Raw genomic sequence first — 55,440 nt, 5'->3', positions numbered from 1 at the left:
CGACCTGGTCTATCGGGACGTTGAAGCTCACATTCTGATTTACCGGTACGTCAACGGTGTCGCTTATGTTCGTGGTGAACGTCCTGTTAACGTCGACTTCCACCGTTTTGTTGATGTGAACGTCAAAGGTCTTGGATATGTGCACCTTGACCGTGGTGTTAATCGGCACCTTAACCGTCCTGTGGATGGGCACCTTGACCTGGAACGTCTCAGTTTTCGTCTTCTGGAGGGACTGGATGGCGTCATCAACTGCCGAAGCGGCCATTCCGCGGAACTTCATGGCGGCAAAGACCGCCCCGATATCAACGAGCAGGAGGAGTATAACCAGGACCGTTAGGATCGCGAGCCAGACTTTGGTCTTGCCAGCCAAGGGATCACCTCCGATAGTTCAACCAAACTACAGGCAGACCAAGGTGGGTACTGCCATAGTACTACATAAACCCTCCATGTAAATTAAGTTTTTGGATGGGGCAAAGGCTCACAAACGTTTTAACGGAATCCACCGCATACCCTCCGGTGGAACCATGACGAGGAAAGGGCGGAAAAGGGTCAGGACAGAAGAAAAGAAAGGGAGCAGAGAAAGCACCGATGAGCAGAACGGAAATACACGAGCTCTTTTAATGATCTTTAAGAAGAACGCCGCCTGGGTAATAGCACTAATAGCGTTTATCATAAGGTTGATACCCTACCGCCTGAAATATCCCATAGGCTATGACCCCTACTTTCATCTGGCCTATCTGGAGTACGTAAGCTCCCACGGCTGGGTGAACTACTTTACCTACGCCCTCGGGCCAAGGGGAATCCTCATGGATCACTTTCATCCAAAGGGAATGTGGGCCACCCCGTACATTGTTTATCGCATTCTAAAACCGTTTGGAACCTCGGTTTACGGGGCCTTCAAGCTCACCCCACCAATTTTTGGGGCCCTTACCGTGGTCGCGGTTTACTATGGAGTTAAGAGACTCTACGGCTGGAAAGCCGCAGCCTGGACCTCCCTCTTTCTTACCCTATCATTCGGACATATCTTCCGCTCCATGTCCAACTACTACCGCGGCGATAACTACGCCCTCTTCTGGTACTCGGTAGTGTTCCTCCTCTTTGCATACGCGCTGAAATCTGAAAGGGAAAAGAAAAAGAAGCTGGAGTTTTATCTCCTTGCCGGAACGGCCGCGGGGTTGTCCTCCATGTTCTGGAGCGCGTACTACATCGTGCTCGCCCTTCCTCTCCTAACGGCACTCTTCGTCGCCGCCTATTCATTAATAGGGGAGAACAGAACCTACGACGCAGCGATGATGGCACTCTCTACAGGACTGGGAGCCATTCTGGCGTCTCTTCTCGGAAGGATAGCGGGGTTCGGAATGCTCTGGAGTGAGAACTGGCAGGGAGAACAGGTCATAAAGCTGACGGGAATACCCCCCGGCCCACTGAATGATGCGTACCTGGCGCTTCATCTCCTACTTCTCCTCCCAGGAACCTTGCTGATAATCCTGGCGGTTCGCTGGGCGGTTAGACTTCCACAGGAGAAGAGGAGGGTAATAGCCTGGGGCCTTGGAGTGCTCACAGCCCTGGCCTTAATAGTGACTATATGGAGGTACGGTTCAATTTTAAATACCCTCTCCGTTGGCCTCTCTCCCTCTGGAACGTCGACGGCAACCGCAGAGATGAACAGGCCCGGCTGGGAGGATCTTAAGACTGCATACTACACACTGCTATTCCTGGCTCCGCTTTACACCCTGGCATTCAGGAAAAGAAGGGTTGAGAACGCTGTCAGTTTGAGTGTTGTCCTGCCGCTTACGGCAATGATATTCTACTGGAACAGGTTCCTTTTCATCGGATCCCTCGGGATTGCCATGGCCGCTGGAATAGGAGCGTCCGAAACCCTCGAATTTCTTAAGAACGAAAGAAAAACTGCCGCACTGGTCGTTATAGGACTTCTCACAATAGGACTAGCATATCAGAGCATCAATACAACCTCCCACTTAAGCCCCATAGCGAACGACCACTGGGAGAAGGCGCTGACCTACTTAAGGGATCATTCGTACGACAATGACGTCGTGATGACGTGGTGGGACCATGGAGACTGGGTCACCTATTTCGCCCACAGAGCTCCTGTCGCACAGGGAACGCCAAGTGAGCTAACCGCAAAGTTCTACCTTGGGGAGGTGCCCAAGGAAACCCTCCTCGACTACGGGGTGGACTATGTAACTGTCTCGTACGATACCATGCTTAAATGGGACTCCCTGCTGTCAACGGCGGGGTATCATGGAAGTGGCTACGTCCTCATAATAATGGCACCGGTTCAGGCATCTGGACGGACAATCGTGTTCTCCTGGGGTGGGTACAGTGCGGTAGTTGAGGTAAACAATAAGAATGCGACCTGGAACGTCCTCGTACGCGCCGGCGGGGTTAGCTTTGTGCCGGAAGAGACATGGGTGGAAAAGGGAAACGAGACGTTCATGGTGAACACGTACGGGAAGAAAGCCGGGAATGCCTACCTCTACGTCAACCTGAACTACGGCTACGCCGTGCTGATGGACGAGAAGACATTCTCCACGACATTCGCAAGGCTCATGTTCACGAACGAATATCCCAAGGATTACAGGTTGGTATACTCCGACGGAGGAATGGTAAAAATCTTCCGTCTGATTCACCCCAACGTGGAGGTTACATGGGGGGATAGCGGGCCGATCCTGCATATCATAAATGCAACTGGGGACAAGCTGGTGATTTACGGATATTCCGACTCAGGAAAGATTGTTTTCCAGAAAACCTACAACGTAACTGGAATAACCGAGTTTAAGCTACCACAGGAAGTCAAGGGGGAAGTCATAAGGTACACGTACATGAAAGGGGATCTCGTTCTCGACAGGGGCGTCTTCAGGAGGGCAGGCGGTTGGGACTGAGGGACCTCATACGCCCCACTGCCAATTTAACCGGGGCAACGTTCGTATCGGCCGCCGCAGGGTTTCTATTCTGGTGGGCGGCGGCCAGGATGTATCCTCCCGAGGAGGTGGGAGTTGCCTCGTCGGTGCTCTCGGCTCTCAGCCTCATCTTCGCACTATCAACGATGGGCCTGAATGTTGGAACAGTGAGGTTCTATTCCAAGTTTGGAAAGAAGGCAACGGGGACGACGGTTCTGGTAATAACCATTGCCTCATTCTCCATGACCGCAGTTTATACCATAATGGACCCTGGAAGGGTTTTAACTGGTAAGACAAGCCTAAAAGCCCTCCTGCTCAGTATGGCGGTTTTGGGAGCAGTGTACACCACGAACGGCATAGCCGCAGTGCCCCTACGAAAGACGGACGTTTTCTTCAAGCAGAGCGTGGTGTACAGCGCCAGGGTCATTCCGCTGCCCTTTTTGACGAGGGAGGGCTTTGGCGGCATAGTTGGATCCTTTGGAGTTGGTTTGCTGACTGGGGCAGTCTATGGAGTGATTAAATTAAAGGATGCCTTAAAGCCAGCATTCAGCATGGAGTTCCTAAGGGAGGCCCTGCCGATATCGGTCGGGAACTACCTCCTGAGCATCTCCTCTTACCTGCCCCTTTACTTCATGCCGAGCCTCGTTCTCAGAGACCTCGGAAGGGATATGGCGGCTTATTACTACGCTGGATTCATGCTCATAAGCTTAACTACCGTCCCGATAAACCAGCTCTCCATTATCCTCCTCCGCGAGGGCAGCAAAGGCAAAATCCGGAGAAGGGACATGGTAAAAGCCGCTGGAGTGCTCGCGGTCTACTGGGCTATCACCTCAGCGATTCTGATACTGGCTGGCAACACGCTTCTATCCATCTTTGGAGGTAAATACACCTCAGCTGGTGGCATGGTCAAGCTTGCATCCCTCGGAATAGGGCCTGCAGGATTCGTGGCACTTCTAACGGCGGAGTTAAACATAGCGATGGACTCAAGGGGTGTTGCCATTGCAAGCGCCTTGAACTGTCTTGTTTTTCTCTTCTCAGCCCATCCCTTCCTCTTGCACTTTGGCCTCCAGGGAGCGGCGCTCTCGTGGATTCTCTCCAACTCGGCGGCACTTCCCGTTCTGCTGCTCAGGCATCCGAAAACTTTTTAAACCCTCCTCACCCCCTAATTTCGGACACGCCCCGGTGGTGTAGCCCGGTCAATCATGCGGGACTCTCGATCCCGCGACCCGGGTTCAAATCCCGGCCGGGGCACCAAAACCTTTCTCGCGGGCCCGTGGCTCAGCCTGGTCAGAGCGCCCGCCTGATAAGCGGGAGGTCCGGGGTTCGAAGCCCCGCGGGCCCACCACAACAGCCCTTTCTGACGAAAGCGCTGGCGGAAGAGAAGTATGAGATTCTAACAAGCAAGTTTTTAAGCGGGTTTACTCCCCAACCTGCTGATTTAGCGGGATTTCCTCACAGCATAGTGCCCAATGGCACTAAAAAGAACGTTGGAAATCACAATTTGCGAATGAGTTTAGAGAGTAAACCCGCGTGGAGTTTGCCTCCTGAGTGAGCATACGCATCTCCAACAAGCTAGTTAAAAAAGAAGGGCGCACTTTTGATCAAGCTTTTTCTAAAAGCTTACCAAGCAAAAGTTTGATCAAAGTCTGTGGTTCCTTCCAAATGGCCTTTCTACGCGGATTTTCATTCTAAAAAGCTCTCCTGATACAGAATTCCACGAACACTAACTTTTTTAAAGGAGTTTCTCTCTCCCTGACGCCCTTCGGGCGTCGATTAAAAAGCAAACTCACAGATAACAAGCCCGCTAAAAAGTGGGATTCCAATCCAGCAGCAAATTTCTAGGAGAAATCCTTCTAAGAAATAGCACCTTTAATAAGAACCATAACCCTTGATGAAACTTTGCTTGCAAAGTTTCAGCGCCGCTTTCACTAGCGTTCAAGCGTCCTCAACGGATGGTGGAAAAATAGACTGCCTTTTTGAAAATTCAAATTTTTAAGAGGACTTACTCATCATTTACCGTTCTAAAAGTGTTTGCCCCTCACAAGGCGTCCTACGACGTCAGAACAAAACACAAACTCTTTAAAGACTGCTCTTAGAATTAAACCCTCGCTAGAGGACATAAAAAGAGTGCACGCTTGGTGTTCAGTATTTTCATAAGAGGACATCCTTTGATCAAACTTTGTCCTGCGAAGTTTCTTCCACGATTGCCGATAGGTTTATAATGATTGAGCGATAGCCCCGAATATGCTAGACAAGGAAAAAGAGGTACTGGCAAGAAGGATTGCAGGGGAGATAACGCTCTCCTCCGACCCGGGGAAGACGATGAGAAAATGGCGCGAGATATTCGGGATAAGTCAGACGGAACTCGCAGACCACTTAGGCGTATCGTCCTCGGTTATCAGCGACTACGAGGGCGGAAGAAGGAAAAGCCCCGGTGCGACGACCATAAAGAAGTTCGTGGAGGCCCTTCTTGCAATCGACGAGAGCCGTGGAGGCAGCGTGATAAAAGCATTCAGCAGGACAACGGGGCTGGAGCTACCGACCACTGCGATACTGGACATAAGGGAGTTCTCGATACCCGTGAAGATAGCGGACCTCGTGGAGGCAGTTAAAGGGGAAGTAGCGGCCAACAAGGATATGCTGGACAAGGAGATATACGGATACACCGTCGTTGACAGCATTCAGGCCATCCTGGAGATGAGCAGCGAGGAGTTCCTCAAACTCTACGGATGGACAACGGAGAGGGCTCTGGTCTTCACCAAGGTCAGTACCGGGAGGAGCCCTATGATAGCAGTGCGCGTCCAGGGGCTCAAACCGGCCGTTGTCGTCCTTCATGGGGTCAAGAAGCTCGATGAACTGGCGGTTAAGCTGGCGGAGAAAGAGAAGATACCCCTTGTAATCTCAAAGGCAGAGAACGAAGGTGAGCTCATAACGAACCTAAGGAAGCTCGCGGAGAAAAAGGAAGGGGATTAAAGACTGAGCTCCTTTCTCCTCCATATTCCCTCCTCAGCCAGCCTCGTGAGCCTGTCCCTCATGTAAATCAAAACGTCGCTCAGTGTTCTCCCGTTGTCGTATTCTTTAACTATCTTCAACAGCTCATCCCTGCTGTAGTCCTTCATCTCCCTCGCGAGCTCGGTCATCCTGGGGTATGCCCTCACTATGTTGTCCACTATTGTTATGTCGGCCATTCTGGCGCTCCTTGAGAGTGGGTTGAGGTCGATGGTTATCACGAACTTGCCCATCGCAACCAAAGCTTCCGTTCTGTCGCCGTCCTCAAGGGGCACGACAACCACGTCGGCCTTCCATATACCCTCCTCATCGACCTTTCCGCGTTCGTGCTCCAGTCCAGGAATCCTCTTCGTCGGGTTTATCCCAAGGAGTTCAATATCCGGGTCGTACTTCCTGAGCTCTTCGGCGATAGCTTTAACGCGCTCCTCCGTGCGGTAGAACAGGTTAATCTCAAGCTTCGCACAGAGGGCCTTAGCGAGTTCTATGGTCTCCTTTGGAACCAGAGCCGCAACGTTGCCGTTGACTGAGATGACCGGGTGGTCCGCGAGGATCAGCTTCGCAACTGCCGCTCTCATCGCCCTCTCGACCGGTTCTATCGTCCTCTCCCCAATAATGTAGTCGAAGGCCTCGCCCCTCCCATGGGCTATGAGGCCGGCCTTTGCTGTCATTCCTTTCTCCATTCCCTCAATTACTTTCTCTCGGTAATACAGGCTCCAGTAGCGGGGGTGACTCTTCGGGATTTTCACCATCTTAACCACCCCTACTTGGTTAGGAAGCATCTCCTAAAAATCTTCCTAAAGACCAATCGGAGAACGTATCAGCCTCGAAAGGAGCATGTTCCTGCCCGATTTTCTCTGGAAACGGGTTCTAAACCTTTGGTTTAAAAAATGCCTATAAACCTTGAGTTCAAACTTAAAGTGAACAAGATTGTTCACATGCACATGGTGATGCGCCATGGGATATAAGATTACGGCAAAGACCGATTTGAGTCCGATTGATTATTTTGTCGAGGTCGAGGTGCCCCACGTGGCGGAAGCCTGGAAACCCGGCCAGTTTGTGGTTTTTATTCTCCATGAGAAGGGTGAGAGGATTCCAATGTCAGTCTACAAGGCCGAGAACGGGAGAATCGGCATGTTCATAAGAAAGCTCGGGAAGACAAGCCTTCAGCTCTACTACGAATACGGCGTCGGCGACGAGCTCTGGAGCTTCTTAGGGCCGCTGGGCAAACCAATCAAGGTAAAGAACTACGGAAACGTTGTCTTTGCGTCTGACGCAGTTTGCGGACAGGCGGAAAACTACGCAACGCTCAAGGCAATGAAAGAGGCCGGAAACTACACGATTTCAATACAGAGCTTCGAAAACAAGGCCAACGTCTACCCGGAAGGGTTCCTTGCCAAGCCCGTTGCGGATGAGCACTACATAACCACCGACGATGGGAGTGTCGGGATAAAGGGCAACTACCTCAACGTAGTCAAGGAACTCATTGAGAAGGACAAGGTGGACATAATCTTCGCGGGCGGGAAGCTTGGAACCCTCGCGAAGCTCGCAGAACTAACGAGACCCTACGGAATTCCGACCATAACCACCGTCAGGCAGATAATGGTCGACGGAACCGGGATGTGCGGTTCCTGCAGAATCCTCTACGGGGACGAGATAAAGTTCGCCTGCAGGGACGGGCCGATGTTCGACGCCCACAAGGTCGACTGGGAAGACGTGTTAAAGAGAGCAGAGCGCTTCAAAGAGCAGGAGCAACTGGCAAAGGAACGCTACCTTGAAGAACTCCACGCTAGGGGGGTGATTTGAATGCCAAAGCTCATCAAAGAACGGGTTCCCACCCCAGAGAGGCCGCCGGAGGAAAGGGTCAAGGACTTCGGCGAGGTAAACCTCGGCTACACCTTTGAGCTGGCAAAGCAGGAGGCAGAGCGCTGTCTCCAGTGTCCAGTGGAGTACGCCCCATGTATCAAAGGCTGTCCAGTCCACATCAACATACCCTCCTTCATAGCCAAGATAAAGGAAGGAGACATCAAAGAGGCCCTTAGGATAATCTGGAACGACAACACCCTGCCAGCCATCACTGGAAGGGTCTGCCCTCAGGAGGACCAGTGTGAGGGGGCCTGCGTCGTCGGAAAGGTCGGAACGGCCGTTAACATCGGGAAGCTTGAGCGCTTCGTTGCGGATTACGCCAGGAAGCATGGCATAGAGGAGGAGCTCCTCAAGGAGTTCGCGAGGGAGTGCAGCGGAAAGAAGGGGAAGGTGGCGGTAGTCGGTGCCGGACCGGCAGGACTGACCTGCGCAGGAGAACTCGCCAAAATGGGATACCACGTGACGATTTTCGAGGCGCTGCACAAACCGGGAGGTGTTCTCGCCTACGGCATCCCGGAGTTCCGCCTTCCAAAGGAGATACTGGAACACGAGCTGGACAAACTCAGGCGTCTCGGCGTTGAGATAAAAACAGACCATCTTGTGGGAAGAACCGTAACCATCAAGGGCCTCCTTCAGGAATACGATGCGGTCTTCATCGGCACCGGGGCAGGAACGCCCAAACTCCTCAATATACCTGGAATCTTACTGGGCAGGATTTACTCCGCGAACGAGTTCCTCACAAGGGTCAACCTCATGAAAGCCTACGAGTTCCCCGAGTACGACACACCAATTCACGTGGGAGAAAAGGTCGTGGTCATCGGGGCAGGAAACACGGCCATGGACGCTGCCCGTTCGGCCCTGAGGCTTGGCGCCGATGTCACGATAGCCTACCGCAGGGGAAGGGAGGATATGACGGCGAGAATCGAGGAGATTCACCACGCCGAGGAAGAGGGGGTTAAGTTCGAGTTCTTCCTTCAGCCGGTGGAGTTCATAGGTGACGAGAACGGCAGGGTCAAAGCCGTCAAGTTCGAGAGGATGAGGCCATTAGAGGAGAGGGACAGAAAAGGAAAGCGCAAGATAGTCGGGACGGGTGAATACGTCACGCTTGAGGCCACGACGGTCATCATAGCCATCGGTCTTGAACCCAACAGGATAATCACTGAAACACCCAGCCTCAAGACGAACCCCAACGGCACATTGGTAGTTGACGAGAACCTCATGACGAGCATTCCGGGCGTCTTTGCCGGTGGAGACGCGATAAGAGGCGAGGCTACGGTTATCCTCGCAATGGGGGACGGAAAGAAGGCTGCTAGAGCTATATGCGACTACATCGACTCAAAGAGAAAGGCCGAAGCCTGAAAGCCTTCGCCTCTTAGTTTAACTTTTTTCACTTTTTACAAGTTTTACAGGTTTTGACAGATGGATTCTACCTCTACCAAGATCTCTTGTGGCTGCCAACGAGCAACCCGTGGGTTAGGAAGTCCTTGAACTCCTCGTTCAGGAAACTCTTCATGAAAGCCATGGTCTCCCCATCACTGAGATGTTCTATACCCTCGGGGACGCCCTCAGCGAACACATAAACGAGCTCGTCTCCTTCCCGCGCTATCTCCAGGGTGTATACCTCAACACCGTTTTCTTCGGCGATTTTGAGCTCTCTGGAAACCAGCGAGGTGAACTTTCCAAGAACCGCCACGGCCACGAAGTACTCTGCCTCCGGAATCCTATGGCTTGTGCTCCTCAACCCATAATCAGATGGGACGAGGATGTTTTCGGAACCCAATTTTTCATGTATTATCTCAACGATTGCCTTTTCAGTCCTAGTGTGATACAGGAAAGTGGGCTCGCTCAGGTAAACGAAAGACCCGTGCTTCTCCTTCTTTCTTCGGAGGAATCCCAGCATGCGACCACCTCAGGTGGGGATAAAACGTCGTCATCGCGCGCTCGGCAGGGATGACACTCATCATCGGTTGGCAGGTCAAATCTCCCGTCTGCGGCCTTATTTCGGCCAAAGGGGAGTTTTCCAAGGAGTGGGTGTCATCGGTTAAAGGCCCCTTATCATCCCACCCCTCATAAAGCTACTTCAAGTAGGGGATATTAATAAGCTTTTGTTTCTATCTTCGCCGTAATACTCCTTGGTGCCGGAGTGCTCTTGAAGGCAGGGGAGGTCTTAGGGCCTCTCAAGGAAGTCTTAAAGCTCAAACACATGAAAAGCATGAGTTTGGAGTGATATGCTTAATTCTAAGTTATATTTTTTTGGCTCTTTGCTTTTTCTCTTTTCATTAATCTACAGAAAGGTTTATTAGATAGATACCCCCCGAAGTACTTCGGGGGGTATCAATGCCAAAGAAGAAAGTATTGTTCTTTGACCAAAGACCAAGAACACTTCCAAAGCAACTGTTTGGTAGAAAAGAAGAAATTGAGAAGCTTCTACGTGCATTAGAAGCGGGAAGCTGGGTGGCAATTTTAGGCCCTAGAATGGTTGGAAAAACAAGCTTGGCATTGGCTGGAGCGAATGCATTTGCTGATGAGACTGGATACAACGTTATCCATATTGATCTGAGGGATACCGAGACTTTTAGAGAAGCTACCGAAAAGATCCTGGGAAGATTACCAAAATCCATTTTGGACACACTCTCAAAATATGTTTCTGAAATCTCAGCCTCTGCCGGAGGAATGGGTTTCTCCGTTAAACTCAAAAAGACTGCATCCGCTAGGAGAGCCCTAGCAGATGGACTTTTTAAGTTGAAAGACACAGTTCTTATTCTCGATGAGATTCAAAGCATCAATCAGGGTATCTCCCATTTTTTAAGGGCATTAGGATCTGTGTTTAATGAAAATCATTCTCTTCTGGTGATTTTCACTGGATCCTATTCCGGAATAGTGAGGAAACTGTTTGAATCAACGTACAAAGATGCCCTTTTTGGTAGACCCCCAATAAGTATTAAGCTCGCACCGTGGAAAGAAACTGTCGCAGAAGAATTCCTCAAAACCGGTTTTGAAAAACTCAAAGTGCATTATGAAGAGTGGGAGATCAGGGATGCCGTTAATCAACTTGGCACGCTTCCGGGATGGCTGAACCTGTATGGCGTGAAGAGATATATAGAACGAGACCATGAAACTGCAATGAAAACTACCATAGAAGAGGCCGTTAAAGAGGCAGAAAAAGAACTAGAGCATCTTTTAGAGGGCAGGAGCCCGAAAGCGAAAGAAGTAATCAGACTTCTAGCGTTTGGTGCATCTTGGAGTGATATGGCCCAGACTGGGATTTCAGAAGATGCTCTCAGCAGGTTATTGACAATATTAGTCGATGGGCTCTTTATTGTGGAAAAAGATGAAAACACGGGAGTATACTACTTTACAGACCCGGTTTACAGGAAAGCCGCAATGAAACTTCCACTTGTAACAAAGACTAAAACTGCAATATAACCAACAGCTGATGGAGAAATGAGGTCTATCCAAAAATTTTATATTCAAAAATTCTCAAGATACCCTAAATATGTTTAGGGTTTGGCGAGAAAAATGAATACCCTCGTACTCATGAAGAAGCTCTTGGAGCTTGGGGATGTCTTTACTATCGAGGAAGCTCAGCAACAGCTCCGTATAGATCCAAAGCTCCTTGAGTATTATCTCAGAGCATTAAGCAAGATGGGGATTCTCAAGAGAATTGCCAAGGGCATCTATGTCCTCTCTTTAGAGCCTGGAAGATTTCCCTCTCCCCATGAGTTCGTTCTAGCCCAGATTTTGGTACCCACCGGGGCAGTTGCATACTGGTCGGCCCTGAACTACTACGGAATGACCGAGCAGATTCCCCAAACTGTCTTCATTCAAACTCCCATAAAAAGAGGCTATCGAAGGCAATTGTCACTGGACGGTAAGAGATTTAGAGTAGTAGTAATCAGTCCGGAAAAGTTTTTTGGAGTTAACACTATCCGCATCGGGCGCAGAGATGTGCGCATTACCGATCCTGAAAAGACCGTTGTTGACTGTCTTGACAAGCCAAAGTATTGTGGAGGGATAATCGAGGTAGTTAAGTCCCTCAGCAATGCTATACTGAATTATGAAAAGCTGTTGGACTATGCTGAGAGAATGAATAACAAGGCCCTTCTGAAGCGTTTAGGATTCCTGAGCGAAAAGCTTGGATTGGGGATCGAGGACAGAGTTAAACTCTCTGAAAAAGACAGAAAGAGCTTTGCTCTCCTTGACCCATCCATGCCCCCAGCAGGCCGCTTCAGCTATAAGTGGGGGCTTAGGATCAACGTTCCGGAGGATTATTGGGAGGAGATAGAATGATTGGAGAGGAGCTAAAAGCCTTGAGCTCGAATCTTGGGATTCCTCTATCAACTGTTGAAAAGGATTATGCAATAAGCTGGATGCTCTACGATGTCCGGAAACTGGGAGATTTTATTGATCTCACGGAGGTCCTTGAAGTACTGCCCGAGAAGTTCAAAGTTAAAGGAGTTGAGCCGGATTTAAATTCACTACGGAACCGCAGGGAGCACTATCAGAGGGCATGAAGAGCAGTTTGGGACACCAGCTCAGAGAGTTACCTGATTTTGAGGGGGTCTGGGGGATACTCTACTGTTCTTAGAGGGCCTAATGGAGAGATAACAATTTAACATAAAATCAAAAGGATGACCCTCATCAGAGTAAATGCTAAGAAAGGTGGGATCAGAACTTAAAAATCTCCATGGTGTGTCCTCTATGGGGATATCACTTCAAAAGTTAATGTGAAGAGTTGCACAAAAATGCTATTATCAACTCACTAATGAGCAGAGCTTATTAAGGTTTAGGGCGATATTTTGCCGGTGACAAAAATGCGCATCATCCCCCTCGCCTCTGAGAGCCTCGGTGTGAGAAGTTTAGCAACCTTCGTGGATGCCTCGGGAGTGAAGATACTCATTGACCCTGGCGTCGCCCTCGGTCCCAGGAGATACGGCCTCTCACCTGCGGAAATCGAGCTTAGGACTCTCCAGCAGATGCGGAAGAAGCTCCAGGGCTACGCAAGAAAGGCCGATATCGTTACCATCTCCCACTACCACTACGACCACCATACCCCTTTCTTTGAGGGGCTCTACGAGAGCTCCAGCGAGGAGTACGCAAGGGAAATCTACGCCGAAAAGCTCCTTCTCATCAAACACCCGAGGAAAAACATAAACTTCAGCCAGAGAAAGAGGGCGTGGGCATTTCTCAAAAACGCCGAACCGATAGCCAAGAAGATAGAATTCGCGGACGGAAGGAGCTTTGACCTCGGAGGAGTTACACTTGAGTTCTCACCGGCGGTTCCCCACGGGAGCGAAGGAAGCAAGCTCGGCTTCGTAGTCATGGTTCTCATCGACGACGGGAGCATGAGGGTAATCCACGCAAGCGACATCCAGCTACTCAACAGGCAGTCCGTCGAATGGATAGTCGAGAAGAACCCCGACCTTCTTATAACCGGTGGGCCGCCGACCTACCTCGGCTCGAGGGCCGCTGGTTCGTGGGAGACCGGTCTCAAAAACCTCAACGAGATAATCCGCGAGACCAACGCTAAGGTAATCCTTGACCATCACATAGTCAGGGACAAGCGCTATCCAAGGTTCTTCGACGAGCTTGAGAAGAGACCGAAGACCTTCGCCGGTTACCTAAAGGTTGAAGATAGACCCCTCGAGGCTTACAGGAGAGAGTTACACGAAATCGAGAATGGAAGGGAAGCGGAGGTGCCCTTCAGAGTGGGATAACAGAACTCATCCAAAGGGGAGATGATATCACTCCACACCAATCAGAAGGAGGGATATTTCCTTTCTCTCGCCAGTGTTCGCATTGGAGAAACCAACGTGTATGGTGTATACCCTATCATGGCTCCCGCAGGATTGAGCTTTCCCACCATCGATAAGGAGGAGGTAGTCTTTCGCTGTGAGGGGGCTCATTATGAGAGTAGAGAGCTCGTTAAAGTAGACCCTACAAGTCCTGTTCCCAAGTGTTACGACATACGTTCTGTATGGAATACCAGTATAAGTCGCAGTGGATGTCGTCCAGTTCGGGGGTAAGAGACGAGCAACTACACCGGAAACATCCACAGTATCCGGTAGGAATCTCACCTCCTCCTTACAGTGGGGGTCATGGTAGTCACAGACGGAGAGGACTACGTAGGTGTAGGTCGCGTTGCCAATACGAATAGCCGTGTCATTTATGATCGTGGAATCGCTGAGGAGTTCCCGGGAAAGGTTAGACAGTGAAGTCAAAACGTTTTTATTCCCTTTTGTTAGCACTGCGACCTGATAAAGGGCCTTGGCCTCTTCAAGTTCGCCTTTCATAAGGTTCACGGCGAGCCTGTAGGAGGGGTCTTCGAGAGTTACATTGCGAGCATCGTTAATGAGAGTCAGATTTTTCCCAGTGGGGCATGCAACGGGCTTCAGCGGGATGCTTGGAGTACTCTTATGACCGTGACCACTTATGCAACCGGCCGCAAATATCATTGCAAATACCATTATCGTGAAGATAAGGGAGTAGAGTTTTCGGAAGGACATCTCTACATCCTCCATCTATTCCTAATTTTGCTTTAGCACTTTTTACTTATAATCCTTACCTAAAGATAGTAGTGCCATTCACCCAGAAATCCTTAAATCCTCCACCGATAACCCAATTCAGGTGAATTGAAATGCACGACTTCTACATCGCCCATGAAGATGATATAAGGGCTGGAAGAACCACGGACGTCTACTTCATCAGGACGAAGAAGATACTGGAAGAAAAGGGCATCCACAAAAAGGTCTTCGCAGATGTTACGACAACCTCACTACCGCACGGCTGGAAGTGGGGGGTTCTTGCCGGAATTGAGGAGGTTGCGAAGCTCCTCGAAGGCCTTCCGGTGAACGTCTACGCGATGCCGGAAGGGACAATATTCCACCCCTACGAGCCGGTTCTCCGGATAGAGGGTTACTATAAGGAGTTCGGAATCTATGAAACTGCTCTGCTCGGTATGCTCAGCCAGGCGAGCGGTATAGCCACTGCCGCACTCAGAACCAAAATAGCGGCCAAGTTCAAGCCCGTCTACTCATTTGGGATAAGACACATGCATCCGGCTATTGCTCCGATGATAGATAGGGCTGCCTTCATCGGCGGTTGCGACGGTGTCTCAGGTGTGCTTGGAGCTGAGATGATTGGAGAAAAACCAGTTGGAACCATGCCCCACGCGCTTATCCTGACGATTAGCGACCAGGTGAAGGCCTGGAAGTACTACGATGAGGTGATGCCCCCAGAAGTTCCGAGGACCGCTTTAGTGGACACATTCTGCGATGAGAAGTTTGAGGCGTTGATGGCAGCAGAAACCCTCGGTGAGCGGCTAAATGCGGTCAGGCTCGACACACCCAGCTCAAGGAGGGGGAACTTCAGGAAAATAGTTGAAGAAGTTCGCTGGGAGCTCGATTTAAGGGGCTACGACTGGGTGAAGATACTCGTCTCAGGGGGACTGGACGAGGATAGCCTGAAGGAGTTGGCTGACGTTGCGGACTCCTTTGGCGTAGGCAGCGCAATAGCAAGCGCAAAGCCCGTGGATTTCTCTCTAGATATAGTCGAGGTCGAAGGAAAGCCGATAACGAAGCGCGGCAAGCTGAGCGGAAGGAAGCAGATATACCGCTGCGAGAACGGCCACTACCACCGCGTTCCAGCCGAGAAGAAGCTGGAGAAATGCCCAGTTTGCGGCTCCAAAGTCGAGCCGCTTCTCAAACCCCTCATCGAGAACGGTGAGATAGTGGCAGAACTTCCAAAGGCGCGGCAGATACGGGAATACGTGCTGGAGCAGGCGAAGAAATTCAATCTGACTCTCGACTGATCTCTTCTCCAAATTTTAGATCCAAGGGGAGTCAGGTATATCAAAGGAAGAAAAAAGGGAGTTCAAACCTCTTCAAGGCTGATAGCGCCGACCGGGCAGGCCTCAGCGGCCTCCTGGGCGCACTCGAGGTCGGTGGTGTCGACTATCGGGTGGGCCTTGCCATCGTCGCCCATCTCGAAGACGTCCGGGCAGAGGCTTGCACAGATAGCGTCTCCAATGCAGGTGTCCTGGTCTACAGTTACCTTCCAAGCCATGGAACATCACCGCGTTTAGATGAGTTTTGGCGAATATAAAGTTTTCGTCGGGGAGAAACCTGTTGAAGGGGGTAAAAGAGAACAAACGGCCTTTTAAAAGTTCTCTGATGAACAAAAAGGAACTAGATGGGTCAGTAGAGACCCAGCTTCTTCTTGTACTCCGGGCTTATCCTGTCCGGCGTCCACGGTGGATCGAAGGTGAGCTCGATCTCAGCGTCCTTGACGCTTGGTATCTCAAGTATCTTGTCCTCAACGGCCCGGAGGATCCACATCGTTAACGGGCAGCCTGGGGTTGTTAATGTCATCTTAACGTAGACCGTGTTATCTGGGTTGACTTTGACGTCGTATATTAAGCCGAGGTTAACGACATCGACTCCTATCTCAGGGTCCATGACCTCCTTAAGCTTCTCCATGACGAGCTCCTCTGTTACCTCCACGTTCTCCTCGCTCTCCTTCACTTCTCTCTCACGGTTGACGGTAATCAGACCAACTCCCTTCAGCTTTCCTATCTCAGAGTGGAGCTTTATCAGAACGTTGTCGATATCCGGCGTGTCCTTTGCGAGCGTAACCGTTACGTTGCCCTTATCATCGACCTCGATTGAGCGGATGAACTTCTCATCAACTACGGACTTAACGACGTTCTCGACTTCTTCCTTCGTGACCATTAACACCACCGGGAGAGCCTTTGAGACTACACATTTAAACCTTTTGGGACAGGAATGGGTACTCACCTGGAGAGGATGTCCTGGATTAACTCCTCGGCCATTTGAGGCGTCAAGGCCCTCGCCCTCGTCTCTCTCAGAACCCGCTGGATGGAAAGCCTCTTGGTCGAAGGAGCTTTTCTAAAAAGCTCCCAGAGGAGGGGACAGCCAAATTCAAAGTCGTATTCTCCCCCGATGATCTCGATAATCTCTCCTTTGTCAAGGGCGAGGAAGGCCGGGAGGTTCAGGACTATGAGACCGTTCTTTTGATAGACGGATATCAGGCCGGAGCTCAGCAGGTCACCGCTCGCGAGGATTTTTATCCCCTTTCTTCTCGCGTATTCTTCAACAGCGTTCATCACGAGGGAGTGACATCTCCCGCAGATTGGAGCGCCTTTCTCAATCTGGGGCCTTATAACATCCAGGTACTCCGGGATTTCGATGAAAACAGCACCATAATCCTCGGCTTTCTTGAGGGTGTCCTCCCTCATCTGGGGCAGCCTGACCGCCACCGGAACCACTTCAAAGCCGGCCCAGCGAAGGATTTTAAGGGCGGCGGTGCTGTCAGAGCCGGCGGAGAAGGCGAGGGCTATTTTAACCTCCAAGGGAGAGCGGTCGAGGTCTTTTCCGCTTAAACGGTATTCTATCAGGGCCCTTAGTCGTGAATATGCTTTTTCACCAATGTAACCCCTAACCCCCTCCAGCGCCTCCTGATTGTACTCAAGTCTGTATCTCTTCACAAAATCCTCCTCAACTGGCCGTAGCATGGGGTTAAATACCGATTCAATCTTTAAAATCTGCCGGCGGGAAACCCTTAAAAGGGGCCCTTACCAGCTTCATTTACGAACCGAATCCTTCTGGAGGTGCTTAAAATGAGGGAGATAGTAGAGAGGGTTAAGGAGAAGACGAGCATTCCCGTTTACGAGAGAACGGTAGAAAACGTTCTGAGTGCAATCCAGGCGAGCGGAGACGTCTGGAGGATTGTAGACCTCAGCGAGGAGCCGCTCCCGCTCGTCGTGGCCGTTGTAACGGCCCTCCATGAGCTCGGATACGTGGAGTTCAGGGACAATGAAGTTGTCCTAACACAGAGTGGAAGGAAGCTGGTGGAGAAGTACGGGATAGGAAAGCGCGAGGACTACACCTGCTCCCACTGCGGAGGAAGAACCGTTGAGCTCGACGCCTTCAGTGACCTCCTCGAAGAGTTCAAAGAGGTAGTCAAGGACAGGCCCCAGCCCAAGCACGACTTCGACCAGGCCTACGTTACCCCCGAAACGACAGTTGCCAGGATAGCCCTGATGCACACCCGCGGGGACCTTGAGAACAAGGAGGTCTTTGTCCTCGGAGACGACGACCTCACCAGCGTCGCGCTCATGCTGAGCGGCCTTCCCAAGAGGATAGCAGTTCTGGACATCGATGAAAGGCTCGTCAAGTTCATAGAGAAGGTCGCAGATGAAATCGGCTACAATGACATAGAGATGTTCACCTTCGACCTGAGGGAGCCGCTCCCGGACTACGCCCTCCACAAGTTCGACACCTTCATCACCGACCCACCCGAAACGGTCCACGCCATCCGCTCCTTCGTCGGCAGGGGCATAGCGACCCTCAAAGGGCCCGGATGCGCCGGTTACTTCGGCATAACGAGAAGGGAGAGCTCCCTCGACAAGTGGCGCGAGATGCAGAGGGTGCTCCTCAACGAGTTCGGTGTCGTCATAACCGACATAATCAGGAACTTCAACGAGTACGTAAACTGGGGCTACGAAGAGGAAACGAGGGCCTGGAGGCTACTCCCGATAAAAGTGAAGCCGAGCTACAACTGGTACAGGAGCTACATGTTCAGAATTCAGACGCTTGAGGGTTCAAAGGGCTTCGAAGAGAGGATTGCCGTTGGCGACGGGCTCTACAACGATGAAGAGGCATCGACAACGTAGGCATGGCTCTCGATGAGTGGGATAAAAAATAAAAAGTTATTAGCCGTTTTTCTTGTTTCCCTTCCATCTTTCCTTAAGGATAGCGTATGCCCCTATAACGATTAAGACCACCACAATTCCAATGTATACTGTATAAACCACACTGGTGTTCCTTGAGAGTCCTGATTTGACGGGTGAAGATCTCCATGGGGACGATGCAGTGAACCCATTCACTGGAACTGCCGTAATTACAAGGGGATTCTTCCCAGGATACACAACTATGTATCCATCGATACTGCCAACGGTGAGCTTGCTCTGTGTATCTCCCACGAGCTTCCCATCCTTGATTACGAAGAACGTTGCGTTGTTCATCACAGCGTTTGATCCGTTTTTGCTTACCTTGGGAATGTCAGCATATAGAAACCTCCTCAAGAATTCAACTCCGCGTTTATACATCGTTGTGTTCTCCAGTCTTACCTCCCGGAGAGCTTTCAACATCATAGCGGTGCTTTTTATATTGCCCGGGGTTCCTGCGGTGTATCCCCAAGCCCCGGATGGGTTCTGCCTTGAGGATATTATTCTCAGCGTGGTGTTGAATGCTTTTCTAAGGCCAAACCTATGGAAATCCACAAGGGCGTATGCATAGTAGTAGTTGGGATAGTCGTTAGTGAGGTTTGATTGGAGCCATTCCAAAGGGGAAGTGTAATTGAACCTTACATTGAGGGTGGATAGCACCCAAACTATGTAAGCTGTATCAAAGAAGTTCCCCCAGTGGCCATTTTCTTCGTGGGAGAGGAGGTACTCAACAGGCGTTCCATAGGGTTTTGAGAGCTTGTAATCAATGCGCGCTATCTCCGACACTTGCCAGGGTTTTAAAGTTCCAAACGGTATTCCCGAGAGGTTAACGGAAAATCCGCATTCAACGTAGTACTTGGCCAGCACAACCCTCTCCCACTTGAAATGCGGCTTCACTTTCTCCATGTACGGGCAGGCTATCCCCGTCAAATTGGAAAAGCCGGGAACTGTAGACGCTTCCAGTAAATCCACAGGATTATACTTCAAGGTACCCCAGAATCCAAAGTGCTCCATATCAAGCAGATCCCGTTTGTATTGCGGTTTCCCTGTAGAGTAGAGCAAAAGAGCAAGGGATGCAGCGTCCGTCAGGGTGGAACTCACGTTGACGTACCTGCCGGTTAGGTAGGATATCGCGAATGCCCTGTACAATGCGTTCACACCCGTCGCATTGATGGCTTCTATCATAGTTAGATTGTCAAGGGCCATACCTCCAAATATAACGTCCATCGTGGTCTTAGGGGAATGTGTTTCCAAGTAGTAAATCCCGTTGTGGATGGCGGCACCGACCTTGAGCCAGGAGTATTTTGATGCGGCGTATTCTTTGAGAGCCACCACCGCCAGGGCCGTGTCGGTGTAATCGCCGAACGAACCATCACCCCCCTGTTTGTACATCAACCAGTAAACCCCTGCATTTATTGACTTATTGAACATTCCCCTCGCCAGGCTCTCACCCCGGATAAGGGCCATTACTGCCAGTGCCGTGTACTTGGCCTGGGGCGCCATCCCGTACTGATATGCCCACGCCCCGTCGGGGGTTTTTAGGTTAACAAGCCATGTGCAGCCCTCGAGAACCTGTGGATAATCGTGCGACCTGTAGAAGGCCAACACCGAGAGCGCAATAGCTGGAGTGGTTGGATTGTAAACGTATGGGACCTCCCTGGCGCTCACCGAGCCAAGGGGGAGCACCAGCATTACTATTAGAGCTACCGTTATTGCAGAAAATCCTCGCATGATATCACCTCAATAAGAAAAAACAAAGGGGAATTAAAAATCAACTGGCGTAGTGTATCTTAACCTGGAGGAAGTAGTTGGCGCTCCAGTAGTACGTGTCGTAGGCATAGACGACGAAGTACCACGTTCCCGGGGATGGGTTGTTGTAGCTGACATATTCATCGGAGCCTGGGTTCGTGGAGCTTGTAACGAGGTTCTGGTTCGGGTCGTACAGGTAGAGGTCAAGGTCGTCGTAGCTGTTTCCGTAGAGGTATCCCTCTATCTGGGTGGCGCCGCTGTTGACGGTCACGGTGTCGACGACGTAATTCTGATAGTCAACTGTTCCAGTAAAGTTCTTGACGACGACGGACTGGGTCGGCTGCGGGCTGGGCTGGGTGCCACTGCCGCCGTTGCTTCCACTTCCGGAACTGCCACTGCTTCCACTGCTTCCACCGTTGCTTCCGCTACCACTGTTGGATACCTTGCTCACGGTACCCCCTTCATCGAGCACCTCAAGCTTGTAGTTGGCGCTGCCAGAGTAGCTCACCACCAGGAAGTACCATGTCCCGGGTGTGGGGTTTCTGTACGCGACCTTCTCAAATCCATAGTAGCTGGTGTCGGAGTAGTCGGTGAGCTGGCCGTTCGGGTCGTACATGTAAAGGTCAAGATCGGCCTGCGGGTTGTCCCAAGTTAGAAGCGCGGCTATCCTCGTGGTGCCGCTGCTTACACTAACCTCATCTGTAACGTTCTGCTTGTTGTCGAGATAGCCCGTGAAGTCAACCTTTGAGTCCTGGTCGTAGTTGAGGGCCTCGTACACGTTTATCCTGCCGGCACCATAAGCCACGCCCGCTATCGCACTTGAGTTAACTACATCTGCGGTTATCTCGAGGACGTACTTTATCTTATCCGGCGTCCAGTCAGGGTGGGCCTCCCTCAGGAGAGCAACGGCACCGCTGACGTGGGGTGTAGCCATTGAAGTTCCGGAGGCGGCGACGTAGTACTGACCGACGGTTTCACTAGTGAGCTGGGTTCCGGCTGCCCTGTCAGAGATTATCCAGTTACCCGGAGCAACGACCTCCGGCTTGAGTCTTCCGTCGGCGGTCGGGCCCCTGCTGGAGAAGTACGTTATGACGTCGTTCTTGTCGACGGCACCGACCGTGATGACGTCAGGGGCAGCGGCTGGGGAACCCACCGTGTATGTATCGGGCCCGCTGTTCCCAGCGGCCACGCATACGGCTATGCCGTCCTCCCACGCCTTGTCAACCTCCTGACTTAGGGCATCGGTTCCATCCGAGCTCTGTGAGCCACCGAGGGATAGGTTGATGACGCTGATGTTGTACTTGTCCTTGTTCTGGATGACCCAATCTATTCCCGCGATTATCGTGGACACCGAACCGCTTCCCTGTGAATTCAAAACCTTGACACCGACGAGCTTTGCTCCGGGGGCAACTCCCTTATATTGTCCGTTGCTGGCGGCGCCGGTGCTTGCTATTATACCCGCAACATGGGTTCCGTGCCCCTGGTCATCGTACGGGGTGGTTCTGTTGTTGACGAAGTCCTTCCAGCCGATTACCTTGCCCTGAAGATCCGGGTGAGAGGCGTCTATGCCGGTGTCAACGACGGCAACTGTCACACCGCTTCCATCGTATCCGACGTTCCACACTTGGGGCGCAGAGATTTGGGCGGTTGACTCATCGAGACCCTCAAGGTCAACATCGGCCTGGATTTTATAGTCATCCTGGATGAACTGGACACCGGAGAGCTGGCTGTTCCCGAAGAACCCGGTGTCTATCATTCCAGCTATCGCGAGAAGGTCGTGGACCTTGAGGGTGACGGCCACCGCGGGAATGGCCTTGTAGTCGTACTTAATCTTCGCGCCCATGAACTTCAGGATGGTTATGGCGTTCTTCTTGTCCTGCTGGTTGTCGAACATTATGATCGTGCTCACGTCCTGGTCCCAGTTCATGTTCTGTACCATCTGGAAGAGCTTCGGTGTCAGCAGGGCGTAGTTCTTATAGGTCGGGGCGTTTCCAACCTGCGGTGATGGAGCCGCGGCGGTCACGCCGAGCATTAGGCCCGCAACGAACAGGGCCAACACCACACCGTAAACCTTCCTCATTTTATCACCTTCGTTCAGTTATAAGGCTCATGGGCGGCATCCCATCATTGCCTTCCATAAATGGACATCAATGGAATTATAAATATTTCCGTGTCAATATAGAATCTCCACAGAATTGTGGAAAGTCCCCCCAGAATTGAAGATAGAATACGTCTTTGGAGAAACACACCGTTATGTTGAACCCTATTTAGGTGAGGTTTAGGGTATAAAATACTCGTGTAACATTGAATTTTTTTCAGCGCAAATCTAAGGAAGTAAAAGTTTGTTATTTAGGTAAAATTCCAGGTAGTAAGTTCGAATATAAAACTAAAATAGGCATTATGATTCAAATCTAAACACTGAAACATCGAAAGATACATTAAACACAGCATTTGCAGAGTACCCTCCACATGTACCAGTAGGACAATCCTGGCAGCAGCATAAGTGCCCAAAAGAACAAACAGTGAAAAGGCCAAAAGGACAAAGAGTCAACGAAGCCGTCTCTGGGCCATCTCAGCCGCGACCGTTATCGGGTCGATGGTCGGGCTTATCGGTGGAGCATAGGCTGTCTCAAGGTAGGCAACATCCTCAACCGTCGCCCCCTTCTGTGCTAACGCGGAGAGCGTCATTATCCTGCCCCAGACCCTCTCGCCACCGACTATTTGCCCGCCTATGAGCTTCCTGTCGGTTTTCCTGAATATGAGCTTAACGGTTATGGGCTTTCCTCCGGGGTAGTACTCCGGCTTTGTTGAGCCTTTGAACTTGCCGACAACGACTTCGATGCCCTCTCTCTTTGCCCTCTCCTCGGTGATTCCGAAGGCGCCGATTTCAAGGTCGAACAGCTCGGTTATAGCCGTATTGAAGACCGGCCTGAAGGAAACGTCCTTTCCAGCTATGTGCTCGGCGGCTACTTTCGCCATCCTGACGGCGGAGGTTCCGAGCTGGCTGAGGATCCTACCGTCGGTTACGGCGTCGATAACCTCCGCACAGTCGCCTATCGCGTAAATATCTGGGTCGCCTGTCTGGAGGTGCTCGTTAACGACTATCCCGCGGTTCACTTCGAGGCCCGCCTGCTTGGCAAGGTCGGTGTTCGCCCTTACACCAGTTGCAACGAGAACGAGGTCTGCAGGAACTTCCTCTTCCCCAATCTTGACCGCTTCGACAGGGCTTCCGATGATCTCACTCACGCCGACGCCGAAGCGGAAGGAAACGCCGTGGTTTTCCATCTCAGTCTGGACGAGCTTTACAGTGTCCTTGTCCAGCATGGTGGGCATTAAACGGTCCATCAGCTCGACTACGAGGACTTCCATACCGAGCTTGGCGAAGGCCTCGGCACCCTCAAGACCTATTAAACCAGCGCCGATGACGATGGCCTTCTTCGGCTTTCTCTCCGCTATGTATGCCTTTATCCTCCTGACGTCGTCGAGGCTCTTGAGGGTGAAGACGCCCTCGTTCTCACCTCCCCTAATCGGTGGGACGAAGGCCTTAGAGCCAACTGCTAAAACGAGCTTGTCGTAGGGAACCTCACCCTTATCCGTAATTACAACCTTCCTCTTGCGGTCAATGGCTTTAACCTCGGTGCCAAGCATCATTTCAATCTTCTGCCTCTCATAGAACTCGTTCGGAAAGACTATAACGTCCTCCGGCTTCTCAATCGTGCCGCTTATGACGTGGGGGAGAGCGCATGGGGAGTACTGCATCGTCGGCTCCTTTCCTATAACTATTATCTCGGCCTTCCTGTCGAGCTTGCGCATGAAGAGGGCAAAGTTGCTCCCAGCGGTTCCAGAACCGATGACTACGATTTTCATGGGCATCACCGAAGGAAGAAGGAGGAGAAGGTATAAAAGGGTTGGGTCAGCGTTATGCCCGTTCTCGGGGCTCGACTTTGAGAATGACTACAACATCTTCATCCCATCTCACAGTATACACAACTCTAAATTTCCCAAGCCGAATTCGATAGGCTCTTTCATATCCCTTGAGCTTCTTAATGTCAAACTTTTCCACTGGAACTGGGTTATGTTTCAGAACTTCAACTAGCTCAGCAAACTTTTTCATGCTCGCCTCCGGAAGTGATCGGAGTCCCTTCTCTGCGCGGGGACTTATGATGACCCTAAACGTCATAAGGCCAGCGCCTTCTTGAGCTCGTCCCAATCCTTTCCACTTTCAAGGGCCTCCTTTTCGAGACTCTCTATCTCCTCTGGACTTTCTCCTTCCTCTTCCTCAATGAGCCTTGCCTTGAGCTTTAGTAGCTCTTTCTCCATCTCGTTGAGGCGCCTCTTCATCTCGCGTATGTCATACAGGAGAACGCTAATGGGATCAGCTTCCATCTTTCCCACCATTCAAAATGTTAGAATTGAGGGTTAATTACCTTTCCGCTTACCGCATCCACTTCCTCGCTATGACTGCCACTATGAGCGCCATGAAGACTGCACCGGTCAGAGCTTCAAGAGCACTTAAAGCTTTTAGCCAGCCCGTGGGGTGCATGTCGCCGTAGCCGAGGGTTGTGAAGGTGACGAGGGGGTAGTAGAGAGCGTTGGCGAAGCGAATGGGATAATTGAAGGTTTGAGGAAAGCCTTCAATGTAGGCGCTCCAGAGGGCGTATGGAACCGTGTTGCCAATAATAACGAGCAGTGACAAGAGAAAGAGCCGAACCCAGTTCGTGCCGTATTCTGAGGGCAGATCGCCCAAAAGCCATTCAATGAAGTTGTGAACGTAAGCTTTGAGCTTTGCTTGTGGAAGATACAATATCCTTGATCGGCAGTCTCCGGGTCACAGTTCCCATAGTGCGCCATCTTGCACATGGATACTCACAAAAAGGCATTACACATTCAAGGTTTTATCCCTTTCGATTAGCTCAAGGAGCTCCGCTGGCGTCAGGATGAGAAACTCGTGTCCATTCAAAGAGAACCTTCTCTCCCCATCCCTCAGCTTCAGCACGTGCTTCTTGTCGAGGCTTATCAAAACCGCTGCCTCGGAGGAATAAACGGCATCGAAAAACTTGTTGTCGTCCGGATCAGGCGAGACTTCGAAGTGCTTGGCCGGTTCAACCAGAGTGGATGATGCCCTGAAAATTCTGTAAATCCAGAGGGCGTAAACCCTACTCTCAAGGTACTTCAGAACCTTCTCACTCGTCAGTTTGAACCGGAGCTCCTCAAGGATGACCTCTGAGGCGTATGAGGTGACTTTCTTCTCCACGACTAAGTTCATAACCTTCCCGGAGCTCCCGAAGGGGTTTATAGCGGCGGTTATTATCACGTTCGTGTCTATTACGACCTTGAGCGTTTCCATTCCTTGTCCACTTCCTCAAGGAGCTTTTGGATTTCCTCCTCGCTCGGAATTTTCCTGCTCTTGGCGAGCAGTTTGTACTCCTCCCAGAGCTCTTTAGGAGATTCATAGCGGAGGAGGAAGAACCTAACGGCCTCTTTGATGAATTCGCTCCTGCTTGAGAACTCTCCCTTCTCAACGAGCTCATCTATTTCTCTCATCAGAGCAGGGGGAAAGCGGATGGAAACCTTTTCGGTAGCTGACATTCCCCTCACCGTAGGACAATAGTCGGACAAAATATATAAGTGTTTCAAGAGCAAAGAAGAAAAGCTAAAGTATCAAGGCTCCACAACCGTTCCGCTGTGTTTGCCATTAACCACGTCAAAGAGGTGATAGGCATCATTCTTGCCGACGATGTATGTTCGTATCTCGCCGCGCTGGATGAACTTGGCGGCCAAAGCATCAACAACGCCGCTTCCTCCGGCCTTGCTTTCCTCCTGCATAGCTATTTCAACGAGCTGGTCAACTGTGATCCTGTCGAGCTTCTTCGCGTTGGGGTTCTTCTTGGGGTCGGAGTCGTAAACTCCATCGACGTTGGTGACGACCACCAGAAGGTCGGCCTGAAGATATTCCGCCAGCAGTGCGGCAACTGCATCAGTAGTGTGGCCCGGATGGGTTCCACCCATTATCGGAATCTTCTTGAGCTGGATGACCTCCCAGGCTTTCCTGAAGTCCTGGATGACGAATGGGTAAGCCTTCTCGCCGAGGGCAGCTATCAAAAGCATTGCGTTGGCCCTCGTGATGTGTATCCCTATGTAGTCCTTGAACGTCTCGTTGGGCGTGAACGTCTTGGCCGCCTGGATGTACTTCCTTGACACCCTCCCGCCGCCGACGACAACAGCTACCTCATGGTCCTCACTTATCTTAACGAGCTCATACGCTATTGCCTTAATAAAATCGATGTCCGGATCCTCCGGAACGAGAACAGATCCGCCTATGTCGAAGACTATCCTCATGATAACCCTCACGATGCTAATCGGAGGGCCTTTATAACCTTTTCTTGACTGGGGGGTGGCAAACCACAAAAGGCTCCCCTCTACCAAACCTTTATATATCCCAGGAGGATAGGTAATCCCGGCGGCGGGCTAGGCCGGGGGGTTCGGCGTCCCCTGCAACCGGAAACCGTCGATATGCCGGGGCCGAAGCCCGGGGGGCGGTTCCCAAAACCGCGCCCGGAAGCCGGGGTACAACGGTGATCCCTCGTCCCGGGGGGCCGGCGGTGGGCGAGGTCCGGCTGGAGGGCCGGGCTAACGCCCTTTGCCCGCCGAACCCCGCCAGGCCCGGAAGGGAGCAGCGGTAGGCGGGACGTGCGGCGCTCCCGGGGTAGCGGGGGTGAGCGAGCCCAGGTGGAAGGGCGCGGCGGAGGGTTCCCACCCCCAGGCGCGCCCGCCGCCACTAGAGAAACGTTTCTGGCGGGAGTGATACAACTAAAGCAAAACCTTATTAGCGGAGCTTCCTCCTTTTCCCCAGGGGTGTCTACATGGCGAGCCTTGAGGTCGAGCTTTTCGGAATCAAGTTCGAGAACCCTCTCATCCTCGCGTCTGGGATAAACGACAAGGTTCCGGAGCAGTGGATGAGGGCCCACGAGGAAGGCGCCGGCGGCGTCGTTACGAAATCAATCGGCATCGAGCCTAGAAAAGGCTACGACAATCCTACGATAGTGGAACTTCCCTACGGGCTGATAAACGCGATGGGACTCCCAAATCCGGGCTGGAAAGGCTTCCTTGAGATGGTTGAGGGTTATACTTTCGACTTCCCGGTTATAGGTTCTATCTTCGGTGGAACGCCGGAGGAGTTCGCCTTTCTCGCGGAGAAGCTGAGCGACGTTGCAGATGCTTTCGAGCTCAACCTTTCCTGCCCCCACGCCAAGGGCTACGGCATGGAGACAGGACAGAAGCCAGAGAACGTCTACGATATCGTCAGGGCCGTGAAAGACGCCACTGATAAGCCAGTTATAGCCAAGCTCACGCCAAACATTGACGACATAACAAAACTTGGTCTTGCCGCTGAGAAGGGTGGGGCCGATGCCGTCTCGGCGATAAACACACTGAAGGCAATCGCCATAGACATCTACGCCAGAAAGCCCATACTGAGCAACAAAGTCGGCGGGTATTCCGGGCCGGGCGTTAAGCCCGTCGCCCTGAGGGCAGTCTACGACCTCGCAAGAACCCTTGAGGTTCCTGTGATCGGAATCGGGGGCATAACGACCTGGCAGGACGCCGTAGAGTTCCTCCTGGCCGGAGCGTCTGCTCTCCAGATTGGAACTGCCGTTTCCCTCCGCGGCTGGAAGGTATTTAAAGAGATAAGCAAGGGGATCGAACGCTACCTTGAGGAGGAAGGGTTTTCGAGCGTGAAGGAGATAGTCGGTTTGGCTCTGGAGTGAGCGAAAGAGTTATCTAGTAGAAAAATCTACTATACTCTGGTGAACTACTATGCCTTTGACGAAAGTTACCCGCAATTACCAGATAACGATTCCAGCTGAGATAAGAAAGATCCTCGGGATAAGGGAAGGAGAGTACCTAGACGTCAAGCTTAGAGGGGACGAGATAGTGATTAAAAGGGCTAAAAGGAAGTGGAAAACCTTCAGGCTCGGCAGGAAGATAACCGAAGAGGAGCTTGAGAAGCTCGAAGAGGAGGCCATGGAGGAGGAAATGGAATGGAGGCCGTGATAGACACCAACGTTTTCCTATATGCGGCAGTTGAGGAGATGCCCCGCCACGGGGAGGCCTTTGAACTCCTGCACTCTCCATCTCTAGAGAAATGGATCGTGCCGGCCATTGTTATTTATGAGGTCGTCTGGAACTTCAGAAAGCTCGGCTTCTCAAGTAAAGAGGCCAGGGAACTCGTAGAGCAGATAGTTGAAGACGAGAGAACAAAACTCGTAGACGACAGGAGGTACCTGATAAAGGCGTTTGAGACTCTCCAAAGCCTTTCCTTAACACACTACAACGACTCGGTGTTGCTGACCATAGCTAAGGAAGTTGGGACTCTTGCAACCTACGACAAGAAGCTTAGGAAAAGAGCTAAGAAACTGAGCATTAAACTACTTCCGGAGGTGGTAGAATGAAGCGCGCGGTGGTTCTCTTCAGCGGCGGGCTTGACAGCACGGCCTGCCTCTACTGGGCGAAGAGGAACTACGACGAGGTTATAATGCTCACTATCAACTACGGTAGCAACGAGGAGAAAGTGACTAACAGGGTGGCTGAGTTCTTCTCAAAGGAGCTGGACGTCCCGCTCAAGATAGTCAGGCTCGACTTCCTTGAGAAATTTTCAAAGCTCCGCGGGACGACGCTCGTCGGCGGGGAGACGCCGAAGGTTACAGGGAAAGAGCTTGAAGACATGGAAGTGGCCCAGGAGACCGCGAAGAGCGTCTGGGTTCCTGCAAGAAACGTTGTCCTGATAGCTGTCGCCGCTTCGCTCCTCGATGCCCTCGGCGGCGGGGGCATAATAGTCGGCTTCAACGCCGAGGAAGGCGCCACTTTCCCGGACAACACGCCTGAGTTCGTGGAAAAGATGAACGAGATGCTCAGGTATGGGGCCATGGCAGAGGTTAAGGTCGTCGCTCCGCTCATAGACCTCGACAAGAAGGGCATCGCGAAGCTCCTGAAGGAGCTCGGAGCGAAGTACGAGTACTCCAACTCCTGCTACATGCCGAAGGGCTTCACAGAGGACGGGAAGCCGATCCACTGCGGCGAGTGCGAGAGTTGCGTGAGAAGACATCGGGGGCTCATCGAGGCCATCGGTGAAGACAAGACGGTCTATGCAGTTGAGCCTAAGATTTGAGCCACTACCGCAAGATTTATAAATCCGCTTCAGCCTTTTATCTTTGGACGTGGGGCGGTAGCTCAGCCTGGGAGAGCGCCGGACTGAAGATCCGGGTGTCGGGGGTTCAAATCCCCCTCGCCCCACCATTCTCTCAGCGCGGTGGTAGTCTAGCCTGGTCTAGGACACCGGCCTTCCAAGCCGGTAACCCGGGTTCGAATCCCGGCCACCGCACCATAACAAACTTCGCCTGCGCGACGTTGAAGCGAAGTTTCAACGCACGGGACGATAGTCCCATTGAGTTTGATCAAGGCTCGTGGTTCCTTCTAAAATTTGCCCTTTTATGAGGATTTTCACGTACACAAGCCAAAAGTAAATGAATTCCATCAATTCCAGATTGTTGACAAGAGTTTTCCTCACTTTGACGCCTTCGGGCGTCTATTAAAAACAAACTCACAGATAACAAGCACACACTAAAATTTAAATTCACGGCTAGAAAGCAAGTTTCTAAAGAAAATCTCCTAAAAACAGCACTTTTGACAAGAACCACAAGCTTTGATGAAACTTTGCAAGGCAAAGTTTCAGCGCCGCTTTCACTGTTGTTCAAGCGTCCTTAACGGATGGCGGGAAAATAACGTGCTTTTTTGAGAATCCTGTTCTTAAGGGGCTTCTATTCAACTTGCAGTCTTATAGTGTTTCACACTCAAAGGCACCCTCAGGGTGCCGGTAAAAGTGAAACCAATTAAACGACTTGAATTAAATGTCAACCCCTCTTTCAATGAAGCCCTGATTGCCGCACGCTTGTTTTTTCTGCCACTTCAATGGGAAAACTCCACTTTGATGAAACCTTGCTTGCAAAGTTTCAGCGCTGGCGGAATGTTTTAATCGTTTTAACCAGCCTGCTTGAAGAGTGAATGTGTTTATTATACTGCAATCACCCTACGAGATTCACGACTAAAATCTCAGGACTTAAGGGTTTACTCACGGTACAACCCTCTCCGGGCGTTAAAAGAAAAGCAAACCCGCAATATCCTGTCAATTTTATGGTGAAATTCCCGCTTATTATCGGTCAAGTTGCTGAGACATTCAAGCTTCCCAAAAGCTTCAGAGCCGCTTCCATTACCGTTCAAGTCCTCATCGGTTTTCACGCCCAATGATTATCCCCACGACTATCATAACCAGCCCCAGAACGGTCGACGGGGCTATCGTCTCTCCCACAACGACCGAGATAAAGAATAGGCTCAAAAATGGAACAAGGTAGGCAAGGTTCGAGGCGAAGGCCATGTCGCTCTCAACGGCGCGGTACCAGAGGAGGAACGTGACGCCCATCTCGAAGAGGCCGACGTAGACGGCACCGGCGAGGTCCTTAACCGGGGGAACGATAAACCCGCCCGAGATCAGGAGAACCGCCGATACGTAGACGAACCCGAAGAGGAAGTTCCAGAACATCTTTTCAACGAGCGGCCTTCTGTCCCTAAGGTTAAGGAGCCAGTAGGCGGACCATATCACGGCGCTCCCGAGGCCGAGGGCCACACCGAGGGGGTCGGAGAAGCTCATACCCGTCAGGTTTCCCCTGGTGGCCACCACAATGGCACCGAGGAATCCTGTGAGGAGGCCCAATATCGTCCTTGCCCCAGGCTTCCTCCCGAGGAGGGGGATTGAGAGGAGGACGAGCATTATGGGCCAGGTGTAGTTGAGCGCCTGCGCCTCCTGCGCGGGAAGCCTGTCGTAGGCCGAAAAGAGAACCGTGTAGTAGAGGAGGGGGTTTATCAAGCCTAGGTAAGCCGAGCGGAGGTTCTCTTTTCTGAGAGAGAACTCCCAAGAGTACAGAACCCCAAACAGGATGAGTGAGGTTAGGGAAGCGTAGAAGAGGAGCTGGGGAGGGGTGAGGTAGCGCAGCGAGAGCTTGAAGGCGGAGGCGACCGTTGACCACAGGAGTACCGCACTGACGGCGTGCTTTTTGGACATGAAAAAAATAGAAGCGGGGGAGATAAAAAGATTATCGCTCCCTGAGAACGCGTTCGATTACTGGATCGACGAGTCTATATCTCTTTTCCCCGGAGCTGAAGTCTTCCTCAATCCAGCTCATCTTCTCAAGGTTGCGGAGGAGGTTTGCGAGCCTCGAATTAGGAACCCGCATGCCCCCGGACAGGAGATAGTCTCTTATGAGGTTCCACCTATTGAAGCCTTGGGCGATGGCTTTGAGAATCACGGGGTACCGGGGGCTTCTCTTCTCAAGTTCCCCCAACTCCCCTCTGACAAAGCCCCGGGCAGTTTTCAGGACATTTTCAATGGCTTTATCAAAATCACCTGTCCTCAAGTAGCTCCTTCCAAACTCCACTAGCCAGCCTGGTATACCATCAATGTATTCAACGGCACGTGCAATGATTTCATCAGGAATCACAATTCCAGCCTCAAAAAAGCCCCGTCTGAGAAACTCAATCGAAAGCTCCCTGGAAAAAGGCTTGAGGATTATTTCCTCGCAACTCCGCCCGTACAGGGGGCTCTCGTAATCTTCCAGAGCCAGAAAATCATGCAAGAGACCGACTTCCGAGCCGGCCAGTACAAAGCGGATGTTTTCGAGATTGTCATAGGCATACGCAAGGAAGGCCAGGAACTCTCGTCCACCTCTGGCACCGTAGAAGCGGAGGTACTGTGCCTCGTCTATTCCTACGAGGGTTCCCACCTCGTTGAGACCGGCGAGGACTTCTGAGAGGGAGGCATCATCTTCAAGAGTAAACGTTAGACCAGATACGGAGATACCTTTAACCTTTTTGAGAACTCTGGAAAGGTGCTCCCTCGCAGGGCCCCTCAAGGAATTCAGCGATTTTTCAAATTCCCTCTTCAAAGATTCTACAGTTATCCACCCGCCGGAGTCGAAGTACATCTTTCTGGCATCTATGTAGATGCCGTTCTCAACTTCATTCAGGGCCACCCTCAGGAGAGAGCTTTTGCCGACTCTTCTGAGCCCTAAAAGAAAGGATTAACGGTTCTTTGGAGTCTACAAGGGCGTTTATCTCCCTCTCCCTATCGAACAGCTCCTTCCTATTTTTCTTAGGTCTCGGGTCAAACAGCATAAGTAATGCCCCCGTTACTAAGTAACGCCCCCATTACCTATAAGCCTTCCGGAGGGAAAATATACGAAAAAGATGGAGAGGATAAAGAAAAAGGGAAAACTCACCCCTCCCTGAAGGCGCCGTACTTCTTCGGGTCGTAGAAGGGCGGAGCAACCGTTATTGCCTTCTTGAGCTTGCCCCGTATCTCGACCTCTATCTCAACGCCCGGCTTAGCATATTCGGGCTTGACGAAGGCTATTCCAATGCCTATTCCAAGGAGCGGTGAGAGGGTTCCGCTGGTGACCTCTCCGATGAACTTCCCGTCGGCGTAGACCTTGTAGCCCTCCCTCGGAATGCCCTTGTCGACCATCTTGAAGTGCACCATCTTGCTGGGCAGTCCGCGCTCCCTCTGCTTGAGGAGGGCGTCTTTGCCTACGAACTCCTTGTCCCAGAAGAGGGCGAAGTCGAGGTTGGCCTGGAGGGGGGTAACCTCATCGATGTCGGTGCTGAGGAGCTGCTTCTCCGTGGTCTCGTTTCCATAGAGGGTGTAGCCTGCCTCCATCCTGAGCGTGTCCCTGGCGCCGAGTCCGGCCGGCTTTATGCCGTACTTCTCTCCGGCCTCGAGGATGGTCTCCCAGACGTGAAGGGCCTTCTCCGGCTTTCCGCGCTTGCTCTCGTCCGGGTGGTAGGGGTTCGCGTCCTCGAAGTAGACTTCCCAGCCGTTCTCGCCGGTGTAGCCGCTCCTCGAGAGGAGCATCTTTATGCCGTCGAGCTCGACCTCCTTGGCCTGGAACCACCAGAGGTCGTTGATGTCGATTCCGAAGAGCTCCTTCGCGAGGTCTCTCGCCTTCGGCCCCTGGATTGAGAACATGACGGTGTCGTAGGTCTTGTTCTCTATTTCAAGGTCGAGGTCGCCGAACTTCTCTATTCCACATTTTATCGCGTTGAACCAGGCCTCGAGCTTCTCGAAGGCGTCGCTGTCGCAGACCATCATGTAGGTGTCGTTGCCCATGTTGAAGACGAGGGTCTCGTCCTTCACCGCTCCCCTTTCGTTGAGGACAAGCGTGTAGGTTCCGCTTATCGCGGGCGGCTTGCTTATGTCGTTAGTGGTGACGTACTGGAGGAACTCCAAAGCGTCCTTACCGCGGAATATGAACTCTCCCATGTGGGAGACGTCGAATATTCCGACGCCGTTCCTGACGGCGAGGTGCTCCTCCTTTATGCTGGAGTACCATATGGGCATCTCCCAGCCGGCGAACTCCTCAACCTTCTTCGCGTGCTCCTTATGCCAGTCGAATATGTGAACCCTCTTGACCATTGACATCACCGATGAAACTCCGACCTGAGCGTTATAACCCTTTTCACTCAAAGTTCCTTATGGCCTCAGCCGGTTTTAGCCCGGCAGCCTTCTTTGCTGGGTAGATGCTCGCAAGAATGCCCACTATAAAAGTTACACCAAAAGCAACAACAACCACATGGAGGTTAATAACGGGATTTGGGAGTCCAGGGGTCCACGTCCTTAGAACATCAACAACCAACCACGCCAGTCCAATTCCAAAGAGAAAGCCTATAATCCCGCCAATAAACGTCATTATCAGGCCCTCAAGGAGTATCATTTCAAGCACAAAACTTTTCTTTGCACCAAGTGCTCTGTATGTCCCTATTTCCCTCGTACGTTCCATAACTGATGTGAGGAGAGTGTTTATGACACCTAAGGCACCAACAAACAGAGCAATGCTTCCTATCCCAAGGAGGAGGTTGCTTAGTAATTCCTCAATCTGAAAGACGGCCTTAATCCCCTGTCTCTCGGTTACTACCGTGGCACTTGGCACTATCCTCTGAAGGCGGCCTTTAACATAAGCCACGAAGTTGACGTCATCCACCCAAACTTCCACAAAGCTTATCTTCCCCGGTTCGTTGTACATTTCCTGCAACGTACCGAGTGGAACGAAGACGCTAGTGTCCATGAAGCCCCCGATGAGGTTTTGGCCACTCTCCTGAAAGTTTCCTGCCACCTTAAACTCCCAGGGCTTGCCTTGGGCATCGTATATCTTAATCGTCTGACCTGGTAGTATGGAGGTTCCGAACTCATTTCTTCCATTTGCCAGAGAATAGCCAAGGAGGGCTTTTGCACGTGACCCCTGCGGTATGAACTGCCCCCTCTCAAGGGGGGGTCCCGTGAAGCCAAAGAACTTCTGCGCGTCGCGTGGAATTATTCCCATAGCCGTTACGGGGATTTGCCTTCCCATGTATTCCATAACGGTGAACTTTACGAGAATGGGGTTGATAGCCTTTACGTGGCTTACCTGGGATATATCATGGACAATGCTCTGATTAAAAGTTTCAGTTCCTATAGTCCAGATGGAGGCACCCAGCCCCGGCATTACTATGATGATGTTACTCGTGCTCTGCATCGTCTTTGAAATTGAAATTTGAAAGCCCTCACCTATGCCCATAAGGGCAGTTATTGAGGATATCGCTATGATTATCCCAAGCATTGTAAAGAAAGTCCTGGTCTTTCTCCTGTGGAGGTTTCTGAAAGAGATCTTGAGGAGTTCGCTATCCACGCCTCAACCTCCACATTATGATGATAGCCCCCAGTCCAACGATGAGTCCACCAACGTAGTACACGAGTTCTGTGCCCTTAGAGAGGTTTTCAGGTATCTGGAGGATTACAGTCTGGTTAAAACTTGTAAATCTCCCGTTTACAGTCATGTATGTAACTTCAACGACCACAGGGTACATTCCAGCGGTTACCGTCCTGTTGAGAACCATGAAATTGACACTGTCGTAGTCCATTGATTCAACGCTACCAACGTATCGCTCTCCGAGGGGGAAGAGGCTTAGCTTGGGAGAAGTAACGGACACGGTAACTCCCCTGGCGGGCCCCTTCCCATCGTTCGCTATGTCTATTTCAAAGTTGTACTTTCCATTACTGATCCAAACGTTGCCAACATATGCATTCAACTTTGCCCTTCCCTCAACTTGGACCCCAAAGGTCGCCTGCTCATTGTACGAGACACTGTTTTCATCGTCATAATCTATCACAGTGTAAATAGGGTATATCCCACTCGAAGCATCCCCGACGGCAAAATCCAGTGTGCCAGTTTCTTCACCCCCAGCGGGGATGCTCTCAAAGTAAAGCGAGCTCTGGCGAGTGATGGGATAAATATAGCCCTCTGCGTCCTTCTGAGTTTGCCCAACCGGGAAGAGGGAATACTCTTGGCCTCCAGTGCTCGGTTTAGTTGTGAGCAGGTGAATCCTGACGTGGTAGGCGGGAGCATTGCCCGTATTCTTCACAGTCACCCGGACTTTAAACGTGGATTCAGGTTCGACAGGAGTAGGGCTAATCGAGAAGTTCTCGACGGTTATCTCTGGTCGTATAACTTCCCTGACCGGAACACCTACCTGAAGTTCCTCCGTTTTTAGGATACCATTCTCATCACTATACTGCAACTGTATGAAAACTGGGTAGACATCGGGCTTGAGTGCCTCGGAGGAGATGAGTCTAAAGCTAAACGTTCTCTCGTCCCCCGGTTGAAGAAAGCCAGCATATTGGACGGGAGGCCAACGGTAAGAAGCGAAGGGTGTCTCCTCCTGGAAAGAGGGAAGAGATATCGTAGGTAAAAGAGTTTTCTGAAGTTTTTCCTGCGTTTGGATAATTGAATTCGAATACAAGTACACCTTAACGTAACGGGCGGGTGAAGTGCCTATGTTTTTGACCGTTATGTTGAACCAGAAGATACCGCCAACTTCAACGGGAGAGAAGTTAACATTCTGAACTACTACAAGAGTGCCCTTAACTACAGAATAAGTGAGATACCTCGGTGAGATAACCTTCATAAGTGCACTGGAGTTCGTGACGTTGTAGACTGTGATTTCAAGGCCATGCCAGACGTGAGTTCCCCTTCCAAAGTAGTCATAGTCCACGGAGCCGTTCTGATAGTACCTAACGAAAACAGAGCCTCCCCTAAAGCCCTCAACGGATAGGCTGATTGGACCATAAGTGACCGTGGTGTTCTTGTAAGCGGGCCCATAGAACAGAGTCTGGGGCTTTGAATAAACCGAGATAAACGCCCGGGGATTATCAGATAAAACATCCTTGATGTACCCTACGAAAATCTCGATGTCCCCCCAGTGGTAAGAATCCCCTTTAGAAAGGGAAACGGTAGTAGTGTTAAAATTAGCGTTGTTCTTTATCTTTATAATAACTGAGGGAGGCCAGTTGCTAGGGCCATACTGAAAGTCAACCACTGTTATTGTGTAGTTGCCGAGTACAAGGGAATCCCCCTTGTTTAAGTAACCCTTGAAGACCTTAAGGTAATGTCCAGAGGCTTCTCCTTCCGCGTAAGAAGGTATGATAATCAGTGAGAAGATCATCAAGCATACCGTAATCAGAGCAGGAATTTGTCTCATATTTCTTCCACCCCGTAGAGCTTCCCATCCTTTATCCTTAAAATCCTATCTGTCTTTTTGGCGACTTCCATGTCATGGGTAACCACAATAAACGTAGTGCCGTTTTCCCGGTTGAGTTTTTTCATCAGGTTTACAATCTCCTCGGAGGCAACGGTATCCAAGTTCCCAGTAGGTTCATCAGCCAGGACTATACTCGGATTATTGGCCAGGGCCCTCGCTATTGCAACACGCTGCTGCTGCCCACCGCTCATCTCGTTGGGTTTGTGATCTGCCATTTCGGGTATGCCAACCATCTCAAGGAGGTTCTTTGCTCTCTCCCGCCTCTCTTTCGGCCTAACACCAGCCAGCACCATCGGAAGTTCAACGTTCTCGATGGCCGTTAAAATTGGAACAAGATTGTAATACTGAAAAACAAATCCTATCTTTAGGAGGCGCATGCTGGAAAGAGCATTGTCATCAAGGCCAACGACCGGTTTTCCATCGATGTATAGAGTGCCGGAATCCGGAACATCAAGGAGACCAAGGATGTTCAGCAGGGTCGTTTTTCCGCTTCCACTGGGGCCTATTATCGAGATGAACTCCCCCCTACGAACCTCCAAGCTGGCACCTCGAAGGGCGGGAACCTGTATCCCCTTTCCAAGTGTGTAGGTCTTATAGAGAGCATCTGCTTTTATGACCAGTTCATCATGCAACTTCATCAAAATGTCTAAATATCATTAAAGCTTTAATATTTTTGGGTGGTCCCATGTTTGAGAAAATTCTATACCCAACGGATTTTTCGGATGTTTCCCTCAAGTCCCTGAGGGAGTGCCTGCCCGCGTTCTGGGAACTTGGTGCTAGGGAACTTCACCTCCTCCACGTAGTCGACATCACCATGACGGAGTTTGAGGCCTTCAGCCTCCAGGAGGGGTACCGCGAGAGAATGGAGGAGCTCCGGAAAGAGCTGGAGGAGAAGGGCATCACCGCGACAACAGAGGTGAGGATAGGCATCCCCTCGCTTGAGATAGCCGAGTACGCTAACGAGAAGGGGATTGGGCTCATAGTCACTCCCAGCGTGGGGGAGAACATCTGGAGGAGGATGTTAGTTGGGAACACGGCCTCCAACCTAGCGCGGACAACGAAAAAGCCGGTGCTGATCCTCAAGTACGTTGGCGAGGAGGGGAACTACCGGCCGACCTTTGGGAACTGCTCGGAGTTGTTCAAAAAGCCCCTCATAGCGCTGGACTTCTCAAAGTGCTCACTGAAGATAGTGGAGACCGCTAAAAGGTTCGAGGATGCAATGGAAGGGTTGATACTGCTCCACTCCGTCGACTACGGTGGCATTGACGAAATAGAGCACAACATGGAGATTGCCAAGAAAAACCTCGAAAAGACGGGGAAGGCGTTTTCGGTGCCGCTGGAGACAGAGGTCATGGTGGGGACCGCGAGCCAGGCCATAATAGGGACAACAATAGCGAAGAGGGCCACGCTTATAGTCATCGGAAAGAAGGGGCGGAGCTTCATCAAAGACCTCGTCCTCGGAAGCACCGCGGAGAGGGTTATGAGGGACTCAAAACTGCCCGTGCTACTCGTCCCGTGCGATTGAGAGACCTCAGACTGGAACGGCTTCCACATCAAGTTCGGTAGCTACCCTGTTGCCATCATCGGTCGTTCTTCCTATTTTCAAGCCATCTTATAAACCTACTCCCTCGTGCTCTCGCCAGTCATTACCGCGCTCGCTATCATGTGGGCCAAACGGAGGGGTTCTGGCGTCAAACCCGTTCTCGTGGTCACCCGGATGATCTCCGCGGCGGTCTCCGCTGGAACTCCCGCCGCCTGAAAGTAGAGCTTTTCTGGAATGAGTTCAACAATGGGAGGAGCCTTCTCCAGCAGGGATATTCTCTCCTCCGCATCCGGGAAGTGTTTTCTCAGGGCGCCCTCCATTGCCCCAAGGTCAGGCTTCTTCCTCACGACGACAATGACCGGAAGCCCCGTTTCCCGATGGAGCCTCTCAACCTCCACCACACTGAAACCGGCATAGGTTATGCCCTTGAGCAGTATGACCCTCAGATCCTTGAAGCGGGAGGAGTTAACGGCATCTATCATCGCGTCGGTTGCGTCGCTTCCATCAACCGTTATCCAGCGCGATAGCACTCCCACAACCTCTTCCGAGCCCTTCATGACGACTCCTATCAGGATGGTTTTATCTCTGCGGAGTTTGGAAGAGAAGGAGAAAGTCCCGTCGTCGAACCCCACGACCCTTATCTGGGGCTTTACCTTGCGTATCATCCAAAGAGCACCCTCGCCATCCACTCAGAGTACTCTCTGTTGAGCTTGTCGAGGTCTATCCTCGATATCATGGGGGTCTCATATGGGTGCAGTTCAAGGAGAGCGTTTCTGAGATCCTTCCACTTACTGACCTCAGTCTTGAAGAAAACGCCCACCTCCTTCTCCTCTTTTATCTCGTCCTCCCACCAGTAGAGGGCCTCGTGCTCGCGCATGTTGGCACAGACAGCGAGCTTTCGCTCTAGGATTTCCCTTGCAATTTTTTTGGCACTCTCCCAGTCCGGGAAGGTCGTGTAAACAAGTACCGCCTCCATACCCTCACCGTTGATTGTTAGCAGGCAAAGCTTAAATTCATTGCGGAAGTAGAACACAAGGGATGAACATGGACGAGGGGAGGATACGAGCACACCTGAGGATATATGGGCGAGTTCAGGGCGTGGGGTTCAGGTGGAGCATGCAGAGGGAGGCAAAGAAGCTCGGTGTCCACGGGTGGGTGAGGAACCTGCCCGACGGAACGGTCGAGGCTGTCATCGAGGGAGAACCCGAGAGGGTGGAGGCGCTCATAGGCTGGGCACAGCAGGGACCTTCGATGGCCAGGGTGACGAGGGTAGAGATAAGGTGGGAAGAACCAGAGGGTATAACAGGGTTCAGGGTCACCGGCTAGAGCGGATCCTCTCAAGAAGCGCCCGGCGCGGGCAGTACTTTACTTCACAGTAGTTGCACACGTACTTTTCTTTGTCCTTCTCCGGTGTGCGGAGTATCAGTTTCTTAAAGCCGCCTATCTCCTTTATCTTAACGAAGGCCTCTACCGGCAGGGTTCCATCTATTACAATGTAGAGCTTGGTAGGCTCCTCCAGGAGGTTTCTGCTGAAGACCTCCGTCACCCCAACTCCGTGCTTTCCAAGGAGGTCAAGCACGCCAGAGAAAGCCTCCAGGTAGTGATCCTTGTCAAGCTCTATCTCAAGAACCTCCCACCCCATCAGTGGCGCGACGTCAATCAGGCCAGGAAGAGGATTCAGGTTCTCGAATATGAGCTTTAGAGCGTAGGTTTTCTCGATGTAGTCTATCGTGTGGTAAACTATCTTTCTGTTAACTCCTATAACACGGGCCAGTTCGCTTATTGGAACCTCCACGTTCTTGAGGTAGATCTTCCCATCCTTAACGCGGAGACCGTTCTCAAAGAGGAACTCGGCCACCTTTTTTCTCGCGGGATAGTTCTTGAAGTAGTCCTCCAAGATTAGCATCATCTTTGTTCACCTCTTACCCACATATGTGTAGAAATGGATATTTAAGCTTTTCCCCAGGAACCCGAAAGGGTTTTATCGGTGGAGGAAGACCCTCTATGGGTGCAAACCAGATGTTAGACCCCTTCGGCAGGAAGGCCAGGGAGAGCCTCAAAGATTTTGGCAACATGGGTGAGTTTCTGGCCAGGATTCCAACCTACCTCACGATTGAAGACGCACTCTCCCGTGTTTCATGGGAAGAAGAACCCCCCAAAGAACTTATTGAAATGGACGACTGGAAGGATATTCTATCATTCTACGCCCTCCTCGGGGCCCTTGCTTTTGCACCCTACGGATTTGAGATGGAACTGGTAAAGGAGAAGAACCTAGCCATCTACTTAAGGAGGATAGAGAACTCAAAGGGCCTCGAAGAACTTTCAATCCACGTCCGCAGGATTTCAGAGGAGGAAATCCCAAAGAGGGACAGGCACATCCTCGAAAGACTCGGTTACAGCGAGCTGGCGGAGGATGAAAGAAGGAAGCTCCGCGTTGAGCACAAGATGTGGCTGCGGCACTTTCTTCCACTATGGAACTGGAGCCTCAAGGAAGTGTACATCAGGAACGGCTGGGCATACCTTCGGAGGGAAGACCTCATCAAGCTGTGGGAGAGGGCCTTTGAGGATAACATCGATAGGGCGGCGGGAAAACTGTATGAAATAAGGGACGAGCTCCCGGAGTTTTACAAGGAGCTGTACGAAAAACTTAGTGAGCTGGCGAGGGAGAAGTTTAAGGAGAGGATAGAGAAGATGGGCTCCGTTGGGGCCCAGCCCCTTCGTTTTGACCTCTTCCCGCCATGCGTAAAGAGGGCCATGGAGGGAGTGGGCAGTGGCATGAGGAACTATGCCATAACAGTTCTCCTCACCAGCTTCATCAGCTACGCGCGCCTGTGCCCCAATCCTCCTAGGAGGGACGTTAGGATAAAGGACTGCGTCAACGACCTCAGCGTCGTGGAGAAAGAGATCCTTCCCGTAATAATAGAAGCGGGGAACCGCTGCAAGCCGCCCCTGTTCGAGGACCAGCCCAACGAGGTCAAGAACATCTGGTATCACCTCGGCTTTGGCTTCACGGACAGGCCCACCATAGAGGACAGCGGGAACACGCCGTGGTACTTCCCCCCTAACTGCGATAAGATAAGGGCCAACGCCCCGGAGCTCTGTAAACCTGACAAGTACTGCAGGGGCGTAAAGAACCCCCTGACATATTACATTAGAAGGCTGAGGGCCGAGAGAGGAGAAGAAAGGGGAGAACCAGAGAACGGAGCAGGAGGCGAGACGGATGCTGTTCAGGGAAGCGACTCCTGAGGAGCGGAAGCGTTACTACACGAAGGAATGGAGCGCAAAAAAACTGCCGGAGTTCCTGGTCGAGACACTCCCCAACAGGGAGTTCGGCTTCGACCACACGGGCGATGGTCCCAGCGACAGGAAGAACGCGTTTGAGGATGTCAGGGACCTTGAGGACTACGTCAAGGCCACTGCACCCTACGCAGCCTTCTCAAGCGTTGCCCTCTACGAGAACCCCAGGGAGATGAGCGGATGGCTGGGAGCGGAGCTTGTCTTTGACATAGACGCAAAGGATCTCCCCCTTAGGAGGTGTCAGAACCTTCATCCAGCCGGCCAGGTGTGTCCTATCTGCCTTGAGGACGCAAAGGAGCTCGCCAGAGATACGCTCATCGTTCTGAGGGAGGACTTCGGGTTTGATGAAATTCACGTCATCTACTCAGGCAGGGGATACCATATAAGGGTTCTCGACGACTGGGCCCTCGACCTGGACTCCAAGGCCAGGGAAAAGGTTCTGGCGTACATCAGCGCCGCAGAAGAGGTGACCTTTGACGACGTCCAGAGCAGAAGGATAATGCTTTCAAGTGGATACTTCAGGGTCTTCCGCCTCAGATTCGGATACTTCATAGAGAGGATAACCGCCAACCACCTTCTGAACGCGGGGCTTGGAAAGTCCCAGGCAGAGAAGATTGTAGAGAAAAGGGATGAGGTGTACTCCGGGTTCGTGAGGGAGGCGCTTCTAACGGCGTTCCCTAAGGGTGTAGGTTACAGAAGCATACTGAAGCTTTTTGCTCTCTCCAGCACGTTTTCAAAGGCATATTTTGACGGCAAGGTGACGATAGACGTGAAAAGAATCCTCCGCGTTCCTTCCAGTCTCCATTCGAAGGCAGGTTTTATCACAACTTACATTGGAGATGATGAGAGGAAACTGGAAAAATTCAACCCATTTGAGGACGCCGTTCCAGCCTTCAGGCGCAGGGAGGTCACGGAGGCGTACGAGGAATGGAAAGAAGAGTATGGGGATGAAGTGTGAACGGGAAGGCAAAGATAGCGGTTTCTATATTGATATGGGGAAGTGTGGGCATCTTTGCCAGGTTTTCAGGACTTTCCGGCCTTGGAGTTGCGTTTGCCAGAGTCTCGCTGGGCTCTATCCTTCTGGCCGTTACAATCGGTCTGCTGGAGAGGGAAAAGTTTTCAGGTCTTCCAGTACTCATTAAGACTAACTGGAGGCCCCTCCTAACCCTCGGTGCCTCCCTCGCCCTAAACTGGGCTTTTCTGTTTACAGCCTTCAACTACACGACCATAGCGAACGCCGTCCTTGTGTATTACACCGCCCCCGTTATAGCGACCCTTATTTCATGGCGCTTCCTTGGAGAGGAAATGAGCGCTGGAAGGTGGGGACTGATAGGTATGGCTTTCATGGGGGTCATCTTGATAATGAGCGGCCAGAGGCTGAACCTTAGCAACAGGGACTTTCTCGGGATAGTCCTCGCACTCATCGCGGCCTTCTTCTACGCCCTCATCCCGAACTTTGGCAGGTTCCTCAGGGACGTCGACGGGAAGGTTCTGACGTTCCTCCAGCTGGCTGTGGCTTCCTTCGTCCTTGTACCCGTTGTGCTCGTCAGGGGCACCGGAACGCCAGTCTGGTGGGCGGTTCTCGTCCTCGTGCTGGTTCACACAGTCCTGGCCCTGTTCCTGTACATGGACGGCCTGAAAGAGGTTGAAGTGAACGAGGCCGCCCTGCTGAGCTACCTCGACCCCATGAGCGCCGTCATCTATGCTTTCTTTGTCTTTGGGGAAGTGCCAGAGGTTAGAACCGCAGTAGGTGGGGCGCTTATACTGCTCGCCTCCGCGCTCGACGTCCTGAGAAAGTAAGGCGAGGGGGCCATAGCCCGCCTTCTGTATGGAGAGGGGCATTCGACTGAGCGGCCTACCACGGGGCTCGCACCGGGAACTCATAGCCCCTCCCTCGGCCTTGCACCCCGCGGGACGGCCGTTTCACCGCATCCTCCGGGATCGTCTGCGGGTTAGCTCGGAACCCGTCGCCGGGTCCTTCGCGCGCTTCATCCACATCCCCCGGAGGCCGTGTCGTTTCTGCGCCGTTGCCCGGCCTCTCGGCCGGTGCCTTGCGGCACCGCGGTCCCGGTGCGGTGGGCGGAACTTCCTCGGGAGTACCCCGAGAGCCCCCGACCCCCTCGCCTGAAGGGAGTTTAGAACAAGAGGGATAAAAAGCTTTGGTCACTCCTTTTTCTTCTTCGTCTTTGCAACGGGTCTTCTCCTGAACCTCCGTGGGAGCTCACGATTTTCGATGAACTTCGGGAGCTTTGGCCTCTTGAATCTGCCGAGCGGAGAGCGGCGTTTGGGTTTTGGCTTTGTCCTGGGTTTCCTAGCCCGCTCCCATGGACTCACATATCCTTCTTCCTCGCGGGAGCCCATGGCGAAGGCAATGGCAATCACCAAGATGATTACCACGACCACACCTACCAACCAGAGCACTCCTCCACCTTCCGCTCCCCCTGGAGGGGACGAGCTTGATGTGTTCTGGGGTGTGGACGAGGTACTCTGCCTCTGAACCGGCGGAACCTTGATGCTACCCCTCCATGAGCCAAAGTCAGTCCCTTCCTCCCCCCTGAGGGCCAGACCATACGTCACGTTACTGTCGGGGGAGACAAAGAAGGGGAGCTCCTTTTTGATTCCACCTGGTTGGAGTTGAAGGTTCATGGAGTCCGCGTACGCCAGGGTACCGTTAATGGAGACATTGTAATATAAGATTGCGTCGAGTTGAACGGGGTTCGGATTGTTTATCACAAGGAGAAGCGTAAGTTTGCTTCCGTTAAGTCTTGTTGAGACGTTGGAGAGCGAAGGGTAAGCCAGGACACGGTAGGAGAGTTCTGAAGAACCCAGGACAACCCCATCGTAGGAGATAGAGGCGTTTACTTCCAGTTTTCCTGAAACGTTGGTCGGGAGGTTGAGCTGGATGTTCTCTGTTCCGGGGGAAATCTCAACCGGGAACTGTCTTTCCGAAATTGAACTGTCATTCGAGAAAACAAGGTAACTGACGTTAACTGGCAATTTCCTTTCCGATACAACCGTCAGGTAGGCCCTAAGAGATTCTCCAGCTAGGACTGTTTTGGATGAGATGGATGAGTTAAAGAGCTCTACACCGCGAGAGACTTCGAACTCCCTGCGAAGGGTCTGCCTAGAAGTCATAGACGAAACGACAACTTCCAGTTCGTAATCTCCAGGTGTCCAGTTCCAGCCTACGGGAACGTTGAAGGTAAGGGTCTCCTGTCCTGGTCCGAAGATGCTTGATGCGGATCTTGAGAATACCGTTCCAGAAGAACCTCTAACACTGAGGTTCAAAATGGCTTTAGTCGGATAGGCACCTATGTTCTCCAAAGTAATAGTCGCCCTCAGGATCTCCCCGTTGAATGGGTTTACAGATTCAGGTCTACCAGCAACGTGGACATCAAAACTGCGGATTACAATGGGGTTGAGGGTTATCCTCACCGGCAGCCGGAGGTAGAGCGTCTTTATAGCCCCCTCAGGAGTCATTCCACGGAACTTCAAAAGAAGAGTGTAGTTACCGGGGGGTGCATCCGGAGAAACCGTGAGGCTAAAGGGAAAAGACTGGGACTCTCCGGAGTTCAAGCTTTTGAAGAGGAAATACCCCGCGGTGAAGTTGATGGAAACGTTGCCCTCCACAGTGTAGCCCAGGTATACAAGCGGGCTGAAATTCTGGGGGAGGGGGTTAATCACCGTGATGTTGCCGCTCAGACTTTCACCAGGGAGAACAACGATGGAGTTGGGAGTTGAGAGTGAATCCCCAGAATCGGCGTAGGTAGGAGTAGCACAAACAGTGAGAAGGACAAGGAGAAGGGCAACCATCGGGAGTCCACGACGCATTTCCACACCACCGCATCAATTTTAAACCGAATGGATAAAGGCGCGAAAACTTAAAAAACTTTCGAGCTGAATCGGGGAAATTCAAGGGACTAAATAGCCAGATAGAGCAAGTAAAGACCAATGACCACCATAGTGACTGAACCAAGGAATCCCACCCGGTAAAGAACATTGGGGTGAAACTGGGGATAAACGATAGCATGGATTATGAGGAGCAGGACACCGTAGAGCAGTGAGAAAACTCCCAGCGATAGGAGGATGGGCAGGTGAAGGACGAACAGCACACCCAGTACGGCCCCGGCGAAGACCGAGACCTGCGGAAGGGTGAAGAGATAGTAATCTCTCAGGATCCTTGTCTCCTCTTTCATGTCCATCACTCCGCAATGAAAGCATAGGTCGTTGTGGTGGGAAGGGCCCTTCTAACGCGCGGGAGCAGGTATCGGGGGTAAAGGAACTCGTTCCTCTCGTTCAGCGGGTCGTAAGTTCCCAGTAGAATGTCCATGACCTTGACCTCCACCTTTCCCCTGACACGGAAGTACCCCCTGTTCAGAGTGCTTATCTCAAGGATTATTGGAAGCATGAGTCTCCCGGCTTCTCCCTCATCCAGGATGGACGAAATATATTCCAGCTCCGATTTCCTAAAGTGGTGTGAGCTCCCATCCCTCAGCTTGATGGAAGGGTCCTCCTCTTTTAAGAGTTCCGAAAGGGGCACCCTTCTCTTAGGCAGGTGAAGGTTCACCCTGGCTATCTCCCTGTTGAGCAGATCCTCAGCGGTTGGCATGGGTTACAATAAGCGCCTCTCGGAAAAAACTTTGTTAGACATTTAAATGTAAATTATAGGAAAGTCAATTGAAAATATAGACATTTTATAGTTTAAAACTGTTCAAGGCCTTCCCTCGTCATTCTGACAAACGAACAAGCAAAAACCTTAAATTTAATATATTGTTCATGATATAGTGTTAATACTGAATAAACATGCATGGGGATGATGAAAAAATGAACGTCGCTAAAACGGACTCCCCGGCCATCGGAATCGGGAGGAAACCAAAGTTCATTCAGCTGGTTTTCGTTGACATAAACGGGTCCCTCAAGGGGATGGAAGTCCCAATCGAGCGCTACGAGGAGGCAGTCGAAGACGGAATCCCATTCGATGGTTCCTCCATTCCAGGCTTCCAGGGAATAGAGGACAGCGACCTCATTTTCAAAGCGGACCCGGCGACATATGCAGAGGTCCCATGGGATGGTATAGCGAGGGTATACGGCTATGTTTACAGGGAGAACGAACCTTATCCAGCTGACCCAAGAGGAGTTCTGAGGAGGGTAACTGAAGCCCTGGAGAAGGAGGGTTTCAAAGCCTATGTCGGGCCAGAACCCGAGTTCTACCTCTTCAAAAAGAATGGGACGTGGGAGCTTCACCTTCCGGATGCAGGTGGCTACTTTGACCTAGTGAGCCTGGACAGGGCGAGGGAGCTCCGCCGGGAGGTCGCCCTCTACATGCCGGCCTTCGGCCTCACCCCGGAGGTTCTCCACCACGAGGTCGGCAAAGGACAGCACGAAATAGACTTCCGCTACGATGAAGCGCTCAGAACCGCGGACAACATAGTGAGCTTCAAGTACATGGTCAAAGCCGTGGCTGAGGTGCACGGGTATCACGCCACTTTCATGCCGAAGCCTATCTACGGCTTCCCTGGTAACGGGATGCATCTTCACATCAGCCTCTGGGAGGGCGATGAGAACGTCTTCGTCGGAGAGGACGGGCTCAGTGAGACAGCCCTTCACTTCATCGGCGGAATCCTAAGGCACGCAAGGGCTCTTGCAGCCCTGACCAACCCAACGGTGAACAGTTACAAGCGTCTGGTTCCGGGTTACGAGGCCCCCGTTTACATCAGCTGGGGCTACCGCAACAGGAGCGCCCTCATCCGCGTTCCCGCGTTCAAGGGCAAGGGTGCCAGGATAGAGTACCGCTGTCCTGACCCAAGTGCCAACCCATATCTGGCCTTCGCGGCGGTGCTCATGGCGGGGCTGGACGGAGTAAAGAAGAAAACAGAGCCAGAGGGATACGCAGAAACTAACGTCTACGAAATGAGCGAAGCGGAGAGGGGAAGGCTTGGCATAGAAACGCTACCTGAGAGCCTCAAAGAGGCACTCGAAGCCGTGAAGAAAGATGACGTCATCAGAAAAGCGCTTGGAGATGCGTACAGGAACTTCGTAGAGTACAAAGGGGAGGAGTGGGAGTCCTACACGGAATACCTCAAATCCGAGGGCCTGCCGGAGGGCACAAAGAAGGTAACGGAGTGGGAGCTGGAGAGGTATTTCTACGTTTAGTGGACCTCTTTTACTTCTTCTCCCTTCGCATGGACGAGTATCGATGCCCCGATTATCAGCGAACCCCCAACCAGCTGGATGGGAGTCAGTTTCTGGCCAAAGAGAAGGAACGCTAGGACTATTGCAACGACAGGCTCAACCGTCGCCACTATACTAGCCCTGCTGACCTCAACCTCCCTGAGCGCGTGGTTGTAGAGCACGTAGCCAAGGAAGGTTGGGAAGAACGCCAGCCCAAGGAGGTATGGAATTGCCCCCTCTGGAACGGAGAACTTTGAGAAGGGGGCGAGGAAGATTAGGCCGAAGAGCAGGGTCATGAAGAGGACCCTCTCAGGGCTCTCTTTTTTAACTCCAAACTTCGCCAAAACTCCATAGAGGGCGTACGTGAAGCCGGTTGTTATACCTGTAACTACCGCCAGCGGGTTCACACCAAAATCCACGTTGCCGGCCACGAGAAGAACCCCGAGGAGAACAAGGACAAGCGCGGCAACCTTCTCCCAAGTGAGCGGCTCCCCAAACACCAGCTTGCCAAGGATTACGGAGAAAGCCGGAGCTGTGTAGACGAGGAGAACCGCAAAGCCTACGGAGGAAATCTTCACAGTGTAGAAGTAGAGGGTGTAGAAGGCGAAGACCCCAACGAGACCATAAACCGCGTAGAACCAGAGCCTTTCCCGTGTGAACGGGTTCTCCCGGAGGAAAACGACAATGTAGCTCCCAAGGATTATCAGTGCAAAGAGAACGCGCCAGAATACCATCGTGAACGAATCAACCCCGTAGGAGTATATGTACTCGGCAAAGATTCCGAGGGTTCCCCAGAATGATGCCGCCAGAAATACAAAAAAATAGCCCTTCTTCATTGGCTCACCTCAGAATGCCGGGCCGAACGGGAGGCGCCTCTTGTGTTCACTCCTCCTCACCAGGTTCTCGACGTATTCAACCCTTTCAACGCTTATTCCAAGCTCTTCCGCAATTTTATCCTTCGGCATCTTGAGGTCAACTAGCCGCCAGAGTACCTCGTCGAGGAGGCGGTAGCTTATACCTAGCTCGTCCTCATCTGTCTGACCTTCCCAGAGGCCAGCGGTTGGCTTCTTCTGGATTATCCTCTCAGGAACGCCGAGAAGCTTCGCCACCTCCCAGACCTCCGTCTTGTAGAGGTTTATGAGCGGCGCGTAGTCGCTCGCTCCATCACCCCACTTTGTGAAATAACCCGTTAGGAACTCGCTTCTGTTGCTTGTTCCAAGGACGAGACGGTTGAGCTGGTTGGCGTGGGCATAGAGGAGTATCATCCTCGTCCTCGCCATTACGTTGCCGAGGGAGCGGTTGTCCGGCTGAAAGCCAAGCTGGGAGGCAAAGGTATCCACCATAGGCCGGATGTTTATGACTTTGTGCTCTATCCCAAGGCTCTCACAGACGAGCTTAGCGTCCTCAACGTCATGGGTCTCATAGTACGGCATGATTAGACCGAGGACCTTCTCCTTGCCGAGGACATTAGTTGCAAGGTAGGCAACAGTGGCACTGTCTATCCCGCCGCTTATACCTATAACAACACCTTCAGCTTCTGCTTTTTCCACATTTTCCCTGATGAAAGCGGTTAGGGTCTCCATAACGACGTTGTAATCCAGCTTCCTCATATTATCACCTTCTTCTCGAATTGAGGTGGATGTACCCAACAAACACGAGAACGGTTCCCACCAACATAAAGATGAAGGCAGGTATTGCAAGGAGAGAGTAGGGGTACTTCCAAGCCCTGGCCCTGTACGTGTAGCTTACGTTTCCAGAGAGGACTTCGAGGGAGGGACGGTCTTTCGGGTTGAGAGTCACATTGGACGTTATGTTCATTGAACGGGTAGGTGAGCCAGCCTCACCAACGATGATGGATGCGTTTGATGACGTCAAAACAAGGGTGCGGTTGTAGCCAAGGTAGCCGTTCTCGAACGAATTATTTCCAAGGGTGTAGTTTCCAGGCCCCAGCGTTCCGGAGTTCTCGTACTCAACTGGAACCTTGTGAAGGCCCACGATAGACATGAGCAGGGCGACAACGAGGAAGATGAGACCAACGCTTATCGGCTTGTATGAAAGGGGGGTTTTTCGGTGCACCATTGGAACCACCAAAAAGAATAGAAAAGGTCAGAACTTGCCAACCAGATGGCACTCAGCCCAGTGGTTGTGCTCGTATTCAATGAGCTTGGGCTGTTCCACGTCGCAGAGACCCTTCTGGGCGTAGATGCACCTCGGGTGGAAGCGGCATCCCGGTGGAATGTTGACTGCGCTCGGAACCTCACCCTTGATCGGGAGTTCCTTGATGATGTTCCTCCTCTCTGGCTTCGGTTCCGGAACCGCCGCCAGCAGCGCCCTGGTGTACGGGTGGAGCGGGTTGTCAATGACGCGCTTAGCTGGTCCAATCTCGACTATTCTTCCGAGATACATGACAGCCATCCAGTCGGCGAAGTACCTGGCCGTTGACATGTCGTGGGTGATGTAGAGGTAGGTGACCCCCATCTTATCCTTGAGTTCCTTCATGAGCTCGAGAACCTCTGCACGGATTGAAACGTCGAGCATCGAGACAGGCTCGTCTGCGACGATGAAGGTAGGGTTGAGGATCAGGGCACGGGCGATGGCAACACGCTGCCTCTGACCACCGGAGAGCATGTGCGGGAATCTGCCAACGTACTCCTCGGGCGGGGTGATCTTAACCATTTCAAGTGCCTTGTAGATGAGCTCTTCACGCTCAGCCCTGGTTTCGCCTATGCCGTGTATTAAGAGTGGCTCCTCGAGAATGTCGAATATCCTGAAGCGCGGGTTGAGTGAAGCGAACGGGTCTTGGAATATCATCTGGACCTTCCTTCTGTAGGCGAGTATCTCCTCCCTTGTGGTGATGTTCGTAACGTCCTCTCCCTCGAGGTATATCCTACCGTCTGTCGGTTCGAGGAGCTTAACGATAAGCCTTCCCGTTGTTGACTTACCGCAACCGCTCTCACCAACGAGGGCGAATACCTGCTGCTTTCCAACCTCGAAGCTGACCCCGTCAACGGCATGAACGAAGCGCTGCGGTTCTCCGTGGAGGGAAGCCAGGAGCCCTCTTTTGAGCGGGAAGTACTTTTTGAGGTTTTCAACTTTGAGCACCGGCTCGGCCATTTTTCACACCTCACAGCAGCCAGCATGCGGCGTAGTGATCTTTATCAATCTCCTTCAGTTCGGGTTCCTGCTCTCTGCATATGTCCATGGCGTAGGAGCACCTTGGATTGAAGCGACATCCCTTCGGCGGATTGATGAGGTTGGGCGGCTGTCCTGGGATGAACTCCAGCTTTTCAACGTCCTCATAAAGTCTCGGTATAGCGGCGAGGAGCTTTTGGGTGTACGGGTGAGCGGGCTCGTAGTAGACCTTCTCGCTGTCTCCGTACTCGACTATCTTACCTGCGTACATGATGGCTATCTTATCGCTGATCTCGGACAGGATGCTGAGGTCGTGGGTGATGAACATCATGGAGAGGCCGAGCTCCTTTTTGAGCTTCTTCATGAGGTTTATGATCTGGGCCTGGACTATAACGTCAAGGGCAGTCGTCGGCTCATCGGCGATTACTACGCTGGGCTCCATGAGGAGGGCCATGGCTATAACAACACGCTGCTTCATACCACCGGAGAGCTCGTGTGGGTAGCGGTAGACGATCTCAGGGTCGAGACCAACGAGCTCAAGGTACTTCTGGGCCCTGTCAAGGGCCTCCTCCTTGGTAATCCCCTCCTTGTGATACATGATGGGCTCTATCATCTGGTACCCTATTGTGTAAACGGGGTTAAGAGCGTTCATGGCTCCCTGGAAGATCATGGCTATCTTTTCCCAGCGAACCTCCTTTCTCAGGACGTCGTCCGGAAGACCGACGATCTCCCTGCCGTCAACCTTAATGCTTCCGTCGACTATCTTTCCGGGTGGGGTCGGCATACCCATGAGGGTAAAACCAAGGGAGGACTTACCGCACCCGCTCTCGCCGGCAAGTCCAAGGACTTCACCCTTCTTGATGTCAAAGGAGACGTTGTCCACGGCCTTTACAATGCCCCTGTTGGTGAAGTAGTACATCTTCAGGTTCCTAACCTCAAGCACGTTAGTTGTCATTCATATCACCTCACGAGCGCTTAAGCCTCGGGTTGAGCACAGTGTCAAGCGACACACCTATCAGGACGAAGACGAGACCGACGAAGGCTATTGCCAGACCGGGCGGTATGATCTGCCACCAGTAGCCGTTCATTGTAGCACCGTTCTGGTTCGCCGCGTTGAGCATCTGCCCCCAAGTAATCATGTTCTGGCTCGTGAGTCCGAGGAAGCTCAGACCCGCCTCGGAGAGAATTGCTCCCGGAACGCTCAAGGCGATGCTTGCGAAGGCGTACGGAAGGAGCTGCGGGACAATGTGCTTGAAGATAACCCTACCAGTGCTCGCTCCAAGAGCCCTGGCGGCTTCAATGTACGTCTGCTCCTTGATCTGAAGTGCCATACTCCTGGCCACCTTGGTGGTACCCATCCATCCAAAGATAACCAAGATTATGACCAGCTGCGTGAGGTCTATCCTGCCTCCAAGGTAGAGGGATAGCAAGATGAGCATCGGGAGCACCGGAAGTGTCATCATAAACTCCGTGAACCTCTGTATTGCCTCGTCAGCCCAGCCTCCGAGGTAAGCACTCGCAACTCCTATGAATATCCCAATGAGGACGGAGGCTATTGAGACGGCCAGACCTATTGCCAAGGCCACCCTGGTTCCCCAAAGGAGACCGAGGGCAATGGGCCTTCCGTACTGATCGGTTCCGAGAAGACCGTAGGCCCTTCCAACGATGGCTATCTTAAAGTCTGAGAAGTCAACGTTAACCTCCTTCGGAGCAGTTATCGTGATCCTCACTTTATAGTTGCCCTTGAGCGGTTCCGGGTTGTTGACAACGTCATTGAACGAGCGTGGGTTGCCCGCGTTGTCAGTTATCCTTCCAAAGACAATCTGCATCCTTCTGTCCGCACTCAGGGCAGCCACAAGCTTGGAAGCCTGAGGGTTGGTCATTATGAGAAACTGCATGCTGTTCGGGTTGACCATCTGGGGTGGCATGTTGAGCTTGAGAACTCCGTTCTCATAGAGCCAGTAGAGCAGGTAGTTGAGGGTGTTCTGAAGGCCCGCTATCTGAATCTGGCTTCCGGATGGGAACTGAACTCCATCAATGAGCAGGAGGGTATTGTTTTTAACACCTTTCTCAGGAGGCCTAATTATCTGAACCTTTACCACGGGGTTGTCCTTCGGAAGAGAGGCGTTGGATTTCAGGTTCAGTAAGACTATATCCACTGGAGGAAGCTGATAGTTCATGTTGTAGTCAACGGTTATGGTGTAGACATTATAGCCGTCCTTTGAGCTCTTTACAACATGGTACTGGCCAGGCTTAAACTGAACGGCGGATGCCATGCTTTCGTGGGTGAAGTAGTTCTCCCAGACAGGTGGTGCGTTCTTTGGGTTAACCAGCCACGCGGTTCCACCTGGTTGCCACTCCTGAGGCACGTTGGGGTTGGTGATTATCGGGGCTGCCAGGGCTATAACTATAAGGAAGAGCAGAGAGATTATTCCCAGCATTCCTGACTTCTGGTGCTTGTAATCGCTCCAGAACCTTTTAACACTGTCTTTAAAGTCTACCCATCTCATCTACACCACCTCATGACCTTGCAGCGGCTCCAATCCTTACTCTCGGATCGAGGTACGCGTAGAGTATGTCCGCTAGGACCATCGAGAACACCGTCAGTATTGCGAACATGTAGTTAAGCGCCATCATGGTCTTAACGGCGTCGGCCTGGAGTGCCTGCCAGTATAGACGGCCCATTCCCGGCCAGTTGAAGACGATCTCTGTAATAATTGCACCGCTGAGGGAACCTATGAGTCCGAAGATGACCATGGTGATGATAGGCGGTGCCGCTGCCTTGAGAGCATGGCCGTAGATGACCTTCCTCTCCGGGACACCCTTTGCCCTCGCGACCATGATGAAGTCCTCCTGCATGGTGCCTATCATGATGTTCCTGGTCGTCCATGCCCAGCCTCCAAAGAGGTTTATGACTATTGTTAATACCGGGAGCGACATCTTCTCAAGGAGTTGCTTGGTGTTGGCAGTAAACACTTGGGAGTACAGCGTTATTGGCAGCCATCCCAGGTAGACGACGAAGAACAGGATCATGAGCATTCCCAGCCACCACATTGGGAGACTGGTTGTCAGCATGGCCAGGATGGAGATTGTCCTGTCCAGTATGCTTCCGGGCTGCTGTGCACTCTTGACACCAAGGGCGATACCTATGAGGATAACGAGTATCTCAGCCGTCGTGAAGAGGAGTATTGTTCTGAGAAGGGCAGTCCATATTTGCTCCCTGACGTCACGGGTACCAAAGACCCTCGGGATTGATTTTCCCCAACGGAATGTGAAGGTATTGACTGTATAGTCCCACGCCCTACGCCAGTAAGGTTTGTCAAGTCCATAATCGTGCATGTAGATTGCCCTCTGCTTTTCAAGGAGTTCCTTCGTTGGTTCCTGGTGGTGTGTTTTGGCGTACGATTGTGCAAACGCCTGGATCTGATCCTGAACTTGTCCAGTAAGTTGCTCGTCCGCCAGCTTCGTGAAGAGCGCGGACATGAGGAGTACGGCCAAAAACAGGATTATAATCGCGTTCACTGTTCTGTACACAACGTACCTTCCAAAGCTCATTCCCATTAGTATCCCCTCCGCGTTTCGCTGGAAGTGAAGTCGACTTTTACATAAAAGTTAAAGTTTAAATAGTTTTCCCCAAAAAAGCGCACATGTACACATCAGAACAGAAATGAAGGTACTTGGCTTCAAATCGAAAAAAGAAGGGAAAGGGTTTCACTTCCTCCTCTTGAGGAGGAGGGGTATGATGGCGAGGCCGACGATGGCCGCCGGACCGCAAATGCTCGTTCCCTTCTTGCTGCTGCTGGTTGTGGTGGCAGACGGCTGTGAGCTGGTGGTAGGTGCGGTGGTCGTGGTGGTGGCAGACGGCTGTGAGCTGGTGGTTGAGCTTGTAGTGCTGCTTGAGCTGGTGGTTGAGCTTGTAGTGCTGCTTGAGCTGGTGGTAGTGGCAGCGTGGGCTGGGGCAACGGACCTAGTGGCTAGGAAGCTTCCAAGGCCTCCAATCGGGTCGGGCATCTGAACTTTGACGAGGTTCTTGTTCACCAGGTAGAAGTTCCAGGTTTCAGCAGTGTAGACACGCGGTGAGTTGAGGATGTGCGTGCCGTAAGCGAGCTTGTAGAGGTCCCAGAACTGGTTGAGGTTGCTAATGCTTATGGTAACATTGTTCGGCCCAGTCCACTTGTTGTACGGGAGAAGCATGGCCAAATCGTAACCGGTCCAATCCATGAGTGGCTGGAGCTTAGCGGGAGTGTTGTAGTACTTGAGGCCGAGCTCCTGGATGAACTTGTTAACGTCGCCGTTGCTTACAGCGTTAACGAGGTCGGCAACCGTCTTCG

At 52.0% G+C, this 55,440-nt stretch carries 58 protein-coding genes, 4 tRNA genes and 2 other RNA genes (1 of these 64 only partly in view); 26 read left to right on the top strand and 38 right to left on the bottom strand.

The window, feature by feature from the left end:
* On the bottom strand, positions 1-370 hold the beginning of the coding sequence (locus tag E3E29_RS11115; protein WP_167911059.1) for a hypothetical protein. It extends 434 nt beyond the left edge of the window; only the first 370 of its 804 coding nucleotides appear in the window; the start codon lies at positions 368-370; the stop codon falls past the left edge of the window.
* 154 nt (positions 371-524) lie between these two features.
* Between E3E29_RS11115 and E3E29_RS11110 the strand changes: the two genes are divergently transcribed.
* The 5 genes from E3E29_RS11110 (at position 525) to E3E29_RS11090 (ending at position 5,894) form a co-directional block, all read left to right on the top strand.
* Positions 525-2,903, top strand: a complete 2,379-nt coding sequence (locus tag E3E29_RS11110) for an STT3 domain-containing protein (RefSeq protein ID WP_167911058.1) — start codon at positions 525-527, stop codon at positions 2,901-2,903.
* Positions 2,894-4,069 carry a lipopolysaccharide biosynthesis protein gene (locus E3E29_RS11105; RefSeq protein WP_167911057.1) on the top strand — a complete coding sequence of 392 codons (1,176 nt, stop codon included), beginning with the start codon at positions 2,894-2,896 and terminating at the stop codon, positions 4,067-4,069. Before E3E29_RS11110 ends, E3E29_RS11105 begins: the two co-directional genes overlap by 10 nt.
* Positions 4,070-4,097: 28 nt before the next feature.
* Positions 4,098-4,175, top strand: a tRNA-Glu gene (locus E3E29_RS11100).
* A 13-nt stretch (positions 4,176-4,188) separates the two neighbouring features.
* Positions 4,189-4,266 (top strand) — tRNA-Ile (locus E3E29_RS11095).
* Between the two features lie 899 nt (positions 4,267-5,165).
* The gene (locus E3E29_RS11090; protein ID WP_167911056.1) at positions 5,166-5,894 is read left to right on the top strand and encodes a helix-turn-helix domain-containing protein; all 729 of its coding nucleotides are present in this window, start codon (positions 5,166-5,168) and stop codon (positions 5,892-5,894) included.
* Here E3E29_RS11090 and E3E29_RS11085 read toward each other — a convergent pair.
* Positions 5,891-6,679 carry a 4-phosphopantoate--beta-alanine ligase gene (locus E3E29_RS11085; RefSeq protein WP_167911072.1) on the bottom strand — a complete coding sequence of 263 codons (789 nt, stop codon included), beginning with the start codon at positions 6,677-6,679 and terminating at the stop codon, positions 5,891-5,893. The genes E3E29_RS11090 and E3E29_RS11085 overlap by 4 nt on opposite strands.
* A gap of 205 nt (positions 6,680-6,884) precedes the next feature.
* Here E3E29_RS11085 and E3E29_RS11080 point away from each other — a divergent pair, with 205 nt between their 5' ends.
* Together E3E29_RS11080 and gltA are read left to right on the top strand one after the other, a co-directional pair.
* On the top strand, positions 6,885-7,733 hold the full coding sequence (locus tag E3E29_RS11080) for a sulfide/dihydroorotate dehydrogenase-like FAD/NAD-binding protein (protein ID WP_167911055.1): 849 nt from the start codon (positions 6,885-6,887) through the stop codon (positions 7,731-7,733).
* The gene (gene gltA, locus E3E29_RS11075; RefSeq protein ID WP_167911054.1) at positions 7,734-9,152 is read left to right on the top strand and encodes an NADPH-dependent glutamate synthase; all 1,419 of its coding nucleotides are present in this window, start codon (positions 7,734-7,736) and stop codon (positions 9,150-9,152) included.
* A 73-nt stretch (positions 9,153-9,225) separates the two neighbouring features.
* Here gltA and E3E29_RS11070 read toward each other — a convergent pair whose 3' ends face one another.
* Entirely contained in the window at positions 9,226-9,693 is a 468-nt protein-coding gene (locus tag E3E29_RS11070; RefSeq protein WP_167911053.1) for a hypothetical protein, read from the bottom strand.
* Between the two features lie 437 nt (positions 9,694-10,130).
* Between E3E29_RS11070 and E3E29_RS11065 the strand changes: the two genes are divergently transcribed.
* From E3E29_RS11065 to E3E29_RS11050, 4 genes are all read left to right on the top strand, one after another.
* Positions 10,131-11,219, top strand: a complete 1,089-nt coding sequence (locus E3E29_RS11065; protein ID WP_167911052.1) for an ATP-binding protein — start codon at positions 10,131-10,133, stop codon at positions 11,217-11,219.
* 81 nt (positions 11,220-11,300) lie between these two features.
* A complete protein-coding gene (locus E3E29_RS11060; protein ID WP_240922864.1) occupies positions 11,301-12,083 on the top strand; it encodes a type IV toxin-antitoxin system AbiEi family antitoxin in 783 nt (260 codons plus the stop codon).
* Positions 12,080-12,307 carry a hypothetical protein gene (locus tag E3E29_RS11055; RefSeq protein ID WP_167911051.1) on the top strand — a complete coding sequence of 76 codons (228 nt, stop codon included), beginning with the start codon at positions 12,080-12,082 and terminating at the stop codon, positions 12,305-12,307. Before E3E29_RS11060 ends, E3E29_RS11055 begins: the two co-directional genes overlap by 4 nt.
* A gap of 300 nt (positions 12,308-12,607) precedes the next feature.
* A complete protein-coding gene (locus E3E29_RS11050) occupies positions 12,608-13,510 on the top strand; it encodes an MBL fold metallo-hydrolase (RefSeq protein WP_167911070.1) in 903 nt (300 codons plus the stop codon).
* A 27-nt stretch (positions 13,511-13,537) separates the two neighbouring features.
* On the opposite strand, the gene E3E29_RS11045 is transcribed toward E3E29_RS11050, so the two are convergent.
* On the bottom strand, positions 13,538-14,314 hold the full coding sequence (locus E3E29_RS11045) for a hypothetical protein (RefSeq protein WP_167911050.1): 777 nt from the start codon (positions 14,312-14,314) through the stop codon (positions 13,538-13,540).
* A gap of 116 nt (positions 14,315-14,430) precedes the next feature.
* Between E3E29_RS11045 and E3E29_RS11040 the strand changes: the two genes are divergently transcribed.
* The gene (locus tag E3E29_RS11040) at positions 14,431-15,603 is read left to right on the top strand and encodes a nicotinate phosphoribosyltransferase (RefSeq protein ID WP_167911049.1); all 1,173 of its coding nucleotides are present in this window, start codon (positions 14,431-14,433) and stop codon (positions 15,601-15,603) included.
* Between the two features lie 62 nt (positions 15,604-15,665).
* On the opposite strand, the gene E3E29_RS11035 is transcribed toward E3E29_RS11040, so the two are convergent.
* The 3 genes from E3E29_RS11035 to E3E29_RS11025 all read right to left on the bottom strand — a co-directional run bounded on the left by E3E29_RS11035 (position 15,666) and on the right by E3E29_RS11025 (position 17,325).
* A complete protein-coding gene (locus E3E29_RS11035; RefSeq protein WP_167911048.1) occupies positions 15,666-15,857 on the bottom strand; it encodes a ferredoxin in 192 nt (63 codons plus the stop codon).
* Between the two features lie 131 nt (positions 15,858-15,988).
* Positions 15,989-16,522 carry a metal-sulfur cluster assembly factor gene (locus E3E29_RS11030; protein WP_167911069.1) on the bottom strand — a complete coding sequence of 178 codons (534 nt, stop codon included), beginning with the start codon at positions 16,520-16,522 and terminating at the stop codon, positions 15,989-15,991.
* Between the two features lie 62 nt (positions 16,523-16,584).
* Positions 16,585-17,325: an ATPase gene (locus E3E29_RS11025; RefSeq protein WP_167911047.1), complete on the bottom strand. Its 741-nt coding sequence runs from the start codon at positions 17,323-17,325 to the stop codon at positions 16,585-16,587.
* 105 nt (positions 17,326-17,430) lie between these two features.
* On the opposite strand from E3E29_RS11025, the gene bpsA reads away from it, so the two are divergent.
* On the top strand, positions 17,431-18,486 hold the full coding sequence (gene bpsA, locus E3E29_RS11020) for a N(4)-bis(aminopropyl)spermidine synthase (RefSeq protein ID WP_167911046.1): 1,056 nt from the start codon (positions 17,431-17,433) through the stop codon (positions 18,484-18,486).
* Positions 18,487-18,525: 39 nt separating this feature from the next.
* Here bpsA and E3E29_RS11015 read toward each other — a convergent pair whose 3' ends face one another.
* The 9 genes from E3E29_RS11015 to pyrH form a co-directional block, all read right to left on the bottom strand.
* A complete protein-coding gene (locus E3E29_RS11015) occupies positions 18,526-20,271 on the bottom strand; it encodes a squalene cyclase (protein ID WP_167911045.1) in 1,746 nt (581 codons plus the stop codon).
* A gap of 40 nt (positions 20,272-20,311) precedes the next feature.
* On the bottom strand, positions 20,312-22,369 hold the full coding sequence (locus tag E3E29_RS11010) for a S8 family serine peptidase (protein ID WP_167911044.1): 2,058 nt from the start codon (positions 22,367-22,369) through the stop codon (positions 20,312-20,314).
* A gap of 467 nt (positions 22,370-22,836) precedes the next feature.
* A complete protein-coding gene (locus E3E29_RS11005) occupies positions 22,837-24,156 on the bottom strand; it encodes an NAD(P)/FAD-dependent oxidoreductase (protein WP_167911068.1) in 1,320 nt (439 codons plus the stop codon).
* Positions 24,157-24,208: 52 nt separating this feature from the next.
* Positions 24,209-24,469 (bottom strand): type II toxin-antitoxin system RelE/ParE family toxin, encoded by a 261-nt coding sequence (locus tag E3E29_RS11000; protein WP_167911043.1) that lies wholly within the window; start codon positions 24,467-24,469, stop codon positions 24,209-24,211.
* Positions 24,466-24,675, bottom strand: coding sequence for a hypothetical protein (locus E3E29_RS10995; protein WP_167911067.1), 210 nt, complete (start codon positions 24,673-24,675; stop codon positions 24,466-24,468). Before E3E29_RS10995 ends, E3E29_RS11000 begins: the two co-directional genes overlap by 4 nt.
* A 49-nt stretch (positions 24,676-24,724) precedes the next feature.
* Complete coding sequence (locus E3E29_RS10990) at positions 24,725-25,093, bottom strand: potassium channel family protein (protein WP_206205901.1); 369 nt, start codon at positions 25,091-25,093, stop codon at positions 24,725-24,727.
* 75 nt (positions 25,094-25,168) lie between these two features.
* Complete coding sequence (locus E3E29_RS10985) at positions 25,169-25,636, bottom strand: putative toxin-antitoxin system toxin component, PIN family (RefSeq protein WP_167911041.1); 468 nt, start codon at positions 25,634-25,636, stop codon at positions 25,169-25,171.
* Positions 25,615-25,878, bottom strand: a complete 264-nt coding sequence (locus tag E3E29_RS10980; protein ID WP_167911066.1) for a ribbon-helix-helix domain-containing protein — start codon at positions 25,876-25,878, stop codon at positions 25,615-25,617. Before E3E29_RS10980 ends, E3E29_RS10985 begins: the two co-directional genes overlap by 22 nt.
* A 72-nt stretch (positions 25,879-25,950) precedes the next feature.
* On the bottom strand, positions 25,951-26,628 hold the full coding sequence (gene pyrH, locus E3E29_RS10975; protein WP_167911065.1) for a UMP kinase: 678 nt from the start codon (positions 26,626-26,628) through the stop codon (positions 25,951-25,953).
* Between the two features lie 122 nt (positions 26,629-26,750).
* On the opposite strand from pyrH, the gene ffs reads away from it, so the two are divergent.
* The 7 genes from ffs to E3E29_RS10940 all read left to right on the top strand — a co-directional run bounded on the left by ffs (position 26,751) and on the right by E3E29_RS10940 (position 29,671).
* Positions 26,751-27,064, top strand: an RNA gene (gene ffs, locus E3E29_RS10970) — signal recognition particle sRNA.
* 88 nt (positions 27,065-27,152) lie between these two features.
* The gene (locus tag E3E29_RS10965; protein WP_167911040.1) at positions 27,153-28,055 is read left to right on the top strand and encodes a dihydroorotate dehydrogenase; all 903 of its coding nucleotides are present in this window, start codon (positions 27,153-27,155) and stop codon (positions 28,053-28,055) included.
* A 49-nt stretch (positions 28,056-28,104) separates the two neighbouring features.
* Complete coding sequence (locus E3E29_RS10960) at positions 28,105-28,341, top strand: AbrB/MazE/SpoVT family DNA-binding domain-containing protein (RefSeq protein WP_167911039.1); 237 nt, start codon at positions 28,105-28,107, stop codon at positions 28,339-28,341.
* On the top strand, positions 28,329-28,739 hold the full coding sequence (locus E3E29_RS10955; RefSeq protein ID WP_167911038.1) for a PIN domain-containing protein: 411 nt from the start codon (positions 28,329-28,331) through the stop codon (positions 28,737-28,739). Before E3E29_RS10960 ends, E3E29_RS10955 begins: the two co-directional genes overlap by 13 nt.
* A complete protein-coding gene (gene queC, locus E3E29_RS10950) occupies positions 28,736-29,455 on the top strand; it encodes a 7-cyano-7-deazaguanine synthase QueC (RefSeq protein ID WP_167911037.1) in 720 nt (239 codons plus the stop codon). Before E3E29_RS10955 ends, queC begins: the two co-directional genes overlap by 4 nt.
* A gap of 51 nt (positions 29,456-29,506) precedes the next feature.
* Positions 29,507-29,583 (top strand) — tRNA-Phe (locus tag E3E29_RS10945).
* A gap of 10 nt (positions 29,584-29,593) precedes the next feature.
* Positions 29,594-29,671, top strand: a tRNA-Gly gene (locus tag E3E29_RS10940).
* A gap of 897 nt (positions 29,672-30,568) precedes the next feature.
* Here the strand turns inward: E3E29_RS10940 and E3E29_RS10935 are convergent.
* From E3E29_RS10935 to E3E29_RS10910, 7 genes are all read right to left on the bottom strand, one after another.
* Positions 30,569-31,402 (bottom strand): DMT family transporter, encoded by an 834-nt coding sequence (locus tag E3E29_RS10935; RefSeq protein ID WP_167911036.1) that lies wholly within the window; start codon positions 31,400-31,402, stop codon positions 30,569-30,571.
* A gap of 31 nt (positions 31,403-31,433) precedes the next feature.
* On the bottom strand, positions 31,434-32,369 hold the full coding sequence (locus E3E29_RS10930; protein WP_342764723.1) for an ATP-binding protein: 936 nt from the start codon (positions 32,367-32,369) through the stop codon (positions 31,434-31,436).
* Positions 32,356-32,511, bottom strand: a complete 156-nt coding sequence (locus tag E3E29_RS12080; protein WP_342764722.1) for a hypothetical protein — start codon at positions 32,509-32,511, stop codon at positions 32,356-32,358. The genes E3E29_RS10930 and E3E29_RS12080 overlap by 14 nt, the downstream gene beginning before the upstream one ends.
* A gap of 100 nt (positions 32,512-32,611) precedes the next feature.
* A complete protein-coding gene (gcvT, locus tag E3E29_RS10925; RefSeq protein ID WP_167911064.1) occupies positions 32,612-33,808 on the bottom strand; it encodes a glycine cleavage system aminomethyltransferase GcvT in 1,197 nt (398 codons plus the stop codon).
* Positions 33,809-33,851: 43 nt separating this feature from the next.
* Complete coding sequence (locus tag E3E29_RS10920; RefSeq protein ID WP_167911035.1) at positions 33,852-35,057, bottom strand: ABC transporter permease; 1,206 nt, start codon at positions 35,055-35,057, stop codon at positions 33,852-33,854.
* A complete protein-coding gene (locus tag E3E29_RS10915) occupies positions 35,050-36,906 on the bottom strand; it encodes a COG1361 S-layer family protein (RefSeq protein ID WP_167911034.1) in 1,857 nt (618 codons plus the stop codon). Before E3E29_RS10915 ends, E3E29_RS10920 begins: the two co-directional genes overlap by 8 nt.
* Positions 36,903-37,604, bottom strand: a complete 702-nt coding sequence (locus E3E29_RS10910) for an ABC transporter ATP-binding protein (RefSeq protein WP_167911033.1) — start codon at positions 37,602-37,604, stop codon at positions 36,903-36,905. The genes E3E29_RS10915 and E3E29_RS10910 overlap by 4 nt, the downstream gene beginning before the upstream one ends.
* Positions 37,605-37,651: 47 nt before the next feature.
* Here E3E29_RS10910 and E3E29_RS10905 point away from each other — a divergent pair, with 47 nt between their 5' ends.
* Positions 37,652-38,491 carry a universal stress protein gene (locus E3E29_RS10905; RefSeq protein WP_167911032.1) on the top strand — a complete coding sequence of 280 codons (840 nt, stop codon included), beginning with the start codon at positions 37,652-37,654 and terminating at the stop codon, positions 38,489-38,491.
* A 95-nt stretch (positions 38,492-38,586) separates the two neighbouring features.
* Here E3E29_RS10905 and E3E29_RS10900 read toward each other — a convergent pair whose 3' ends face one another.
* On the bottom strand, positions 38,587-39,174 hold the full coding sequence (locus E3E29_RS10900) for a DUF99 family protein (RefSeq protein WP_167911031.1): 588 nt from the start codon (positions 39,172-39,174) through the stop codon (positions 38,587-38,589).
* A complete protein-coding gene (gene cutA, locus E3E29_RS10895; RefSeq protein WP_167911030.1) occupies positions 39,171-39,485 on the bottom strand; it encodes a divalent-cation tolerance protein CutA in 315 nt (104 codons plus the stop codon). Before cutA ends, E3E29_RS10900 begins: the two co-directional genes overlap by 4 nt.
* Positions 39,486-39,553: 68 nt before the next feature.
* Between cutA and E3E29_RS10890 the strand changes: the two genes are divergently transcribed.
* Positions 39,554-39,835 carry an acylphosphatase gene (locus tag E3E29_RS10890; RefSeq protein WP_167911063.1) on the top strand — a complete coding sequence of 94 codons (282 nt, stop codon included), beginning with the start codon at positions 39,554-39,556 and terminating at the stop codon, positions 39,833-39,835.
* Here the strand turns inward: E3E29_RS10890 and E3E29_RS10885 are convergent.
* Positions 39,825-40,418: a regulator of amino acid metabolism, contains ACT domain protein gene (locus E3E29_RS10885; RefSeq protein WP_167911029.1), complete on the bottom strand. Its 594-nt coding sequence runs from the start codon at positions 40,416-40,418 to the stop codon at positions 39,825-39,827. The genes E3E29_RS10890 and E3E29_RS10885 overlap by 11 nt on opposite strands.
* A gap of 110 nt (positions 40,419-40,528) precedes the next feature.
* Here E3E29_RS10885 and priL point away from each other — a divergent pair, with 110 nt between their 5' ends.
* From priL to E3E29_RS10870, 3 genes are read left to right on the top strand one after another with little or no spacing between them, the layout of a single operon-like run.
* On the top strand, positions 40,529-41,755 hold the full coding sequence (gene priL / locus E3E29_RS10880) for a DNA primase large subunit PriL (protein WP_167911028.1): 1,227 nt from the start codon (positions 40,529-40,531) through the stop codon (positions 41,753-41,755).
* Positions 41,730-42,764, top strand: coding sequence for a DNA primase catalytic subunit PriS (gene priS, locus E3E29_RS10875; RefSeq protein WP_167911027.1), 1,035 nt, complete (start codon positions 41,730-41,732; stop codon positions 42,762-42,764). The genes priL and priS overlap by 26 nt, the downstream gene beginning before the upstream one ends.
* Positions 42,761-43,606, top strand: a complete 846-nt coding sequence (locus E3E29_RS10870; RefSeq protein ID WP_167911026.1) for a DMT family transporter — start codon at positions 42,761-42,763, stop codon at positions 43,604-43,606. Before priS ends, E3E29_RS10870 begins: the two co-directional genes overlap by 4 nt.
* Before the next feature lies 1 nt (position 43,607).
* Here the strand turns inward: E3E29_RS10870 and rnpB are convergent.
* From rnpB to E3E29_RS10850, 4 genes are all read right to left on the bottom strand, one after another.
* An RNA gene (rnpB, locus tag E3E29_RS10865) (RNase P RNA component) lies at positions 43,608-43,930 on the bottom strand.
* 39 nt (positions 43,931-43,969) lie between these two features.
* The gene (locus E3E29_RS10860) at positions 43,970-45,637 is read right to left on the bottom strand and encodes a hypothetical protein (RefSeq protein ID WP_167911025.1); all 1,668 of its coding nucleotides are present in this window, start codon (positions 45,635-45,637) and stop codon (positions 43,970-43,972) included.
* Positions 45,638-45,726: 89 nt separating this feature from the next.
* The gene (locus tag E3E29_RS10855) at positions 45,727-46,008 is read right to left on the bottom strand and encodes a hypothetical protein (protein WP_240922863.1); all 282 of its coding nucleotides are present in this window, start codon (positions 46,006-46,008) and stop codon (positions 45,727-45,729) included.
* A complete protein-coding gene (locus E3E29_RS10850) occupies positions 46,008-46,415 on the bottom strand; it encodes a DUF61 family protein (protein WP_167911024.1) in 408 nt (135 codons plus the stop codon). The genes E3E29_RS10855 and E3E29_RS10850 overlap by 1 nt, the downstream gene beginning before the upstream one ends.
* 215 nt (positions 46,416-46,630) lie before the next feature.
* Here E3E29_RS10850 and glnA point away from each other — a divergent pair, with 215 nt between their 5' ends.
* On the top strand, positions 46,631-47,959 hold the full coding sequence (gene glnA / locus E3E29_RS10845) for a type I glutamate--ammonia ligase (protein WP_167911023.1): 1,329 nt from the start codon (positions 46,631-46,633) through the stop codon (positions 47,957-47,959).
* Here glnA and E3E29_RS10840 read toward each other — a convergent pair.
* The 8 genes from E3E29_RS10840 to E3E29_RS10805 form a co-directional block, all read right to left on the bottom strand.
* A complete protein-coding gene (locus tag E3E29_RS10840; protein WP_167911022.1) occupies positions 47,956-48,813 on the bottom strand; it encodes an EamA family transporter in 858 nt (285 codons plus the stop codon). The genes glnA and E3E29_RS10840 overlap by 4 nt on opposite strands.
* 9 nt (positions 48,814-48,822) lie before the next feature.
* Positions 48,823-49,587 (bottom strand): NAD+ synthase, encoded by a 765-nt coding sequence (locus E3E29_RS10835; protein WP_167911021.1) that lies wholly within the window; start codon positions 49,585-49,587, stop codon positions 48,823-48,825.
* Positions 49,588-49,591: 4 nt separating this feature from the next.
* Positions 49,592-50,056, bottom strand: a complete 465-nt coding sequence (locus E3E29_RS10830; protein ID WP_167911020.1) for a hypothetical protein — start codon at positions 50,054-50,056, stop codon at positions 49,592-49,594.
* 27 nt (positions 50,057-50,083) lie between these two features.
* Positions 50,084-51,091, bottom strand: coding sequence for an ABC transporter ATP-binding protein (locus E3E29_RS10825; protein WP_167911019.1), 1,008 nt, complete (start codon positions 51,089-51,091; stop codon positions 50,084-50,086).
* A gap of 10 nt (positions 51,092-51,101) precedes the next feature.
* Positions 51,102-52,064 (bottom strand): ABC transporter ATP-binding protein, encoded by a 963-nt coding sequence (locus E3E29_RS10820; RefSeq protein WP_167911018.1) that lies wholly within the window; start codon positions 52,062-52,064, stop codon positions 51,102-51,104.
* Positions 52,065-52,074: 10 nt separating this feature from the next.
* A complete protein-coding gene (locus tag E3E29_RS10815) occupies positions 52,075-53,619 on the bottom strand; it encodes an ABC transporter permease (RefSeq protein WP_167911017.1) in 1,545 nt (514 codons plus the stop codon).
* Positions 53,620-53,629: 10 nt separating this feature from the next.
* Complete coding sequence (locus E3E29_RS10810) at positions 53,630-54,670, bottom strand: ABC transporter permease (protein WP_342764721.1); 1,041 nt, start codon at positions 54,668-54,670, stop codon at positions 53,630-53,632.
* A gap of 150 nt (positions 54,671-54,820) precedes the next feature.
* Positions 54,821-55,440, bottom strand: a 620-nt coding sequence (locus tag E3E29_RS10805) for a CGP-CTERM sorting domain-containing protein (RefSeq protein ID WP_167911016.1), incomplete at its 5' end; no start/stop codon positions are given.

This window comes from Thermococcus sp. Bubb.Bath (assembly GCF_012027595.1).
GTDB lineage: Archaea > Methanobacteriota_B > Thermococci > Thermococcales > Thermococcaceae > Thermococcus.
Note: the sequence above shows the minus strand (reverse complement) of the source record. Positions and strands in the feature narration are given on the sequence as shown.

What these genes read in the sequence shown, in the direction of transcription:
- E3E29_RS11070 (WP_167911053.1), bottom strand. Translation starts at nt 9,693, where the DNA reads ATGCTGGGATTCCTCCGAAGAAAGAAGGAGAAGCACGGGTCTTTCGTT.
- E3E29_RS11055 (WP_167911051.1), top strand. Translation starts at nt 12,080, where the DNA reads ATGATTGGAGAGGAGCTAAAAGCCTTGAGCTCGAATCTTGGGATTCCT.
- E3E29_RS11080 (WP_167911055.1), top strand. Translation starts at nt 6,885, where the DNA reads ATGGGATATAAGATTACGGCAAAGACCGATTTGAGTCCGATTGATTAT.
- E3E29_RS10810 (WP_342764721.1), bottom strand. Translation starts at nt 54,670, where the DNA reads ATGGGAATGAGCTTTGGAAGGTACGTTGTGTACAGAACAGTGAACGCG.
- E3E29_RS11040 (WP_167911049.1), top strand. Translation starts at nt 14,431, where the DNA reads ATGCACGACTTCTACATCGCCCATGAAGATGATATAAGGGCTGGAAGA.
- E3E29_RS10980 (WP_167911066.1), bottom strand. Translation starts at nt 25,878, where the DNA reads ATGTCAGCTACCGAAAAGGTTTCCATCCGCTTTCCCCCTGCTCTGATG.
- E3E29_RS11035 (WP_167911048.1), bottom strand. Translation starts at nt 15,857, where the DNA reads ATGGCTTGGAAGGTAACTGTAGACCAGGACACCTGCATTGGAGACGCT.
- E3E29_RS10915 (WP_167911034.1), bottom strand. Translation starts at nt 36,906, where the DNA reads ATGAGACAAATTCCTGCTCTGATTACGGTATGCTTGATGATCTTCTCA.
- E3E29_RS10900 (WP_167911031.1), bottom strand. Translation starts at nt 39,174, where the DNA reads ATGATACGCAAGGTAAAGCCCCAGATAAGGGTCGTGGGGTTCGACGAC.
- E3E29_RS10885 (WP_167911029.1), bottom strand. Translation starts at nt 40,418, where the DNA reads ATGATGCTAATCTTGGAGGACTACTTCAAGAACTATCCCGCGAGAAAA.
- E3E29_RS10850 (WP_167911024.1), bottom strand. Translation starts at nt 46,415, where the DNA reads ATGCCAACCGCTGAGGATCTGCTCAACAGGGAGATAGCCAGGGTGAAC.
- priS (WP_167911027.1), top strand. Translation starts at nt 41,730, where the DNA reads ATGCTGTTCAGGGAAGCGACTCCTGAGGAGCGGAAGCGTTACTACACG.
- E3E29_RS11090 (WP_167911056.1), top strand. Translation starts at nt 5,166, where the DNA reads ATGCTAGACAAGGAAAAAGAGGTACTGGCAAGAAGGATTGCAGGGGAG.
- E3E29_RS10855 (WP_240922863.1), bottom strand. Translation starts at nt 46,008, where the DNA reads ATGGACATGAAAGAGGAGACAAGGATCCTGAGAGATTACTATCTCTTC.
- E3E29_RS10960 (WP_167911039.1), top strand. Translation starts at nt 28,105, where the DNA reads ATGCCTTTGACGAAAGTTACCCGCAATTACCAGATAACGATTCCAGCT.
- E3E29_RS10890 (WP_167911063.1), top strand. Translation starts at nt 39,554, where the DNA reads ATGGACGAGGGGAGGATACGAGCACACCTGAGGATATATGGGCGAGTT.
- E3E29_RS11030 (WP_167911069.1), bottom strand. Translation starts at nt 16,522, where the DNA reads ATGGTCACGAAGGAAGAAGTCGAGAACGTCGTTAAGTCCGTAGTTGAT.
- E3E29_RS11085 (WP_167911072.1), bottom strand. Translation starts at nt 6,679, where the DNA reads ATGGTGAAAATCCCGAAGAGTCACCCCCGCTACTGGAGCCTGTATTAC.
- E3E29_RS11015 (WP_167911045.1), bottom strand. Translation starts at nt 20,271, where the DNA reads ATGCGAGGATTTTCTGCAATAACGGTAGCTCTAATAGTAATGCTGGTG.
- E3E29_RS11010 (WP_167911044.1), bottom strand. Translation starts at nt 22,369, where the DNA reads ATGAGGAAGGTTTACGGTGTGGTGTTGGCCCTGTTCGTTGCGGGCCTA.
- E3E29_RS10965 (WP_167911040.1), top strand. Translation starts at nt 27,153, where the DNA reads ATGGCGAGCCTTGAGGTCGAGCTTTTCGGAATCAAGTTCGAGAACCCT.
- E3E29_RS11005 (WP_167911068.1), bottom strand. Translation starts at nt 24,156, where the DNA reads ATGAAAATCGTAGTCATCGGTTCTGGAACCGCTGGGAGCAACTTTGCC.
- E3E29_RS11050 (WP_167911070.1), top strand. Translation starts at nt 12,608, where the DNA reads ATGCGCATCATCCCCCTCGCCTCTGAGAGCCTCGGTGTGAGAAGTTTA.
- glnA (WP_167911023.1), top strand. Translation starts at nt 46,631, where the DNA reads ATGAACGTCGCTAAAACGGACTCCCCGGCCATCGGAATCGGGAGGAAA.
- pyrH (WP_167911065.1), bottom strand. Translation starts at nt 26,628, where the DNA reads ATGAGGATAGTCTTCGACATAGGCGGATCTGTTCTCGTTCCGGAGGAT.
- E3E29_RS10830 (WP_167911020.1), bottom strand. Translation starts at nt 50,056, where the DNA reads ATGGTGCACCGAAAAACCCCCCTTTCATACAAGCCGATAAGCGTTGGT.
- E3E29_RS11065 (WP_167911052.1), top strand. Translation starts at nt 10,131, where the DNA reads ATGCCAAAGAAGAAAGTATTGTTCTTTGACCAAAGACCAAGAACACTT.
- E3E29_RS11045 (WP_167911050.1), bottom strand. Translation starts at nt 14,314, where the DNA reads ATGGAGGATGTAGAGATGTCCTTCCGAAAACTCTACTCCCTTATCTTC.
- priL (WP_167911028.1), top strand. Translation starts at nt 40,529, where the DNA reads ATGTTAGACCCCTTCGGCAGGAAGGCCAGGGAGAGCCTCAAAGATTTT.
- E3E29_RS10815 (WP_167911017.1), bottom strand. Translation starts at nt 53,619, where the DNA reads ATGAGATGGGTAGACTTTAAAGACAGTGTTAAAAGGTTCTGGAGCGAT.
- cutA (WP_167911030.1), bottom strand. Translation starts at nt 39,485, where the DNA reads ATGGAGGCGGTACTTGTTTACACGACCTTCCCGGACTGGGAGAGTGCC.
- bpsA (WP_167911046.1), top strand. Translation starts at nt 17,431, where the DNA reads ATGAGGGAGATAGTAGAGAGGGTTAAGGAGAAGACGAGCATTCCCGTT.
- E3E29_RS10935 (WP_167911036.1), bottom strand. Translation starts at nt 31,402, where the DNA reads ATGTCCAAAAAGCACGCCGTCAGTGCGGTACTCCTGTGGTCAACGGTC.
- E3E29_RS10995 (WP_167911067.1), bottom strand. Translation starts at nt 24,675, where the DNA reads ATGGAAGCTGATCCCATTAGCGTTCTCCTGTATGACATACGCGAGATG.
- gltA (WP_167911054.1), top strand. Translation starts at nt 7,734, where the DNA reads ATGCCAAAGCTCATCAAAGAACGGGTTCCCACCCCAGAGAGGCCGCCG.
- queC (WP_167911037.1), top strand. Translation starts at nt 28,736, where the DNA reads ATGAAGCGCGCGGTGGTTCTCTTCAGCGGCGGGCTTGACAGCACGGCC.
- E3E29_RS12080 (WP_342764722.1), bottom strand. Translation starts at nt 32,511, where the DNA reads ATGCTGTTTGACCCGAGACCTAAGAAAAATAGGAAGGAGCTGTTCGAT.
- E3E29_RS10820 (WP_167911018.1), bottom strand. Translation starts at nt 52,064, where the DNA reads ATGACAACTAACGTGCTTGAGGTTAGGAACCTGAAGATGTACTACTTC.
- E3E29_RS10910 (WP_167911033.1), bottom strand. Translation starts at nt 37,604, where the DNA reads ATGAAGTTGCATGATGAACTGGTCATAAAAGCAGATGCTCTCTATAAG.
- E3E29_RS10840 (WP_167911022.1), bottom strand. Translation starts at nt 48,813, where the DNA reads ATGAAGAAGGGCTATTTTTTTGTATTTCTGGCGGCATCATTCTGGGGA.
- E3E29_RS10955 (WP_167911038.1), top strand. Translation starts at nt 28,329, where the DNA reads ATGGAGGCCGTGATAGACACCAACGTTTTCCTATATGCGGCAGTTGAG.
- gcvT (WP_167911064.1), bottom strand. Translation starts at nt 33,808, where the DNA reads ATGGTCAAGAGGGTTCACATATTCGACTGGCATAAGGAGCACGCGAAG.
- E3E29_RS10905 (WP_167911032.1), top strand. Translation starts at nt 37,652, where the DNA reads ATGTTTGAGAAAATTCTATACCCAACGGATTTTTCGGATGTTTCCCTC.
- E3E29_RS10835 (WP_167911021.1), bottom strand. Translation starts at nt 49,587, where the DNA reads ATGAGGAAGCTGGATTACAACGTCGTTATGGAGACCCTAACCGCTTTC.
- E3E29_RS11000 (WP_167911043.1), bottom strand. Translation starts at nt 24,469, where the DNA reads ATGACGTTTAGGGTCATCATAAGTCCCCGCGCAGAGAAGGGACTCCGA.
- E3E29_RS10985 (WP_167911041.1), bottom strand. Translation starts at nt 25,636, where the DNA reads ATGGAAACGCTCAAGGTCGTAATAGACACGAACGTGATAATAACCGCC.
- E3E29_RS10825 (WP_167911019.1), bottom strand. Translation starts at nt 51,091, where the DNA reads ATGGCCGAGCCGGTGCTCAAAGTTGAAAACCTCAAAAAGTACTTCCCG.
- E3E29_RS11110 (WP_167911058.1), top strand. Translation starts at nt 525, where the DNA reads ATGACGAGGAAAGGGCGGAAAAGGGTCAGGACAGAAGAAAAGAAAGGG.
- E3E29_RS10860 (WP_167911025.1), bottom strand. Translation starts at nt 45,637, where the DNA reads ATGCGTCGTGGACTCCCGATGGTTGCCCTTCTCCTTGTCCTTCTCACT.
- E3E29_RS11025 (WP_167911047.1), bottom strand. Translation starts at nt 17,325, where the DNA reads ATGCTACGGCCAGTTGAGGAGGATTTTGTGAAGAGATACAGACTTGAG.